Origin of the sequence: Marmoricola endophyticus, assembly GCF_014644415.1 — a bacterium.
GTDB lineage: Bacteria > Actinomycetota > Actinomycetes > Propionibacteriales > Nocardioidaceae > Marmoricola > Marmoricola endophyticus.
Genome location: NZ_BMKQ01000001.1, coordinates 1,199,267 through 1,255,780, shown reverse-complemented (window position 1 = coordinate 1,255,780; position 56,514 = coordinate 1,199,267). Strand labels below are relative to the sequence as shown.

Here is a 56,514-nt window from a genome sequence, read left to right as displayed (position 1 = left end):
ATCACCATCAGCGCCGCCGGGACGGCGACGGCCGCGAGTACCCAGAAGGTCTCGGGTCCGTTGCCGAAGGCGGTCGCCGCCAGCGGCACGGTCAGGCCCAGGACGCCGAGGGTCGAGCTCTCGATGCAGCACAGCAGCACGGTGAGGTACGACAGCAGGATCACCAGCAGGGCGCCGGTGCCGACGTGGTCCAGGCCGTCCTGGATCGCGTCGATGGTGCCGATCTCCTGCAGCAGCCCGAGGTAGGTCAGAAGGCCGCACAGCAGCAGGATGCTCGGCCAGGGCACCCGGGCCAGCAACGCTCTGCCGTCGGGCCGGAAGGCGATCTGCAGCAGCACTCCGAGTGCCATCGAGGTGACCCCGACGTCGGTCTTGAAGGCGACCACGAGCACGAGGAAGGCCACCAGCGCCACCACCGTGCTCCACAGGTAGGTCGGTGTCGGCGGCCGGTCGCCCTCGGCCTCGGGCTGCTCGGCGGGTGCGGGCGTGACGGTGTACGCGCGACCGGACGGTCGACGGGCGCGGTCGATCAGCTGGAGCACGAGGACGACGACCACGGCGGTCGCGAACGAGACCGCCCACAGTCCCCAGGTGGAGTAGTGCACGCCGAACTTGTCGGCCGCGGTGCGCACCGTCGCCCCGGTCGGGTTCAGCGGTGAGAGGCCCGAGGAGTTGGCCCCGATGATCACCGCCAGCTCGGAGAGGAGGAAGGAGCTCTTGTAGCGCACGGACACCGCGGCGATCGTCGGCACGAGGAAGGCGATGGGCGCGGTGGAGAACGCGCCGGCGGTCGACATCCCCGCGGCGATGGCGAACCCGGCCCACGGCAGCAGCCACCGTCGCTCGCCGATGGCGGCGTACACGACCTCCACCAACCGGCCGAGGGCCCCGCTCCGCTCGAGGTGGGCGAACAGCAGCGAGACTCCGGCGATGAGCACGAACAGGTCGCCGGGGAACGACTCGTACAGGGTGTCGGCGCTCGTCCCGGTGAGCGCGAGGATCGGCAGCGCGGCGGCGAGCGCCAGGATGCCGATGTTGATCCGCTGGGCGATCGCGAAGACGAGCACCACGCCGAGCAGGACGAGGGAGAGCACCTCCGGGAACGACATGTCCCCACTCCACCACGGACCGGCGGTGGCCATAATGCGGGCATGAGCCGCAGCCGGGACAGTGGGACGACCGAGCTCTGGATCGTCCGCCACGGCGAGACCGAGTGGAGTCGCGACGGACGGCACACCTCGGTCACCGACCTGGACCTGACCGCTGCCGGCGAGCGGGTCGCCGCCGCGCTGGCCCCTCGGCTCGCGGACACCTCGTTCGACCTGGTGCTGAGCAGCCCGCGGGGGCGCGCACGGCGTACGGCGGAGCTGGCCGGGTTCCCCGAGGTCGTCACCGACGAGGACCTCGCGGAGTGGGCGTACGGCGACTACGAGGGGATCACCACCTCGCAGATCCGCGAGTCGGACCCGGGCTGGACCGTCTGGGACGACGGCTGCCCGGGCGGGGAGACGCCTGCGCAGGTCGGGGCGCGGATGGACCGTGTGGTCGCGCAGGTCCGCGACCACGGCGGCCGAGTGCTGGTCTTCGGGCACGGCCACTCCGCACGGGTGCTCGCCGCACGGTGGCTCGACCTGCCGGCGCGGGAGGGTCGGCACTTCCGCCTCGACACCGCCACCGTCTCGGCGCTGGGCTGGGAGCGCGAGGCGCCGGTCGTCATGCGGTGGAACTCGTGAGCCTGACCGCGTCGTGCTGCCGGTGCGCCCGACCGGTCGGGTCCGACGGCACCTGCCCGACCCACGGCCCGGTCCCGGCGCTGTGGCGGCGCGCGGCGGGCTCGGAGGCGTCGTACGACGACTTCGCCGCGGTGCTGCGCCGCTCCGACGACCTGCCGGTGCTGGTCCCGTGGCCGATGAGCGCAGGCTGGACCGTCGCCGACTTCGGGGTCGTCGCCACCGAGGACGAGCACGCTCTCGCCACCGTCGCGGCGGTCAGCGGGACGAGCTCGCTGGACGGCGAGGTCGGCCTGAGCCTGGTCGTCGAGGAGCCCCGCGTCGGCCTGGGGGGCCGCTGCTCGGGCACCGGTGAGCTCGACCCGGGCGAGTGGGTGGGCGCCGGCCCGCCCGCGGTCCGCGTCCAGGTCGAGCGTCGGTCCGTCGCGCTGTGGCCGGCCGCGAGCAGCGACGCCGACGACGTGCTGGCCCGCTCGGTCTTCGTCGGGGAGTACGCCGGCCGCTGGCTCTGGCTGGTGGTGACCCCGGCGTCGGCGGCGCTGCTGCTGCGTGACGACTGGCTCCTCGCCGACGCCTCGGGGTTCGGTCCCGAGGCCGTCGAGATGTCCTTCGGGGGAGCGCCCGCCGACTGGTGAGAGGCTGCCGGCATGCGCATCGACCTGCACACGCACTCGACCCGGTCCGACGGGACGGTGCCGGTGGCCGAGCTGGTCGCCGCGGCGGCAGCGACCGGGCTCGACGTCGTCGCCGTGACCGACCACGACACCGCCTCCGGGTGGGACGAGGCGCTCGACGCGGCCGGCCGGCACGGCATCGGGCTGGTGCGGGGGATGGAGATCAGCACCCAGGTCCGCGGCAGCAGCGTGCACCTGCTCGCGTACCTCCCCGACGCGGAGGAGCCCGCGCTCGCCGCTGAGCTGCAGAGGATCCGCGGGGGTCGCGACGGACGGCTGCCCCAGATGCTGGAGCAGCTGGCCGGGGCGGGCTACCCGGTCACCGCCGACGACGTCGCGGCGGTGACCGCACCGGGTGCGGTGCCCGGGCGACCGCACGTCGCGGACGCCCTCGTGGCCCGCGGGATGGTCGCCGACCGCGACCAGGCGTTCGCCGAGCTGCTCGACACGGGCCGCCCCGGGTACGTCGGGCGCTACGCCCCGGCGACCCTCGACGCAGTACGGCTCGTCGCAGGGGCCGGTGGCGTCTCCGTCCTCGCCCACCCCGGTGGCCGCGGTGGCGGCCAGGTGCTCTCGGACGAGGTCGTCGCCTCGCTCGCCGACGCGGGGCTGGGCGGCCTCGAGGCCGACCACCAGGACCACGACCGGGCCGCACGGGACCGGCTGCGTGCACTCGCCGCCGACCTCGACCTCGTCGTCACCGGCTCCAGCGACTTCCACGGCGCCGGCAAGAAGGACCACGAGCTCGGCTGCAACCTCACCGACCAGGCGGAGCTGGAGCGGCTGCTGGACCGGGCCGCGCGCAGCGCCACGGCCGCAGGGCGAGAGGTACCGGCGTACCTACCCCCGGCCCAGTGACTGCAGCCGCTGCAGCAGCGGCATCGGCACGATCCGCGCGGCTGCACTGATCGCGCGGTAGCGCACGCTGGGGACCGAGAGCGCCTTGCCGGCGTCGAGGTCGGCCAGCGCCTCCCGGACGACCGTGGAGGCGTCGAGCCACATCCCCCCAGGCGCCGAGCCCTGGTCGACGTCCATCCGCTGGTGGAACTCGGTGCGCACGAAACCCGGGCACACCGCGGTCACGGTGACGCCGGAGGGCGCGTACTCGGCGTTGGCCCAGCGGCTCAGCTGGGTCACGTACGTCTTGGCCGCGCCGTACGTCCCGCGCGGGAGGAAGCCGGCCACCGAGGACACGTTGAGGATCCGGCCGCCGCCGGTCTCCCGCATCGCACCCAGACCGGCGTGGGTCAGCCGCATGACCGCGGTGACCAGCACGTCGAGCATCTCGGTCTCCGCCTCGACGTCGTTGTCGAGGAAGCGCTCCTTCAGCCCGAAGCCGGCGTTGTTGACCAGCACGGTCAGCGGCCGACCGGTGTCGCGGACCCGGTCCTCGACCGCGCGCAGCTGTGCGCGGTCGGCCAGGTCGGCCGTGATCACCTCGACCGCGACGCGGTGCGCGGCCCGGACCTCGCGGGCCACGTCGTCGAGCCGCTCCGCGTTCCGAGCGACCAGGACCAGGTCGTGGCCGCGCTCGGCGAGCTGCTCGGTGAAGGCTCGTCCCAGGCCGGCGGTGGCGCCGGTGACGAGAGCGGTGCCGGGTTGATCACTCATGTCCCACAGCGTCTCAGGCGGTCCACCGATCCGGTGACCCCATGCGGCATGATGGGGAGATCATGTCCTCGTCCCAGGTGCTCGCCGTCGCCAACCAGAAGGGTGGCGTGGCCAAGACCACCAGCGTGGCCTCCCTCGGCGCCGCGCTGGCCGAGCAGGGGAGCAGGGTGCTGCTGGTCGACCTCGACCCGCAGGCGTGCCTCACCTTCAGCCTGGGCATCGACCCCGAGGACCTCGAGCTCTCGGTCCACCACGTGCTGACCAAGGGTCTGGACCCCGCCGAGGTGGTCATCGAGACCGAGGACGGTGTCGACCTGCTGCCGGCGACGATCGAGCTGGCGCGCGCCGAGGCCGACCTGCTGACCCGGACCGGCCGTGAGTACGTCGTCCGCTCCGCCGTGGAGGACCTCGAGCCGCGGGGCTACGACTGGATCCTGCTGGACTGCCCGCCCTCGCTGGGCGTGCTCACCGTGGCTGCGCTCACCGCGGCCGGCGGCGTGGTGATCCCGCTGCAGTGCGAGACGCTCTCGCACCGCGGCGTCGGGCAGCTGCTGGACACCGTCCACGACGTGCGCCGCTTCACCAACCGCTCGCTGGAGGTGTGGGGCGTCCTGCCCACGCTGTACGACGGGCGCACCCGCCACGCGCGCACCGTGCTCGAGACGATCTCCGAGACCTACGACCTCGACGTCCTCGACCCGCCGATCCCGAAGTCGATCCGCTTCGCCGAGGCGCCTGCCGCCGGGCACTCGATCCTGCGTACCTCGCGCGGCAACAAGGGCGCGCAGGCCTACCGGGAGGTCGCGGCCTCGTTGGCCGGGCGCACGAGGGGGGCCTGATGGCCGGCGCGCACCGCGGTCCCCGCACGGGCCGAGCCGGCTCCAGGATCCGCTACGACAAGGCGGCGGCGCTCGGAGTGTCCGTGGCCGTCACCGGTTTCGCGATGGTCACCGGGCTCGGGCAGCTCTCCGCGCCCGCCGCGGACGGTCCGAGCGACGTCTCCCGCGCCCGGGCGGCGACCGCGGTCGACACCCCCCGACCGTCCCAGGCAGCCGTCGCCGCGTCCGACGCGAGCGCGCTGCCCGCGCGGTCGGGGACGGGGCGTCGGGTGGTCTTCGACCAGTCCGCCCAGCGGGTCTGGCTGGTGGGCCCGGGCGACCGGGTGCTGCGGACGTACCTCGTCTCGGGCAGCGTCACCGACAACCTCCGGCCCGGCCACTACGAGGTCTACTCGCGCTCCCGCAACGCGGTGGGCGTCGACGACTCCGGCACGATGAACTACTTCGTCCGCTTCACCCGCGGCCAGAACGCCGCGATCGGGTTCCACGACATCCCCGTCAACCGCGGCCACAAGGTCCAGACCGTCGCCCAGCTGGGGACGCCGACCAGCCACGGCTGCATCCGGCAGCGGCCGGCCGACGCGAAGGTGATGTGGGGCTTCGCCGACCTCGGTACGAAGGTCGACGTCGTCGCCTGACCCTGACTCGTCAGTCGGGTTGCTTGGTGGCCTGGGCGGCCTCGGAGCTGCCCCCACGCGTACGACGACGCCGGCGGTTGCGCTTGCGCGGCTGGCCGTCCCCGCTGCCCTCGGCAGGCTTGTCGCCCTGCCGGTCGCGGCCGCCGTCCCGACCGCCGCGCTGGCCGCCACGTCCGCCCTTGCCGCCGTCCCGGCCGCCGGTGCGCGGCTTGCGCTCGACGACGACCTGGCCCTCGGGGATCAGGCGACCCTTGGTGCCCGGCTCGAAGCCCATGTCCTCGGCGAAGTTCTCCGAGGAGGAGTAGGTCTCCGGCGGGTCGGTGAAGGGCAGGTCCAGCGCCTTGTTGATCATCTTCCAGCGGTGCAGGTCCTGCCAGTCGACGAAGGTGACCGCGATGCCCGCAGCCCCGGCGCGGCCGGTGCGGCCGATCCGGTGGACGTAGGTCTTCTCGTCCTCGGGGCAGGAGTAGTTGACGACGTGCGAGACGCCGGTGACGTCGATGCCGCGAGCGGCGACGTCGGTCGCGACGAGCACGCGCAGCTTGTTCTCGCGGAACCGCTTGAGCGCCTTCTCGCGGGCGGTCTGCGCCATGTCGCCGTGCAGCGGGCTGGCGTCGAAGCCACGCTCGGTGAGGTCGTCGGCGACGCGCTGCGCCTGCCGCTTCGTGCGCGTGAAGACGATCGTCAGTCCGGCGCCCGGCGACTGCAGCATCCGGCCCAGCATCTCGGGCTTGTCCAGGTCGTGGGCCTGGTAGACGTGCTGGGTGGTCAGCGGGACGGTCGTCTCGTCCGAGGCGGACTCGGCGCGGATGTTCATCGCCTGGCGCATGTGGATCCGGGCCAGCGACACGATCGCCGAGGGCATGGTGGCCGAGAACAGCATCGTCTGGCGGCTCGACGGGGTGCCGGCCAGCAGCCGCTCCACGTCCGGCAGGAAGCCGAGGTCGAGCATCTCGTCGGCCTCGTCGAGGACCAGCGCCGAGACGTGGCCGATGTCGAGGGCCTTGCGGTTCATCAGGTCGATCAGTCGCCCGGGGGTGCCGACGACGACGTCGACGCCGGCGGCCAGGCCGTCCAGCTGCGGCTCGTACGGGACGCCGCCGTAGACGGTGAGCACGCGGATGCCGCGGTCGGCGCCGGCCAGTGCGAGGTCGCCGGAGACCTGGAGCGCGAGCTCGCGCGTCGGGGCGACGACGAGGGCCTGCGGCTTGCCCGGGGCCGGGAGGTCGGCGTACGCCGCGTCGTCCGGAGCCACCGCGCGCTGCAGGATCGGGATGCCGAACGCCAGCGTCTTGCCGGTGCCGGTCCGTGCCTGACCGATGAGGTCGGTGCCGGAGAGAGCGACCGAGAGGGTCATCTCCTGGATGGGGAACGGGGTCACGATGCCGACGCGCTCGAGGGCGCCGGCGATCTCGGGGATGACCCCGAGCTCAGCGAAGGTAGTCAGGGTGCTGCCTGTCTGTGCGAAAGGATGGAGCATCGGATCCGCCCGGCATCGGTGGCGTCCTCACACCGTCGCCGGTGTCTCGATGCGGCCCTCGTGGGCGGCCGAAGTTCACCTCGGGTCGCCGGGCAGTGGTCCCAGGGTATCGCTACCCTGCAGCGGTGACCGATTCCCCCGCCTCGGCCCACGCGTCCACTCCGTTCGAGGACCCCGAGTACGTCGCCGCCGTTGTCGACATCCTCGGCGTGATCGCCTACGGCGAGATCACCGCCTTCGAGCGGCTCGTGGACGACGCCAAGCTGGCCCCGACCCTGACCGACAAGCTCGACCTCGGCGCGATGGCCGCCAAGGAGTTCGGCCACGTCCAGCCGCTGCTGGACCGGATCGCCGCCCTGGGTCACGACCCGGTCGCGGTCGTGGAGGAGTTCGCGGCGCCGTTCGACGCCTTCCACGCCCACACCGCCCCGCGGGACTGGCTCGAGGGCCTGGTCAAGGCGTACGTCGGCGACGGCCTCGCCGCCGACTTCTACCGCGAGATCGCGCAGTTCCTGGACGCCGGCACCCGCGACCTGATCACCGAGTCGCTGGAGGAGTCCGGGCAGTCGGACTTCGTGGTCAGCCGGGTGCGCGAGGCCATCGCCGCGGACCCCCGGGTCGGGGGCCGGCTGGCGCTGTGGGGCCGCCGGCTGATGGGGGAGGCTCTCACCCAAGCCCAGCGGGTCGCCGCCGAGCGGGACTCGATGACCACGCTGCTCGCGGGGACCTTCGAGTCGCCCGGCGTGTCCAGCATGGACCTCGCGGCGCTGGGCCGGATGTTCACCCGGCTGACCGAGAACCACTCCGCCCGGATGGGCGAGCTCGGCCTGGAGCCCTGACCGGCCCGGCGCGTGTGGACGTCCACACGCGCCGGGTCAGTGGCCGTCAGGACCGGAAGCCGACGGTCCCGGTGACGCTGGTGGCGACCTCGACGTACGCCAGCCGCTCGGCGGGGACGACCACGCGGCGGCCCTTGGCGTCGGACAGGCTCAGCACGCCGGCCGCGCCGGACAGGGCGTCGGAGACGGCCTTCTCGACGCCGTCGGCGTCCAGGTCGGTGTCGATGACGAGCTCGCGGGGGGCGTTCTGCACGCCGATCTTGACCTCCATCGCGGAGGACCTCCTCGTGTCTTGGGGTGGGGTGTCAGGTGGGGATCAGGAAGGCTCGTCGGTGCGCGGGTAGCCGCGGATACCGCGCCAGGCGAGGCCGGAGACCAGCGCGGCCGCGTCGGCCCGGCTGGTGCTCGACGAGCCGTCGTCCTGGGTGGAGAGCCAGTAGCGCGCGCTGACCTGGGCCATCCCGACCAGGGACACGGCCAGCAGCCGCGCCTGCTCGGTGGGCAGCGAGGTGTCCTCCGAGATCACCTCGGTGATCAGCGACGAGCACTCCTCGGTGACCCGGTCCACGCGCTGGCGGACGGCCGGCTCGTTGGTGAGGTCGGACTCGAAGACCAGCCGGAACGCGCCCTCCTCGGAGGCGACGTAGTCGTAGAACGCGCTCATCGTGGCCGCGACCCGGGCCTTGTTGTCCTCGGTGGCGCCCAGCGCGCGCCGGGTGGCCTCGATGATGGTGTCGCAGGACTGGTCGAGCAGCGCCAGGTAGAGGTCGAGCTTGCCGGGGAAGTGCTGGTAGAGCACCGGCTTCGACACACCCGCACGATCGGCGATCTCGTCCATCGCGGCGGCGTGGAAACCCTGGCCGGCGAAGACCTCGAGGGCCGAGTCCAGCAGCTGGGCCCGACGCGCCTTGCGCGGCAGTCGTACGCCGCGGGCAGGCCCGGTCGCGGGCTCGGCCTGGGACGGCAGCCGGTCGGTCGAAGTCACCCGGGGAACACTACTAGCCGGCCACGATGCGGCTGCGTCCCGTCCGCGACCCGTCGCGGTGGCACGATCGGTGGGAACACCTGACGGCGGCGGCCTGTTGCGGCCGTCGTACGCCACCGATCGACCCGGAGGAATGTCGTGTCCCTGCCTGCACTCGTGGAGCCCGCCGACGAGCTGACCATCGACGAGGTGCGCCGCTACAGCCGGCACCTGATCATCCCCGACGTCGGGATGACCGGCCAGAAGCGCATGAAGAACGCCAAGGTGCTGGTCATCGGCGCCGGCGGTCTCGGCAGCCCGGCCCTGCTCTACCTCGCCGCCGCGGGGGTCGGCACCATCGGCATCGCGGAGTTCGACGAGGTCGACGAGTCGAACCTGCAGCGCCAGATCATCCACGGCCAGTCCGACATCGGGAAGCACAAGGCGCTCTCGGCCAAGGAGCAGATCGCGGAGACCAACCCGTACGTCGAGGTCGTCCTGCACGAGGAGCGGCTGGACAACGACAACGTCTTCGACGTCTTCCGCGGCTACGACCTGATCGTGGACGGGACCGACAACTTCGCGACCCGCTACATGGTCAACGACGCGGCGTACTTCCTCGGCATCCCGTACGTCTGGGGCTCGATCTACCGCTTCGACGGCCAGGCCTCGGTGTTCGCGCCGACGCAGGTCGAGGGTGCGCCCTGCTACCGCTGCCTCTACCCCGAGCCGCCGCCGCCCGGCATGGTGCCCTCGTGCGCCGAGGGCGGCGTGCTCGGCGTCCTGTGCGCGTCGATCGGCTCGATCCAGGTCAACGAGGCGATCAAGCTGATCACCGGCATCGGCGACCCGGCCGTCGGCGAGCTCGTCGTGTACGACGCGCTCGCGCTGGAGTGGAACAAGCTGAAGATCCGCAAGGACCCGAACTGCGCCCTGTGCGGTGAGAACCCGACCGTGACCGAGCTGATCGACTACGACGCGTTCTGCGGGGCGGTCTCGGAGTCGGCCGCCGACGCCGCCGCCGGGTCGACGATCGGCGTCACCGAGCTCGAGCACATGCTCAAGGAGCGCGAGGAGGGCAGCCGCGACTTCGTCCTGGTGGACGTGCGCGAGCCCAACGAGGCCGAGATCAACCACATCCCGGGCGCGGTGCTGATCCCCAAGGGCGAGTTCCTCAACGGCAACGTCTTCGACGAGCTGGCCAAGGTGCGCAAGAACGACGAGCAGATCGTCCTGCACTGCAAGACCGGGGTGCGCTCGGCCGAGGCGCTGGCGGTCCTCAAGGGCGCCGGGTACGCCGACTCGGTGCACGTCGGCGGTGGCGTCTCGGCGTGGGTCGACCAGATCGACCCCTCGCAGCCGACGTACTGAGCGCGGGGTCGTCCTAGGGTCGGTCCCGTGAGCGCGCCTGCCTTCTACGACGAGCTCCGAGCGCTCCGTCTCGAGCGGCTGCTCGACGCGTCGGTCGCGATCATCACCGAGGAGGGCTGGGACCGGCTCAGCATGACCAAGGTCGCCCAGCGCTCGGGGGTGCCTCGCCAGAGCCTCTACAAGGAGGTCGGCGTCAAGTCCGCGCTCGGCGAGGCGGTGGTGGCGCGCGAGGTGGAGCGCTTCCTGGACCGGGTGCGCGACGGGATCGCGGCGCACCCGGACTCGGTGGTGGACGGTCTGGGGGCGGCCGCCCGAGCGGCGCTGGAGTACGGCAAGACCAACGCCGTGCTCAAGGCGATCCTGCGTCCGGGGCACGACCCCGAGCTGCTGGAGCTGCTCACCGTCCGGCCCGAGGCTGCGCTCGCGCAGGCGTCGCGCGCGGTGCTGGAGGCGCTGGGCGACGAGACGGGGGTCCACGAGGCGATGGTGGACACCATGGTCCGGCTGACGATGAGCCACCTGCTCCAGCCCGACGTCGGCGTGGACGAGGCCGTGGACCGGATCACCCGCGTGGTCCGGTCCTTCGTGGCCGCACCCTGAGGACGCTCACAGGTCGAGGACGAGCCGGTCCGACAGCGAGCGGGACACGCAGGTCATCATCGTGCAGCCACGCGCGCGCTCCGACGCCGACAGGATCGAGTCCCGGTGGTCCGGCGTGCCCTCGAGGACGTCGGCCTCGCAGGTGCCGCAGGTGCCCTCCTTGCACGAGGAGATCACGTCGACGCCGGCCTGCTCGACCGCGTCGAAGACCGACACCCCCTCGGGCACCGTGACGGTGACCCCCGACCGCGCGCACTGCACCTCGAAGGAGTCCAGTGCGTCGTCGGACGCCTCGATCCTCTTCGGCATGAACCGCTCGAGGTGCAGGCTGTCCTCGGGCCAGGTGGCGCAGCCGTCCTCGACGGCGTCGAGCAGCGCTGCGGGCCCGCAGCAGTAGACCAGGGTGTCGGGCCGCGGCGTGCCGAGCACCGCGTCGAGGTCGAGCAGCCCCTTGTCGTCCTGCGGCCAGATCGTCACGCGCTCGTCGCCCTCGAGCTCGTCGAGGAACGCCATCGAGGCGCGGGTACGGCCGCCGTACAGCAGGCTCCACTCGACGCCGTCCGCCTCGGCCTGCTCGATCATGGCGCGGATCGGCGTGATGCCGATCCCGCCGGCGATGAACTGGTAGCGCGCAGAGGGGGCAAGCGCGAAGTGGTTGCGCGGGCCGCGCACGCGCACGGTCGCGCCCTGCTCGAGCCGGTCGTGGACGTAGGCCGACCCGCCGCGGCCGTCCGGCTCGCGCAGGACCCCGACCTTCCACGCCGTGTCGTCGCTCGTGCTGCCGCACAGGGAGTACTGCCGGGTCAGGGAGTCGTCGAGGACGAGGTCGACGTGCGACCCGGCGGTCCACGGCGGGAGCGGCGAGCCCGCGGCGTCGGACAGCGTCAGCTCGACGACACCCTCGGCGACCTCGCGCTTCGCCGTGACCTGCAGGTCCAGCTCCCGCTCAGTGGCGGCGCGGCCGCTCTCCCGGGAGGGCGCGGGTCGTGGTGACGGATCCGAGCGGCGGCCCGCGACGGCCGCCCGGTCGTGTCCCTCCCGGCGCGGACGGGGCTCCGCACCGAGCGGGGTGAGGGTGACCATCAGGCTCGTGTAGCCGCGGACGAAGTTGGACTGGAGGTACGCAGGCTCCTCGACGACCTCGATGTCGGCGAACCGCTCGAGCAGCTCCTCCCACAGGATCCGCAGCTGGAGCTCGGCCAGCCGGCTGCCCATGCAGCGGTGCGTGCCGATGCCGAAGGAGAGGTGGTTGCGGGCGTTGGGGCGCTCGATCACGAACTCGTCCGGGTCCTCGAACTTGCGCTCGTCGCGGTTGGCCGAGGCGTACCACATGACGACCTTGTCGCCCTTGCGGATGAACTGCCCGTTGAGCACGGTGTCCTGCGTGGCGACGCGGCGCATGTAGGCCAGCGGCGTCTGCCAGCGGATGATCTCGTGGACCAGCTTCGGGACCAGCGAGTGGTCGGCGCGCAGCCGGTCGAACTGCTCGGGGAACTGGTTGAGCGCGACGACGCCGCCGGACATCGAGTTGCGCGTGGTGTCGTTGCCGCCCACCACCAGCAGCGTGAGGTTGCCGAGGAACTCCATCGGCCGGTGGATGAGGTCCTTGGTGTCCTCGGACATCTGCATCAGCGTGATCAGGTCGTAACCCGGCTTCTCGCCGGCCGCCCGCCGGGCGGCCTTGTCGTGCCAGAGCTCGCTGAAGCTCTGCGCCATCTCGGCCACGCCCTCGTAGGTCTCGTCGAATCCCGGGGTGCCTCCGGTGGCCGACGCGCTGGCGGCGGCGAGCTCGGTCCAGCGCACGAGCTTGCGGCGCTCGTCGTACGGGAAGTCCAGCAAGGTGGCGAGCATCCGCGCCGTCAGCTCGATGCTGACCCTGTCCACCCAGTCGAACGGCTCACCGAGGGGAAGGTCGTCGAGCACCTCCGCCACGCGCGAGCGGATCAGCGCCTCCATCTCCTCGAGGTTCTGCGGGGCGACGACGTCCTGGACCGCGGCGCGGTGCTGGTCGTGGCGCGGAGGGTCCATGGCGATGAACATCTCGATGTCCAGACCGTCGGGCGGGTCGCCGATGACGATCTGCGGCTCCGCGGAGAACCGCTCGAAGTCCTTGTCGACAGCGACGATGTCGTCGTACCGCGTGAGTGACCAGTACGGGCCGAAGGGGCTGTGCGCCCGGTAGTGCACCGGCGCCTCGTCGCGCAGCCGCCTGGCGTACGGACCGAACTGGCCCTGGCGGTACATGAACGGGTTGGCCACGTCGATCTCGGTGAGCGACACCTCGTCGACGTCGGGGATCGGTTCCTCGACGAACCTCGGCCGGTGGTGGCCGAGCACCCGGTGCTTGGTCTTCTGGATCAGGTGCATCCCCTGCACCTGCCGCCTCATCGGGATCGTCGCCTGCGCCTTGGTGACCACTGAGTCGAGTACGCCCATGCCCGCCGCCTTGTGAGGGGTGTCTGCTGACGACAGAACTACAGCACAAGTCGCAGGCGATGACAATAGTCATCTTTTTGTCGCACACGGCGCGGGTGGCGAGCCGCGCGAGCTCAGCCGTGCCAGATCTCGCTGGACAACCCGGCGGCGCCGACCAGCTCGGTGGCCACCGGGCTGTCGCTGGTCCGCACGAGGACCAGCAGGCCGCGGTCGGCCAGGGCGTCGTGGAGCTCGTGGAGGCCGACCAGCCGGCACGCGGGCGGCAGGCCCTCGTCGCCGACCTCCGGGTAGGAGTCGGCCACCGCGACCCGGGGCACCTCCTCGTCGGTGAGCCCCCACAGCACCACGAAGTGCCCGACCCTGCCGGTCCAGAGGTTGGCCACCACCCCGACCGGGCCGAGGTCGCCGAGCCGGGCCAGCAGCCCGAGCAGGCCCTCGGGCGTCCCTCCCTGCGCGGGTACGGCGCTGACGTCGCGGTTGGTGACGGTCACCACCGCCGCCACGAGGTCGGCGGCGTCGGTGCCGCTGCGGTCCGCGGACCCGGCGACCGGGAGGTCGTCGGCGAAGGGCGCGGGCACCGACGGGGCGCCGTCGGGCCGTGCGTCGGGCAGGTCCTCGGGCCAGGTGCGCGAGCCCGCCGCGTGCGCGAGGTCGGCCAGCGACGGCAGCGCGCGGGTGTCGACGAGCGCGGCGAGGGCCGTCCGGACCGCGAACGGGCCGCACATCAGGTCCGGCTGCGGCGGCTCGTGCGCGGCGAGGACCCGGTCGGCGCCGGGGAACGGGCGTACCTCCGGCGCGCTCAGTAGACCCACCGCAGCGACGCCACGATCTCCTCGTCGGTGTGCTCGACGGCCCACGCGGCGTCGGCGTCGCGGCAGGCCACGAACGCCCCGAGCAGGTCGTCGCCGAGCACCTCGCGCACCACGTCGCTCGCCAGCAGGTTCGCCCGCTGCTCCTCGTGGGTGGTCGCCAGCGCCCGGATGCCGGCGGCGCTGCGCCGTGCGTCGTCCCAGCCGCCGACGTCCTCCTGGACGGGCTCGTCCAGCGATGCGCCGTCGCGGACCCCGGCGAGTCCGGCGCCGATCACCGTCGCGAGGGCGAGGTAGGGGTTGGCGGAGGCGTCGCTCGGCTTCAGCTCGACGTTGGTGTGGTCGGCGCCGAGCAGGCCGCCGCCGGGCACCAGCCGCAGGGCGGCCTCGCGGTTCTCCACGCCCCAGACGTCGTACACCCCGGCCCAGAAGTGCGGCCGCCGCCGCAGCAGGGAGCCGGTCGAGGGGGCGGTGACGGCGACGATGCCGTGCAGCTCGCGGTGCAGCCCGGCGAGGTACGCCGCACCCACCGCCGAGAGCCCGTGCGGACCACCGTCACCCTCGCTGGCGGTGAGGGCGTTGTGCCCGTCGCGCCACAGCGACGTGTGCAGGTGCCAGCCGTTCCCCGCGCCGTCGGTGGTGGTGATCGGTGCCAGCGAGGCGCGCAGCCCGTGCGCCCGAGCGGCCGCGTGGATGCTCTGGCGGGCCAGGACCTGCGCGTCGCACGCGGCCAGCGGGTCGAGGGCGTCGAGGGCGATCTCGACCTGCGAGGCGCCGTACTCCGCGTGCAGCTGACCGATCCCGACGCCGTTGGCGCGCAGGTCGGTGAGCAGCGTGCGGGTGAAGCCGGAGAGGTCCTGCACGGCGTTGGCGGAGTACGCCGGCCCGCGGTGCGCCCCGGCCACCTCCCCGTCCTCGCGGTCGTGGGAGAGGACGACCTCCACCTCGAAGCCGGCCTTGACCTCGAATCCGGCCTCGGCCGCCGCGGAGACCTGGCGCTCGAGCACGGCGCGCTGGTCGTACGGCCACGGGCTGCCGTCGACGGCGACCTGCCGGCCGTTCACCCAGGCCAGCCCCGGCTGGCCGGCCAGCGGCACGACCGAGTCGACGCTGTCGATGACGGGGACCAGGCGGACGTCGCCCGAGGGGGTGGAGAGTCCTTCGTGGGCGAAGGTGATCCCGTCGTGGGAGTCGAAGACCGCGAACACCGCCGTGATCCCGACACCGCGGTGCGCGGCACCGGCGAGCTGGTCGGTGGGCACCACCCGCGACCGCACGATGCCGTTGTCGTCCACCCAGCCGATCTGGACGCCGACGACGTCCTGGGCGTCGAGGCGGGCACGGATCCCGTCGACGAGCTGCGGTGGCAGGGGCGTGGGGGAGGGCGGCTCCATGGTCAGACCGTAGCGGCACACGTGACCCGGGTCGCAGCCGCTCGTTGTGCCGTACGACAGGCGCCGCTCGGGCGCCCGCCGTCACCCACAGGAGTAGCCGATGTCCCTGCGCCGTCTTGCCGCCGTCACCGCCGCCGCCGTCCTCGCCGGAGCGGGGGTCGCCACCGGTGCGGGAGGTGCACAGGCCGCACCGTCGTGGGCGCCGGCGAAGACCGCGGCCATCCACCCCGGCACGATGATGTACACCGACGGCGCCCAGTGCACCGCGAACTTCGTCTACACCGACGGCGCCGGCAACGTGTACGTCGGGTACGCCGCGCACTGCGCCGGTACGGGTGAGTCCACCGACACCGACGGCTGCACCACGGCCTCGCTGCCGCTCGGCACCCCGGTCACGTTCAACGAGCGGGGCAGCCTGGTCGACGAGGGCACGGTCGTCGGGCGCGGCACGCTGGTCTACAGCTCCTGGGACACCATGCAGAAGCGGGGCGAGACGGACCCGAACACCTGCGCGTACAACGACATCGCGCTGGTGAAGGTCTCGGCGGCCGACAAGGGCAAGGTCAACCCCTCGGTCCCCGTGTGGGGCGGGCCGACCGGCATCGACACCGACGGCACGAAGGCCGGCGACCGGGTGTGGACGTACGGCAACTCCTCGCTGCGCGCCGGGGTCTCCGTGCTGTCGCCGCACACCGGCATCAGCCTCGGCGACCAGGCCGGCGACGGCGGCTGGTCGCACCCGCTGTACACCGTCACCCCGGGCATCCCGGGCGACTCCGGCAGCGGCTTCCTCAGCGCGGGCGGCAAGGCCGTCGGCGTGCTGTCCACCCTCGGCCTCGCCCCGCTGCCGGCGTCGAACAACATCGGCGACCTGGCCAAGGAGCTCGCCTACGCGAAGGCGTACTCCGGGATCTCCGGCCTGGCCCTGGCGAACGGCACCGAGCCGTTCGAGCCGGTCGTCTAGGGTCCCGATACCCTCCAAGGGTGTCGACGCCGCTCGCCCCCATCCTCGCCGTGATCGGCGGCGGCCAGCTGGCCCGGATGCTGGCCGAGCCGGCCGCCGCGATGGGTGTCCCGCTCAGGCTGCTGGCGGAGGCGGAGGGGGTCTCGGCCGCGCAGGTGGTGCCCGACCACGTGGTCGGCGACTACACCGACCTCGCCACGCTGCGCGAGGTCGTCGAGGGCTGTGCCGCGGTCACCTTCGACCACGAGCACGTCCCGACCGCGCACCTGGAGGCGCTGCAGGAGACGCTGCCGGTGCACCCCGGGCCGGGTGCGCTGGTCAACGCGCAGGACAAGGCGGTGATGCGCGAGCGGCTCGGCGCGATGGGCGTGCCCTGCCCGCGCAACGCGGTGGTCGCCGACCCCGCCGAGGTGGCGGCGTTCGGGTTCCCGTGCGTGCTCAAGACCACCCGGGGCGGGTACGACGGCAAGGGCGTCTGGTTCGTCTCCGGCCCCGACGACTGCGCCGAGGCGTTCGCGGCGGCGGCGAGCGCGGGCGTACGCATCCTCGCCGAGGAGGCCGTCGAATTCCGTCGCGAGCTGTCGGCCCAGGTGGCCCGCTCGCCCTCGGGGCAGGTGGCGGCGTACCCGGTCGTGCAGTCCACCCAGCTCGACGGGATCTGCCACGAGGTCGTCGCCCCGGCACCCGACCTCGACCCCGAGCTCGCGCTGGCCGCGCAGCGGATCGCGATGCGTCTGGCCGAGGAGCTCGGCGTGACCGGGATGCTCGCCGTCGAGCTGTTCGAGACGACCGACGGCCGGGTGCTGGTCAACGAGCTGGCGATGCGACCGCACAACTCGGGTCACTGGACCCAGGACGGCGCGGTCACCAGCCAGTTCGAGAACCACCTGCGCGCCGTCCTCGACCTGCCGCTCGGCGCCCCCGAGGCCCGTGCGCCGTGGACGGTGATGGTCAACATCCTCGGCGGCGACGCCGAGACGGGCAGGCTGTACGACGGCTACCCGCACGCGCTGGCCCGCGACCCGCGGCTGCGCGTCCACCTGTACGGCAAGTCGATGCGCCCGGGCCGCAAGGTCGGCCACGTGAACGCGTACGGCGACGACCTGGAGGACTGTCTCGAGCGCGCGCGGCACGCCGCCGCGTGGTTCCGGGGCGACCTCGGAGAGGACAGCGAGTGAGCGAGCAGCCGGAGGGCGCCGGGACCGGACCGCGCGTCGGCATCGTGATGGGCTCCGACTCCGACTGGCCGACCATGAAGGCCGCGGCCGAGGCGCTGGAGGAGTTCGGCGTCGACCACGAGGCCGACGTCGTCTCGGCGCACCGGATGCCGCACGAGATGCTGGCGTACGGCAGCGAGGCCGCCGACCGTGGCCTGTCGGTCATCGTCGCCGGCGCCGGGGGAGCGGCGCACCTGCCCGGGATGCTGGCCGCCGTCACCCCGCTGCCGGTGATCGGCGTCCCCGTCCCCCTGCGCCACCTCGACGGGCTGGACTCCCTGCTGTCCATCGTCCAGATGCCCGCCGGCGTGCCGGTGGCGACCGTCGCCGTCGGTGGCGCCCGCAACGCCGGGCTCCTCGCCGTACGCATCCTCGCCGCCACCGACCCTGCGCTGCAGGAGCGGATGCGCGCCTTCCAGGCCGACCTCAAGGACTCCGCCCAGGAGAAGGGCAAGGCCGTGCGGGGGGAGACCTCGCAGCGCCTCGGGTTCTGACCCTGCCCCGACGCGCACCCGTCTGCTCCTCCTCCGGGGCTCGTCGCGATCGCGGTCGACCCTTGACCGAGTAAGTGACTAAGTGGTTTAGTCACTTGATGTGACCCCTCCCACACCCTCGCTCTCCGAGCGCATCGCCGACGGCATCGTCGCCCTGATCGAGAGCTCGGGGCTCGGCCCCGGCGACCCGCTGGAGTCCTCGCGGGCCCTGGCCAAGCGCTTCGACGTCACCACCCCGACCGTGCGCGAGGCGCTGCGCAGGCTCGAGGCCACCGACGTGATCCGGCTCCGGCACGGCTCCGGCACTTACATCGGCGAGGGGATCGGCCGCCGGCTGCTGGTCAACCCCCACGTGGCCGGCTCGTCCACCGACTCCGTCCTCGAGCTGGTCGAGGCCCGGCTGCTGCTGGAGCCCCCGGTGGCGGCGGCGGCGGCTCTGTCCCGCTCCGAGGGCGCCGTCGCCCTGCTGGAGACGGCCGCCGACAACGCGCTGAAGCCGCAGCACGGCGAGGAGCGGCCCGGCCTGCACTTCCACGTCGCCCTGGCCGCCGCAGCCGGCAACCGACTCGTGCGCGAGAGCATCGAGGCCCTGCTGCAGGTGCGCTCCCGCGACCAGGTCGCGATCCGCCACCACTACGACGACCGCGGTCGCGACCACGCCGAGCACGTCGAGATCCTCACCGCCGTACGGGACCGTGATCCGCAGGCGGCGAGCACGCTCACGCGCGACCACCTGACCGCGATCCGCGATGCCTTCGCCGGTCTCGTCGCGGAGGAGAGCGCATGAGCGACCACCTCCTCGGCCACATGACCACCCTCGAGGCGGCCGACGCCGCTGCTGCCGGGACGGTCGTGCTGCTCCCCGTCGGTGCGTTCGAGCAGCACGGCTCCGGCCTTCCCCTCGCCACCGACCAGATCCGTGCGGAGGCGGTCGTGGAGCGGCTGGCCGACGCGCTCGGCGGCGCGGCGGTGATCGGCCCCGGCGTACCCGTGGGCGTCTCGCCGCACCACAGTGCCTTCGCGGGCACGATCAGCCTGCGCCCGGCGCTGTTCGTCGCCGTGGTCCGCGAGTACGTCGAGTCGCTCGCGGCGCACGGCTGGCGCCGGTTCCTGGTCGTCACCGGTCACGGCGGCAACAACGCCGCGCTCGGCACCCTGACCCAGGAGCTGATGCGCGACCGCCCCGACCTCGAGGTCGCGTGGGCCCCGGTGACGGCCGTCGCCCGGTCGGCCGTCGCCGAGCTCGAGGTCACGGAGGTCAGCGGCCACAGCGGGGAGGCGGAGACCAGCCAGATGCTGCACGTCGCCCCCGGCCTGGTCCGCTCCGACCTGCTCCGTCCGGGCACCACCCGTCTCGACGAGCTGGACGGCTTCGCCCGTCTCGCGCGCTCGGTCAGCCAGCCGAGCGTCGCGCTGCCGTACGACCGCCTCGCCGCCAGCGGTGTGCTCGGCGACCCCCGCCGGGCCACGGCCGCCGACGGCCGCCAGATCGTCGACGAGGTCGTCGAGCGGCTGACCTCGTTCGTCAAGGAGTGGCTCGACACCTAGGTCGAGCCCTGCCCCAGACCACCCCAGCCGGGACGCGCCGCGTCGCCGGTGGGCCCCGCACACCCTCGTCCCGCTCTCGACAAAGGACTCGCCCGATGCTCCCAGGAACACGCCGACTGCTCGTCCCGGTGCTCGCCGCGACGCTGGTGGGGGGTGTCCTCGTGGGGTCCAGCACCCTGCTGGGCCGCGCCCCGCAGGCCGCTGCCGACCAGGCCGCCAGCCCCACCCGCGCACGCTGCGCCCTGCCGAGCCCCCAGGAGGCCGGGAGCAGCCAGAAGTACGAGATCACCAGCGGTGGTCGCACGCGCAGCTACGTGCTGCGTCTCCCGGACGGGTACGAGCGCCGCGCGAGCTGGCCGCTGATCGTCGCCTTCCACGGCCGCGGCAGCACCGGGGTGGAGGTCGAAGGGTTCTCCGGCCTCTCCGACCTGCCCGCCGTTGTCGCCTACCCCGACGGCGAGGTCGGGACGGGGGACGGCTACCGCCGCGCGTGGCAGGGCGCGCCGTACCAGCCGACGGGTGTCGACGACGTCGCCTTCACCGCGGACCTGCTCGACCACCTCGACGACACGCTGTGCGTGGACCCGACGCGCACCTACGCCACCGGCAAGTCCAACGGCGCCGGCCTGACGACGCTGCTGGCCTGCCGGCTGCCGGGTCGCTTCGCGGCGATCGCGCCGGTCGCCCCGGCGCTCTACCCGCAGTCGCAGGAGGGGTGCGAGGGGGCTCGGCCCACCTCGGTGCTCGAGATCCACGGGGTCGCCGACACCACCATCCCGTACGCGGGAGACCCCGACCGGCAGCTGCCGGCCGTGCGCGACTGGGTCCGTGGCTGGGCCGAGCGGGACGGCTGCACCTCCTCGCGCACGAGCCGGATCCGGCGCGACGTGACCTCCACCCGCTACGCCGGCTGCGTCGCCGGCACCGAGGTCGCGCACCTCGCCGTCGACGGCGGCGGCCACGTCTGGCCCGGCGCCGACACGTACTCCGGGGGCGGGCACACCACCCAGAGCATCGAGGCCTCGCGCGCCGCGTGGGCCTTCTTCACCCGGCACCACCTCACCCGCGCGGAAGGACGAGACCGATGAGCAGGACCGACCACGACCCCGCACCTGTGCAGGACGCGACGACACAGGAGCGGCTGCCGTTCGTCGTCCGGGCGATGGCGGTCGTCGAGCGCGCCGGCAACGCCCTCCCGCACCCGTTCTGGCTGTTCTGGATCCTCGCCCTGGTCCTGGCGGTCGTCAGCGCCGTGATGGCGGGCGCCGGCGTCTCGGTCGTACCGCCCGGCGGCGGCGACCGGATCGACGTGCAGAACCTGCTCAGCGGCGACGGGCTGGCGATGGCGGTCTCGACCGCCATCACCAACTTCGCCGAGTTCCCGCCGATGGCGACCATCGTCGTGGTCATTATGGGGGTCGCGGTCGCCGAGCGCACCGGCTTCCTCGCCGCGGCCATGAAGGTGGGCGTCTCCCGCGTGCCCGCCGCGTGGGTGGTGTTCGCGGTCGCGTTCGTCGGCACGATGTCGCACGTCGCGTCGGCGGCGGCGTACATCATCCTGGTGCCGCTGGGCGGCCTGGCCTTCCGGGCCGTCGGGCGCTCGCCGATCCTCGGCATCGTCGTGGCGTACACCGCGATCGCCTCGGGCTACGACGCCAGCCCGATCCCCACGCCGAACGACGCCATCTTCGCCGGGATCACCCAGGCGGCGGCTCGGATCGTCGACGAGGACGCGCTCGTGTCCCCGGTGAGCAACTGGTTCTTCAACATCGCCTCGTCGGTGCTGCTCGCCGCGGTGATCACGCTGGTCACCCGGTTCGTGCTCGCCAAGCGGCCGGACCTCGACGCGGACCCCGACGCCGACGACAGCGACCTGGGCTCGCTGACCCTCTCGAACCGTGAGCGTCGCGCGCTGCGCTGGGCCGTGCTGACGCTGGTCGTCGCCCTCGTCGTGCTGGTCGCCGTGGTCGTCCCCGGGTCCTCACCGCTGCGCGCCGCCGACGGGTCGCTCGACGAGTCGCCGCTGCTGACCGGCGTCGCCATGATCGTGGCCGTGCTGTTCGGGCTGACCGGCATCGTGTACGGCTCGATGACCGGCACCATCGAGAAGGCCGGCGACGTCCCCGCCCTCATGGCCCAGGGGATCAAGCAGATGGCGCCGGTGCTGGTGCTGTTCTTCGCGATCGCGCAGTTCCTGGCGTACTTCGACTACACCCACGTCGGTGACGTGATCTCGGTCCGCGCGGCCGAGCTGCTGCAGAACAACGACGTGCCCGTGGTCGTCGTCTTCCTGCTCGTGCTGGTGCTGCTCGGCGTGGTGAACATCCTCGTCACCAGCGGGTCGGCGATGTGGGCCATCGCCGCGCCCGTGATCGTGCCGCTGCTGATGCTGCTCTCCGTGCCTCCCGAGACGACCCAGGCGCTGTTCCGGATCGCCGACTCGGGCTCGACCGCGGTGACGCCGATGAGCCCGTACTTCGTGATGGCGCTCGGGTTCCTCCAGCGCTACCGCAAGTCGGCCGGCATCGGGACGCTCGCGTCGTACACGCTCCCGCTGGCGATCGCCATGACGGTGGCCTGGACCGTGCTGTTCTTCGTGTGGTGGGGGCTGGGGATCCCGCTCGGCCCGGGGGTCTCGGTGCGCTGAGCCGGGACGCCGGCGTGGGCCGCCCCGCTCAGACCCCCTGCTCGCCGCCGCCCTCGACGTAGGCAGCGCCGCTGCCGGCGTGGATGCTGGCCAGTGCCGAGGCGACCCGTCGGGCCGTGAAGTCGGCGGCGCGCTCGCGCACCTGCGCGGGACCGCACAGCGCGACGTCGCGGATCTCGCGCTCCTGCTTGACCACGGTGTCCAGGCGGCCCGGTTCGATGACGCCGCCGTCGAAGACCAGGCAGACCGCGTCGTCCCAGCCACCCCACGGCGGCATCCAGTCGGTGAGCACGAGCTCCCCGGGCGGGACGTCCAGACCGAGCTCCTCCTTCACCTCGCGAGAGGCAGCCTGCTGCGGAGACTCGCCGACCTCGACGATCCCGCCGGGGAGGTCCCAGTCCCGCTTGTACGTCAGCTGGCACAGCAGCACGCGGTCGTCCGGGTCGCGCAGCAGCACCTGGGCGATCGCGCGCTTGCGGGGGAGGAAGGAGTTGAGCAGTGCCCGGAAGCCGCCGGGCTGGTCGAGGGGGACGTCGCCGGCCAGGCGCGCGAAGACGTACCGGTCGGCTCCCGCCGCCACGCCACGCAGCAGCCCCTCGCGACGCAGGCCGCTGGTCGTGGCGATGCGGTGCCCGACCGCGTCGTCGGGGTCGACGTACGCCTCCACGCGGTGGTGGTCGAGGAGACCCTCGTCGACCACGGCCCGGACGGCCTCCACGCTCGGCCACCAGTCGTCGCCGTCGGGCGCCGGCCAGGAGACCCGCGCGACGCCCTCGCCGACCGTCGTCAGGGCGGGGGACTCGTCCGGGACAGGCACGGGAGCCACCCTAGTCACCGCCGGCCGGGACCTCGCCGGGTCTCGACGCGCTCCCCTTCGACAGGCTCAGGACATCGCGCCGGTGCTCCCTGCTCGCCGGGTCTCGACGCGCTCGCTGGCGCTCGCTGCTCGACCACCTGTGCCAGCGAGGCGGCGTCCTGAGTCTGTCGAAGGGGAGGACGTCGAGACCTCCGGCGCCTAGGCGCGGTGGCGGGCCGACGTACCGCCCGACGACGTCGCCGGCTCGGGAGCGAGCCACACCATGCCCAGCGGCGGGACGGTGAGGACGGCCGAGTCCGGCTGCCCCTGCCAGGCGTCGCCGGTGCCGGTGACAGTCCCGTTGACGACACCGGAGCCGGCGTAGGCGTGCTGGTCGGTGTTGATCAGCTCGGCCCAGTCCCCGGCGGAGGGAAGCCCGACGCGGTAGTCGTGGACCGGGGCGTCGCCGAAGTTGACCACGCAGACCAGCGGGCCCGCCGCGGAGTGGTCGGGGTCGGGCCGTCGCACGAACGCCAGCAGGTTGTCGCCGGCGTCACCGTCGAGCCAGGTGAAGCCGTCGTGGTCCTGGTCGGCCGACCACAGCGCGGGGTGCTCGGTGTAGACGACGTTCAGGTCGCGTACGAGCCGCTGCACCGAGGCGTGCTCGGAGTGCTCGAGCAGCCACCAGTCCAGCTCGCGCGACTCCGCCCACTCCGACTCCTGGGCGAACTCCGAGCCCATGAACAGCAGCTGCTTGCCGGGGTGGGACCACATGAAGGCGAGGTACGCCCGCAGGTTCGCCAGCTGCTTCCAGCGGTCGCCGGGCATCTTGCGCAGCAGCGAGCCCTTGCCGTGGACGACCTCGTCGTGGCTGATCGGCAGGACGTAGTTCTCCGAGTACGCGTACGCCATCGAGAACGTGATCTCGCCGGCGTGCCAGGGGCGGTGCACCGACTCGCGCTCGATGTACTGCAGCGAGTCGTGCATCCAGCCCATGTTCCACTTGAAGCCGAAGCCCAGGCCGCCCTCCGACGTCGGCCGGGTGACCCCCGGCCACGACGTCGACTCCTCGGCGACGGTCACGATGCCGGGGTGGTGGCGGTAGACGACGGCGTTCGTCTCCTGCAGCAGGGCCATCGCCTCGAGGTGCTCGCGCCCGCCGTACTGGTTGGGCAGCCACTCGCCGTCCTCGCGCGAGTAGTCGAGGTAGAGCATCGAGGCCACCGCGTCGACGCGGATGCCGTCGGCGTGGAACTCCTCCACCCAGTACAGCGCGTTGGCGACGAGGAAGTTGCGCACCTCGTTGCGGCCGAAGTCGAAGACGTGGGTGCCCCAGTCCGGCTGGTCGCCGCGCCGCGGGTCGGGGTGCTCGTAGAGCGGTCCGCCGTCGAACCGCGCGAGTGCGAACTCGTCCTTCGGGAAGTGCCCCGGGACCCAGTCGAGGATCACGCCGATGTCTCGCTGGTGCAGCGTGTCGACCAGGGCGCGGAAGCCGTCGGGGTCGCCGAAGCGTGAGGTCGGCGCGTAGTACGACGTCACCTGGTAGCCCCACGACCCGCCGAACGGGTGCTCCATCACCGGCATCAGCTCGACGTGGGTGAAGCCCATCGCCGTGCAGTAGTCGGCGAGCATCCCGCCCAGCTCGGCGTAGGAGTACGTCGAGCCGTCGGGCCGCCTGCGCCACGAGCCGAGGTGCACCTCGTAGACGGACATCGGCGAGCGGACGGCCGAGCGGGCGTCGCGCTTCTCCAGCCAGGCCGCGTCGTCCCAGTCGTAGGTCGACTCGAAGACCCGTGAGGCGGTCTCCGGTGGCACCTGGGTGGCGCTGGCCATCGGGTCGGCCTTGTCCCGCCAGCGCTCGTCGGCGCCGAGGATCTCGTACTTGTACGTGGCCCCGCCGCGCACCCCGGGCACGAACAGCTCCCAGACGCCGGACGTGCCGAGCTGCCGCATCGGGTGCAGCCGCCCGTCCCAGCCGGTGAAGTCGCCCTTCACCCGGACGCCCAGCGCCTTCGGCGCCCACACCGCGAAGGAGGTGCCGACGATCTCCTCGGGGTCGCCGTCGTAGTGCCGCACGTGCGCACCGAGCACTCGCCACAGCTCCTCGTGGCGGCCCTCGTTGATCAGGTGCAGGTCGGTCTCGCCGAGGGTCGGCCAGAAGCGGTAGGGGTCGTCGGCGAGCTGCGGGGAGCCGTCGTCGTACGTCGTCTCGAGGCGGTAGTCGGGCACGTCCGTCACGTCCAGGACCGCCTCCCACACCCCGTCGGTCACGTGGGTCATCGGCGTCCGCACCCCGTCGGCGACGACGGTGACCGACGCGGCCAGCGGCCGGAGCGCGCGGACCACGACGTGCCCGTCGTCGGGGTGCGCGCCGAGCACGTCGTGCGGGGAGCCGTGGCGGCCCTCCGCGACCATCGTCAGCAGGGCCAGGTGGTCGCTCACTACGTGTCCTCTCCGGAGCCGGTCAGGCGGGCCAGCGCCGCCAGGGGGATGTCGACCCAGCCGGGTCGGTTGCGCGCCTCGTAGCCGATCTCGTAGACCGCCTTGTCGGCCTCGTACGCCGCCAGCAGCACGCGGTCGCTGTCGGTCAGCGCCGTCGAGCCGGCGTACCCCGCCAGGAACGCCGCCCGGTTGCGCTCGGCCCACGCGGACGCCCGCGAGGACAGCACGGCGGCGTCCTCCCCGGCGCCGTCGGCGAAGTCGCGCTCGACCGAGCGCGCGGCGTAGTCGAAGGAGCGCAGCATCCCGGCCACGTCGCGCCAGGGGGAGTCGGGCAGCACGCGCTCGGCCAGCGGCTTGGCCGGCTCGCCCTCGAAGTCGACGAGCTTCCAGTTGTGCACCACGCGCAGCGTCTGGCCGAGGTGCAGGTCGCCGTGGACGCGCTGGGCGGTGAGGGACACGTCGAGGTGACGGACCGCGTCGAAGACGTCGCGCAGCGCGGGGGCGTGCAGGGCCAGCGTCGGCACCAGCGCGGCCAGGTCCCTCACCTGGGCCTCCAGCCGGGCGTCCATCCCGTCGGCGATCGCGGCGACGTCGGCGGCCCCCCACCGCGTGGTGGGGAAGTGGTCCCGCAGCACCTCGTGGACCTCGGCGACCGCCGTCCCGAGCCGCTCGGACTCGCCGGCGAAGTCACCGCCGGAGCGCAGCACCACCTCGTCGTCGTCGAGCCGCTCGCCCGGGCGGGGCTCGGCCAGCTCGTCGGCCTCCGCGAGGAGCGTGCGCACGCCGGCCAGGGCGAGGTCCCAGCCGTCGGAGGCGGTGCGCAGGAACTGCTGGATCATCGCCAAGTCGATCGGCTCCGCCGAGGTGCCCTCGTCGGTCTCGGCCCAGCCGTAGAGCGCCGCCACGTGCGGGCTGCCGGCCCGGGTCAGCTCCCGGTGCACCTCGATGTCGGGGTTGCTGCCCGGCGTCACCTTGCGGAAGACCTTGAGCAGGCTGTCGTCGCCGAAGGCCACCGAGGAGTTGGACTGCTCACCGCTGAACAGCGTGGAGTGGGTCTCGGTGTCCAGCTCGTGCTCGGCGATCCGGTGGAAGACCAGGCCGCCGACGCGCGAGGTGTCCTCGGGGGCCGTCGCGGCGAAGGCGCGCAGGTAGACCGCCATCGCCTCCCGGTCGTGGACCGCGTCGTAGGAGTGCACCGACCCCAGCGCGTCGTCGGTGTGTGGACCGACCAGCGCGTGCGTGATCCGCTCCTGCGGCTCGGGGTAGTGCGCGAGCGGGAGCTGGTAGAGCTCCTCGGACCCGTCGGGGTAGCGCACCGTGACGATGTCGATGGTGACCGCGGGCGGCCCCGGGAGGGTGGCCACGCGACGTACGTCGGTGACGCGGTGGTCGCGACCCTTGCCGCCGAACCAGCGCGCCCGGTCCAGGTAGGCCGTCATCAGGGGGTGTCTGCTCACGGGTGCACCGCCTTCAGGGACTGGGTGCCGAGCAGCGGGTCGGGTTCGGGCTCCGGCTCGGGCAGCCGGATCCAGTAGAAGCCGTGTCCGGCCAGGGTGAGCAGGTACGGCAGCTCCCCGATCCTCGGGAACCGCACGCCCCCGAGCAGCTCGACCGGTGTCGTCCCCTCCCAGCGCCGCAGGTCCAGCTCGACCGGCTGCGGGAAGCGGGAGAGGTTGTTGACGCACAGCACCGCGTCACGGTTGCCGTCGGCGTCGGTGTGCTCGCGGACGTACGACAGCACGCTCGGGTTGGAGCCGCCGAGGTCGTGGAACTCGCCGAGCCCGAAGGCCGGGTGCTTCTTGCGGGCCGAGATCATCCGGCGGTTCCAGTGCAGCAGCGAGGACGGGTTGTCCAGCTCCGTCTCGACGTTGACCCGGCTGTAGCCGTACACCGGGTCCTGGACCGGCGGCAGGTGCAGCTTGCCGGGCGTGGCACGGGAGAAGCCGGCGTTGCGGTCCGGCGTCCACTGCATCGGGGTACGGACCCCGTCGCGGTCACCGAGCCAGATGTTGTCGCCCATCCCGATCTCGTCGCCGTAGTAGAGGACCGGTGACCCGGGCAGTGAGAGCAGCAGGGCGGTGAAGAGCTGCATCTGGTCGGGGTCGTTGTCCAGCAGTGGCGCCAGACGCCGGCGGATGCCGATGTTGGCCTTCATCCGCGGGTCGGCGGCGTACTCCGACCACATGTAGTCGCGGTCGTCGTCGGTGACCATCTCCAGGGTCAGCTCGTCGTGGTTGCGCAGGAAGATGCCCCACTGGCAGCCGCTCGGGATCGCCGGCGTCTGCTCGAGGATCTCCGAGATCGGGTAGCGCGACTCCCGGCGCACCGACATGAAGATCCGCGGCATCACGGGGAAGTGGAAGCACATGTGGCACTCGTCCCCGCCGACGGACGCGTCACCGAAGTAGTCGACGACGTCGGCGGGCCACTGGTTGGCCTCCGCCAGCAGCACCCGCCCGGGGTAGTTCTCGTCGACGAAGCGGCGCACCTTCTTGAGGAACTCGTGGGTCTCGGGGAGGTTCTCCCCGTCGCCGCCCTCGCGCTCGTAGAGGTACGGCACCGCGTCCAGCCGGAAGCCGTCCAGGCCCATGTCCAGCCAGAAGGCGAGGGCCTCCAGCATCGCGTCGTGGACCAACGGGTTGTCGAAGTTGAGGTCCGGCTGGTGGGAGAAGAACCGGTGCCAGAAGTACTGCTGGCGCACGGGGTCCCAGGTCCAGTTCGACGGCTCGGTGTCGACGAAGATGATCCGGGCGTCGGCGTACGACTCGTCGGTGTCGGACCACACGTAGAAGTCGCCGTACGGGCCGTCGGGGTCCTCCCGGCTCGCCTGGAACCACGGGTGGGCGTCCGAGGTGTGGTTCATGACCACGTCGATGATCACTCGGATGCCGCGGTCGTGGGCGGCCTGCACGAAGGCGCTGAAGTCCTCGATGGTCCCGACCTCGGGCAGCACCCCGGTGTAGTCGGCGACGTCGTAGCCGCCGTCGCGCAGCGGCGAGGGGAAGAACGGCGGGATCCACAGGCAGTCGACGCCGAGCCACTGCAGGTAGTCCAGCTTCTCGATCAGCCCGCGGAAGTCGCCGATGCCGTCGCCGTTCGAGTCCCGGAAGGACCGGACGAGGACCTCGTAGAAGACGGCCGTCTTGAACCAGTCGGGCTGGGTGTCGCCCACGGTGGTGCCGGCCGGGCTGGTGATGGGTCCGGGAGTGGTCACCGGTTCCTCCTGACGTGCAGCACGTGGGCCGGCTCGTCGTGCGGGTCGAGGCGCACGTAGTCGTGCCCGCCCCAGTCCCACGTCTCGCCACTGAGCTCGTCGTGCACCGAGAACGTCTCGCCGATCTCCAGGCCCAGGGCCTCGACGTCGAGGTGCACGGTGGTCTCGCGCGCGCCGTGCGGGTCGAGGTTGACCACCACGACGACGGTGTCGGAGTCGATGTCGCCGGCGCGCTCCTGCTTGGAGAAGCACAGCACCGACTCGTCCTCGGGGTAGTGCAGGGTCAGCGAGCGCAGCCGCTGCAGCGCCGGGTGGGCGCGCCGGATCGCGTTGAGCCGGGTGAGGTACGGCGCCAGGCTGCGGCCCTCCGCCTGCGCGGCGTCGTAGTCGCGCACCCGGATCTGGAACTTCTCGGTGTCGAGGTACTCCTCGCTGCCCGGCCGCAGCGCGACGTGCTCGTACAACTCGTAGCCGGAGTAGACACCCCACGCCGGAGACGACATCGCGGCCAGCACCGCACGGATCTTGAACGCCGGCGGGCCGCCGTACTGCAGGAAGGCGTGGAGGATGTCGGGGGTGTTGACGAAGAAGTTGGGCCGCATCACGTGCGCGGTCTCGGCTGAGACCTCGACCAGGTAGTCCTCGAGCTCCTCGCGGGTCGTGCGCCAGGTGAAGTAGGTGTAGCTCTGCTGGTAGCCGACCGTCCCGAGCCCGCGCATCATCGGCGGCTTCGTGAACGCCTCGGCCAGGAAGACCACGTCGGGGTCGGTGCGCCGCACGTCGGCCAGCAGCCGCTCCCAGAACGCCAGCGGCTTGGTGTGCGGGTTGTCCACGCGGAAGATCCGCACCCCGTGGTCCATCCAGTGGTGGACTACGCGCAGCACCTCGGCGTAGATCCCCTCGGGGTCGTTGTCGAAGTTGACCGGGTAGATGTCCTGGTACTTCTTCGGCGGGTTCTCGGCGTACGCGATCGTGCCGTCGGCCCGCGTCGTGAAGAACTCCGGGTGCTCGGTGACCCACGGGTGGTCCGGCGCGGCCTGCAGCGCGAGGTCGAGCGCGACCTCGAGGTCCAGCTGCCGGGCCCGGGCGACGAAGGCGTCGAAGTCCTCGAGGGTGCCCAGGTCGGGGTGGACCGCGTCGTGGCCACCGTCCTTGCTGCCGATCGCCCACGGCGACCCGACGTCCTCGGGGCCGGGGTCGAGGGTGTTGTTGCGGCCCTTGCGGTTGACCTCGCCGATCGGGTGGATCGGGGGGAGGTAGGCGACGTCGAAGCCCATCGCCGCGGCCCGCTCCAGCCCGGACACGGCGGTACGGAACGTCCCGCTGGTCAGCGTGCCGTCGGCGTTCTCGACCGCACCCTCCGAGCGCGGGAAGAACTCGTACCACGAGCCGTACAGAGCGCGCTGGCGCTCGACGCGGACGCCGAACGGACCCTCCACGGTGAGCAGCTCGCGCAGCGGGTGCGCGGCGAGCACGGCGGCCAGCGCCGGGTCGAGCGCGTGCTCCAGGCGGGCCTGGACCGGCAGCGCGTGGTCCTCCATCGCGGTCCGCGCGCTGGCCAGGACCTGCTGCTCGGCCTTGTTCAGCCCGCCGGCGGCCAGCACCCGGTCGACCAGCAGCGTCCCCTCGGTGAAGACCAGCTCCACGTCGACCCCGGCGGGGACCTTCACCTCGGCGTGGTGCAGCCAGGTGCCGAGCGGGTCGCTCCAGGCCCAGACCTCGTAGGCGTACTCGCCCTCGGCGTCGGCCTGCAGCCAGGTCTCGTACCGGTCCACCTGCTTCGGGTCCCGGGTGGGTCGCATCCGGTGGGGACGCCGCCGGACGCCGTCAGGGCGGACGAGGACCGCCTCGCATCCCAGCTCGTCGTGCCCCTCTCGGAAGACCGTCGCGGACACCCGGAACGGCTCGCCCACGCTCGCCTTGACCGGGTGCGGCGGCTGTCCGGGGGGCAGCGACCCGTCACGGACCACGGGCTGCACGTCGACGACCGGGATGCGTCCCACCATGTCCTCAACCCAAGCGGTCCTGCCTGGAACGTGCAAACACCCGCGGGGGCGCCCGCGTCGATACGGTGTCCGGCGTGAGCACGCTCCTGCTGGTCAACGGACCCAACCTCAACCTGCTCGGCACGCGCGAGCCGGCGACGTACGGCCACGACACGCTCGCCGACGTCGAGGCGCTGGTGACCAGGACGGCCGCCGCTGCCGGGCACGACGTCCGGGCCGTGCAGAGCAACCACGAGGGCGTGCTGATCGACGCCGTCCACGCCGCACGCGAGGACTGCGCCGGCATCGTGATCAACCCGGGCGCCCTCACCCACACCTCCGTCGCCCTGCGCGACGCTCTGCTGGCCGTCGGGCTCCCCGTCGCCGAGGTCCACCTCTCGAACGTCCACGCCCGCGAGCCGTTCCGGCACCACTCGTACGTCTCCGACATCGCCGAGGTCGTGATCGTCGGCGCAGGCATCCACGGCTACGCCTTCGCGGTCCAGCAGCTCGCGCGCGTCCTCTCGCGGTAGCCGACCGCGTCAGGCCGCGGTCAGCTCACGGTCCCGCTGGGGGGTGCCGAGGTCGGGAGTGGGGACGTCCTTGGTCTCCCGGGCGGTCAGCGCCGAGGCGCTGGCGACGACGGCGACCACGGCGGTGAAGACCGAGGTGACGACCCAGCCGCCCTCCTGCGCGCCGCCGAGCGCGGTGACGATGGTCGGGGCGAAGCCCGCCAGCATGAAGCCGATCTGGGTGCCGATCGCCATCCCGGAGAAGCGGACGCGCGAGCTGAACATCTCGCCGTAGAACGACGGCCAGGTCGCGTTGGCGGCGGCGTAGCCGAAGGAGAAGGTCAGCACCGCCAGCGCGAAGGTCAGCAGCACGTCGTCCTGGCTCATCGAGAGCAGGTAGAACGGCATGAAGACCGCGGCGGACAGCGCGCCGTACACGAAGACCGGCTTGCGGCCGATCCGGTCGGCCAGGGTGGCGAAGACCGGCTGGGTGACCAGGGCGACCACGTTGGCCACGACGACCAGCCACAGCGTGATCGAGTCGCGCAGGCCGACCTCCACGCCGTACGCGATGGCGAGGTTGCCGAACACCGTCGAGATGGCGGCGATGAAGGCGCAGACGACGACGCGCAGCACGTCGGCCCAGTGGTGGCGCAGCAGGTCGACGACGGGCAGCTTGGCCAGCTCGCCGGCCGCCTTCTTGGCCGCGAACTCCGGCGGCTCGGCCAGCGTGCGGCGGATGAAGAACGCGACCACGACGACGAGGGCCGAGAGCCAGAACGGGATCCGCCAGCCCCACGAGAACTTGACGTCGTCGGGCATCGCGACGATCGGGACGAGCACGAGCGCGCCGAGGATCTGGCCGCCCTGGGTGCCGGTCAGCGTCCAGGAGGTGAAGAACGAGCGGCGGTCCTCGGGCGCGTGCTCGAGCGTCAGCGAGCTGGCGCCGGCCTGCTCGCCCGCGGCGGAGAGTCCCTGCATCAGCCGGCAGAGCACGAGCAGCGCGGGTGCTCCCCAGCCGATCGCGCCGTACGACGGCAGGCAGCCGATGAGAAAGGTGGACAACCCCATCAGCACGAGGGTGAACATGAGGACCTTCTGCCGGCCCACCCGGTCGCCGAAGTGGCCGAGGAGGACCGCGCCGAGCGGGCGGGCGACGTAGGCGAGGCCGAAGGTGGCGAAGGAGAGGACCTGGCCGGAGGCGCCCTCGTCAGGGAAGAAGACCGTCGGGAAGATCAGGGCGGCGGCGGAGCCGAAGACGAAGAAGTCGTAGTACTCCACCGCGCTGCCCATGAAGCTGGCGACGGCGGCCCGTCCCGGGGTCTTGCGGCGGGCGAGCTCGTCGGCGACGGCGTCGGTGCTGGTCATCGGTTCTCTCCTCGGGGGCTGCGCTCGCTGTCGGCCAGGGAGCGGAAGTGGTCGAGCATCCGGACCGGGTCGGGCTCGGTGCCGGTGATCAGGCGGAAGGCGTCGACCGCCTGGTGGACGGCCATGTGGCCGCCGTCGAGCACCCGGCAGCCGTTGGCTCGTGCCGCCAGCAGCAGGGCGGTGTCGAGCGGGCGGTAGACGATGTCGGCCACCCAGAGCCGCGCGTGCAGCAGGTCCGCGTCGAGCGGCAGCCCCGGGTGCGCGGCCATGCCGGTCGGCGTGCAGTGCACGAGCCCGTCGGTGTCGGGGAGCAGCGCGGAGAGCTTGGCGGGCTCGGCCGCCTCGACGCGCGCACCGGGGTAGCGGTCGCTCAGGTCGTGGGCGAGTACGCCGGCCCGGCCCGGGTCGACGTCGACCACGACCAGGTGTCCGACGCCCAGTCCGAGCAGCGCGTCGGCGACAGCACTGCCCGCGCCCCCGGCGCCGAGCTGGACCACCTCGTCGGTGGCCGCGTCCGGGAGCCCTGTGGCGAACCCGGTGGCGAAGCCGGTGACGTCGGTGTTGTGCCCCACCGCTCGCCCGTCGCGCAGGACGACGGTGTTGACCGCGCCGAGAGCGGCCGCGCGAGGGTCCACCTCGTCGAGGTGGGGGAGGACCGCCTGCTTGCAGGGGTGGGTGACGTTGAGTGCGTCGTACCCGAGCCGGCGGGCCCAGGCGAGGACCTCGCCGACGTCGGCGGGCCCGAGCCCGAGGGTGGGCAGGTCGATGGTCCGGTAGACGTAGTCGAGCCCCTGGGCCCGGGCCTCCGCCATGTGCATCGGCGGTGTCAGCGACGGGCCGACGCCGTCGCCGACCAGCCCGACGAGGAAGGGGTGCGCCACGTGATCTCCTAATGAACTAAACGGTACGTTCAAGAATAGGAGAGCATGTGACCGCGGTCTCACGCAAGGGTTTCGCGAGACGAGGCGCCCCCGAGGCTCGGTCGAGGGTCAGGCGGTGAGCCAGGCGACGACGAGGTCGCCGATGGTGCGGCGCAGGTGCTCGCGCCGCGACGGATCGCGCAGGTCGCGGTCGAAGAGGTAGCCGAAGGTGTGCTGGTTGGCGACGGGGAAGACGCAGTAGGCCGAGATGACCATGTGGACGTCGACCGCGTCGACGTCGGCCCGGAACGTCCCCTCGGAACGCCCCCGCGAGAGCACGTCCTCCAGCAGTGACGCGGCCGGGTTGCCCATCTCGCGCAGCGAGTCCAGGCGGGCGATGAACCGGCCGCCGTGGATGTTCTCGATGGAGACCAGGCGGATGAACTCGGGGTGCGCCTGGTGGTGGTCGAAGGTCAGCTCGGCGAGCCGGCGCACGCCGTCCACGGGCGACAGGTCGCCGACGTGGAGCTCCTGCTCGGCGGCACGGATGCCGAGGTAGGCCCGCTCGAGGACGGCGAGGTAGAGGCCCTCCTTGCTGGCGAAGTAGTAGTAGATCATCCGCTTCGTCGTGCGGGTCCGCTCCGCGATCACGTCCACCCGGGCGCCGGAGAAGCCGTCCTCGGCGAAGACCTGGGTGGCCACGTCCAGCAGCTCGGCCCGCGTCCGCTCGGCATCGCGCTGCGCGACCATCCTCGACCTCCCGCTCTCCGTGGACCGCGACCGGCCGGGGGTGGCGCGGCGTGGCGATCATACGCAATGAACCAGTTGGTACATTGCGACGCATGCGCCGCTCCGTCGCCACCGTCTGCCTCTCCGGGGGACTCGTCGAGAAGATGCACGCCTGTGCCGAGGCGGGCTTCGACGGGATCGAGGTCTTCGAGCCCGACCTCGTCGCGTGCGACCACAGCCCCGAGGAGATCCGGGCGCTGGCCGACCGGCTGGGTCTCTCGCTCGACCTCTACCAGCCGTTCCGCGACTTCGAGGGCGTGGACGAGGCGACGCTGGCCGACAACCTGCGCCGCGCCGAGGCCAAGCTGGCGCTGATGCAGCGCCTGGGCATCGACACGCTGCTGCTGTGCTCCAACGTGGCGAGCGCGACGGTGCCGGCGGAGGACTACGAGGAGGTCGCAGCCGGGCAGCTGCGGCAGCTGGGCGACCTGGCGTCGTCGTACGGCGTGCGGGTGGCGTACGAGGCGCTCGCCTGGGGTGCGTACGTCGACGACTACCGCACCGCCTGGCGGATCGTGCAGCGCGCCGACCACCCGGCGATCGGGATCTGCCTGGACTCCTTCCACATCCTCTCCCGCGGCCACGACCCTGCGGGGATCGAGGACATCCCCGGTGAGCGGATCTTCTTCCTGCAGCTCGCCGACGCCCCGGCGCTGTCGATGGACGTGCTGTCCTGGTCGCGGCACCACCGACTGTTCCCGGGCGAGGGGTCGTTCGACCTGGCGGGCTTCCTGGGCCACGTCCTCGCGGCCGGGTACGACGGCCCGCTCTCGCTGGAGGTCTTCAACGACACCTTCCGACGCACCGACGTGCGCCGCACCGCCACGCACGCCCTGCGGTCGCTGGTCTGGCTCGAGGACACCGTCTCGCCCCGGCTGACCCCGGGCGTCCCCCCGCGCGGGATCGACTTCGTCGAGGTGAAGGCGGAGGACACCACCGACGTTGAGGTCGCGCTCGGGCAGCTGGGCTTCACCTTCCGCGGGCGTCACCGGACCAAGGCGGTACGGCTGTGGACCTCCGGCTCGGCGCGGGTCGTGCTCAACGAGCAGCAGGCGCGCGAGGAGGTGCCGCACCTGGCGGCGATCGGGGTCCAGGTCGACGTGCCCGAGGCCGCGCTGGCCCGGGCCGCCGAGCTGCTCGCGCCGGCGGTGCACCGTCGTACCTACGCCGCCGAGGTGCCGCTCGGTGCGGTTGCCGCTCCCGACGGTACCGAGGTGTTCGCCTGCCCGGTGGTGGAGGACGACGCGGCCTGGGTCGCGGAGTTCGAGGGCGGTGGGCCGGACGAGCGGACCGCCGGCGCCGTGACCCGTGTCGACCACGTCAACCTCGCCCAGCCCTGGAGCGACTTCGACGAGGCGGTGCTGTTCTACTCCGCCGTCCTCGGGCTCCGCGCGGACTCCGGCACCCAGGTGGCCGGGCCGCACGGGCTCGTCCGCAGCCAGGTGATGCGCACGCCCGACGGGTGCGTACGGCTGCCGCTCAACCTGGCGCCCGACCCGTCGGCCATGACCGCCCAGCACGTGGCCTTCGCCTGCGACGACGTCGTGGCCGTTGCCCGCCGCGCGCTCGCGGCGGGGATGCGCTTCCTGCCGGTCCCGGCCAACTACTACGACGACCTGGCGGCGCGCTACGGCCTCGACGAGTCCCGGCTCGAGGAGCTGCGGTCGCTGAACCTGCTCTACGAGCGCGACGGCGAGGCGGAGTTCGTGCACTTCTACACGCGGACCCTCGGGGAGGTGTTCCTCGAGGTCGTCCAGCGCATCGGCGGGTACGACGGCTACGGCGCCGGCAACGCTCCGGTGCGGCTCGCGGCGCAGGGGCGCGCCTGACCGTTGTGGTCACGCCGGGCCGCTCCGGCTGACAGGATGCGCGCCGTGACACAGACCCGTACCTTCGCGGGGCCGAGCTGGCAGGCCGTGGGGGAGAACGCTCCGGTGTGGCCGGGCCGCAACTGGCCGCTGGGCGCCACCTGGTCGCCGGAGTCGACGAACTTCGCGGTCCACGCACCCGACGCGACGCAGGTGTGGGTCTGCCTGTTCGACGACGCGAGCGGCGTCGAGGTCGAGACGCGCCACCCGCTGACCGAGCAGTCGCAGGGCATCTGGCACGGCGCGCTGCCGGACCTGCCGGTGGGGCAGCGCTACGGCTTCCGTGCCGACGGCCCGTGGGAGCCGGACGCCGGACTCGTCTTCAACCCGGCCAAGCTGCTGCAGGACCCGTACGCCCGCGCGACCAGCGGTCGGTTCGTCGAGCACCCGGCCACCTACGGCTACGCCCAGCCGGCCGCCGACGTGCCCGTGCGCGACCCGCAGGACTCGGGGCCGTACGTCGGGCGGAGCGTGGTCGTCCACGACGACTTCGACTGGGGCGGCGAGGCCCCGATCCGGCGCCGCTGGCGCGACACGGTCGTCTACGAGCTGCACGTCAAGGGCTTCACCGCTCTGCACGACCGGATCCCCGAGGAGCTGAGGGGCACGTACGCCGGGCTCGGCCACCCGGTCGTCACCGACTACCTCACCGACCTCGGCGTCACGGCGGTCGAGCTGCTGCCGGTGCACGTCTCGGTCTCCGAGCCGCACCTGGCCGAGCAGGGCCTGGTCAACTACTGGGGCTACAGCTCGCTCGGCTTCTTCGCGCCGGACGCGTCGTACTCCTCCTCGGGCGACCGCGGCCAGCAGGTCACCGAGTTCAAGGCGATGGTCAAGGCGATGCACGCTGCCGGCATCGAGGTGCTGCTCGACGTGGTCTACAACCACACCGCCGAGCAGGGACCGCTGGGCCGCACGCTGTCCTTCCGGGGCCTCGACGACCTCGGCTACTACCAGCGCGCCGAGGGGGACCCCGCGGCGTACTGGGACGTCACGGGCTGCGGCAACACCGTCGCGGCCTACCGCCCGCACGTGCTGCGGCTGATCCTCGACTCGCTGCGCTACTGGGTCACCGAGATGCACGTCGACGGGTTCCGCTTCGACCTGATGAGCGCGATCGCGCGCACCGGCCACGACATCGACCTGCACGGGCAGGTGCTCGGGGCGATGAACCAGGATCCCGTGCTGCGGCACGTCAAGCTGGTGGCCGAGCCGTGGGACTGCTCGGCGGAGGGCTACCAGGTCGGCAACTACCCGGCGCCGTGGACGGAGTGGAACGACCGCTACCGCGACACCGTCCGGGACTTCTGGCGCGCCGGTGGCGACGGCATCCGTACGCTCGCCACGCGGCTGGCCGGCTCCGCGGACCTGTACGCCGACGACGGCCGCTCGCCCGCCCACTCGGTCAACTACGTGACCGCGCACGACGGGTTCACCGTGCGCGACCTGGTCTCGTACGCGCACAAGCACAACGAGGCCAACGGCGAGGACAACCGCGACGGGACCGACGACAACCGGTCGTGGAACTGCGGCGTCGAGGGCGAGACCGACGACCCGGCGGTGACCGCGCTGCGTCGGCGCCAGGCGGCCAACCTGATGGCGACGCTGTGCCTGTCCGCGGGGGTGCCGATGCTGACCGCCGGCGACGAGCGCGGGCGGACCCAGCGTGGCAACAACAACGCCTACGGCCAGGACAACGAGATCTCCTGGGTCGACTGGCGTGCCGAGGACGCCTGGCTCGACGTGTACGACGTCACGCGCGCGGCCCTGCGGATCCGCCGCGAGCACCGCACGCTGCGCCAGCGCCACTTCTTCGAGGGCCGGCCGACGATCGACGGCGGCGCCAAGGACCTGGCCTGGATCCACCCCGAGGGCCGCGAGCTCACCGATTCCGACTGGGCCGATCCGACCCTGCACGTGCTGGGGATGTTCGTCTCCGGGGAGCCGCTGCGCTCGCCCGGCCCGCGCGGGGAGCAGCAGTGGGACTCCTCGTTCCTGCTCTGGGCCAACGGCTCGGGCGTCGAGTGCGAGGTGCGGGTGCCGGCGAACCCCTGGGTGCAGAAGGGGTCGGTCGTCCTCTCGACCGATGCCCGGCACGTCGCCGGCGTCGAGGTCGAGGCCGGTCAGGGGGTCGCCCTCGCGGCCCGCTCGCTGCTGCTCCTGCGCCAGGATCCCCGGCACTCAGCCACCTGAGCGGGAGCGATGCCCTAGGGTTCGAGGCCACCAGCCTCGCGAAGGAGCGGACACCATGGCGGAACCGAAGGACCAGCCCGAGCCGACCCGGGCGCAGCGGCCCGTGCGGTCGCGCAATCTCGACGCCGTCGAGGCGCGCAACAAGGCCGCGCAGGTCATCCGCATCTTCTGCACGGTCATCGCGGTGATCCTCGCCCTGGGGGCGATCCTCATCGCCTTCCAGAACAACGTGAACCCGAACAACGGGCTGGTCTCGTTCGTCAAGAGCGTGGCGGAGATCTTCGACGGCCCCTTCAGCCTGCAGAACGGGCTGTTCGTGTTCAGCGGGGACAACGCGGCCATCAAGTCGGCCCTCGTGAACTGGGGCATTGCGGCGGTGGTCTGGCTGGCCATCGGGCGGATCCTCGACCGGATCATCCGCGTCGGCACCTGAGTCGTCCTCCGAGGTCACACGCGGTGTAACTGCCTGTGACAAGACCCACCCGTGCGCGCGGTGCCGGGTCGGTCCGCGGCGAGTAGCCTCACCGGAAGAACCCTCAGCAGCATCCCGTCTTCGAGGAGGGGCCCCGTGCGGGCCGATACCAACATGAACATTGTCGTGTGTGTGAAGTACGTCCCCGACGCCACGGGGGACCGCAAGTTCGAGTCCGACAACACCGTCGACCGGGTGGGTGTCGACGGTCTGCTCTCCGAGCTCGACGAGTACGCCGTCGAGCAGTCGCTTCAGCTCAAGGAGAAGCAGGACGACGACACCACCGTCACCGCCCTGTGCATCGGTCCCGAGGGTGCGGCCGACGCGGTCCGCAAGGCGCTGCAGATGGGGGCGGACAAGGGCGTCCACGTCGTCGACGACGCGATCGCCGGTTCCGACTACCTCGCCACGTCGAAGGTGCTCGCCGCCGCCGTCGAGAAGATCGGCGACGCCGACCTCGTCGTGTGCGGCATGGCGTCGACCGACGCCGGTGGCAGCGTCGTCCCGGCGATGCTGGCCGAGCGTCTCGACCTCCCGCAGGTCACCTTCGGCTCGGTCATCGAGAGCCAGGGCAAGGAGTTCCGGATCAAGCGCGACGGCGACACCGCGACCGAGGTGATCGGTGCGACCGCCCCGCTGGTGCTGTCGGTGACCGACCAGTCCGGCGAGGCGCGCTACCCCTCGTTCAAGGGGATCATGGCCGCGAAGAAGAAGCCGGTCGAGACCTGGTCGCTGTCCGACCTCGGCGTCGACGCCGGCGAGGTCGGGCTGGACGCCGCCTGGACCCAGGTGGAGCAGGCCGACGCACGCCCGCCCAAGGAGGCCGGCGAGATCGTCACCGACGAGGAGGGCTCCGGCGCCGACGCGCTCGTGGGCTTCCTCGCCTCGAAGAAGTTCATCTGATCCGCGACCTCGAAGGAGACCACGAACATGAGTGAAGTCCTGGTGCTCGTCGACCACGTCGACGGAGCCGTCCGCAAGCCGACGTACGAGATGCTCGCCCTGGCCAAGAAGCTCGGCGAGCCCTCCGCCGTCTTCATCGGTGGCAGCGACAAGGCCGATGACGCGGTGGCGTCGCTGAAGAAGTACGGCGCGGAGAAGGTCTACGTCGTCGACGACGCCGAGATCAAGGGCTACCTGGTGGCCCCGAAGGCCGAGACGCTGCAGCAGCTGGTCGAGCAGGCCTCGCCGGCCGCGGTGCTGGTCACCTCCTCCGCGGAGGGCAAGGAGATCGCCGGCCGGCTGGCGATCAAGACCGAGTCCGGGATCATCACCGACGCGGTCGATGTCGAGGAGGGTCCGGTGACCACCCAGTCGGTGTTCGCCGGCAACTTCACGGTGAAGTCCAAGGTCACGAAGGGCACGCCGATCATCGCGGTGAAGCCCAACGCCGCGACGCCCGAGGAGGGCGACGGCGCGGGGACCCGCGAGGACTTCTCGCCGACCATCTCCGACTCGGCGAAGAAGGCCAAGATCGTCGCCTCCCAGCCGCGCAAGGCCTCGGGCCGTCCCGAGCTGACCGAGGCCGCGATCGTGGTCTCCGGCGGCCGCGGGACCGGCGGGGACTTCGACCCGATCGAGGGCTTCGCCGACTCCCTGGGTGCGGCCGTCGGTGCCTCTCGCGCCGCGGTGGACTCGGGCTGGATGCCGCACGCCTTCCAGGTGGGCCAGACCGGCAAGGTCGTCTCGCCCCAGCTGTACGTCGCCAACGGCATCTCCGGGGCGATCCAGCACCGTGCGGGCATGCAGACCTCCAAGACCATCGTGGCGGTCAACAAGGACGAGGAGGCGCCGATCTTCGAGCTGGTCGACTTCGGCGTCGTCGGCGACCTGTTCGACGTGCTGCCCAAGGCCACCGAGGAGATCACCAAGCGCAAGGGCTGAGCCCGCGTTCGATCACTCACGTCGAGACCCCCGTGACCGCGTCACCGCCCTCCGGGCGCGAGCGGCACGGGGGTCTCGTGCTGCTCATGGCGGTGGCCTTCGCGATCGGGATCCTCGCGCTGGTCGCCGGTCTGCTGGTCGCCGTCTCCACCCGGCTCGACACCGGCGACCGGGTCCCCGCCACCCTGGCCTCGGTCGGGACCTGGGCCTGGGTCCCGCTGCTGGTGGCGGCCCTGCTGCTCCCGCTCGCGGCGGGCCTGGCGTGGGGCCGCGCTCGTCCGCTGCTGGGCGTCCTCACCGCGGTGGCGGTGGTCGGCCTCGTCGTCCAGGTCGTCTGGTTGGCGCCTCGGTTCACCCCCGACGAGGTCGGTGGGTCCGGGCCGACGGTGCTCACCGCGAACCTGAAGTACGGCGCCGGCGACGCGGGGACGGTCGTCCGCCTGGTCCGGGAGCGTCAGGTCGACCTGGTCGCGCTGGAGGAGGTCACGCCCGCGTCCCTGGCCCGTCTCCGGGCCGCCGGTCTCGAGCGGCTGCTTCCGCACGCCGCCGGCCGGCCGAGCGAGGACGCCGACGGCACGATGGTGTTCTCGCGCTACGCGCTGACCGGCGCCACCGCGGTCCCGGTCTCGCTCGGTGGTGTGTCGGTGTCGGTGGCGGCGCCGGAGCCGTTCCGTTTCCTCGCCGTCCACGTCAGCGACCCGCTGTTCCACCCCGGTCCCTGGTACGCCGACCTCGGGCTGCTGCAGCGCACCGTCCGGGCGTCGACCGGACCCGTCGTGGTCGCCGGGGACTTCAACACCACCCTCGACCACGCGCCGTTGCGACGAGTGCTGGAGCGCACCGGGCTCCGCGACGGCGCGGAGCAGGCGGGCTCGGGCCTGAGGCCGACCTGGCCCAGCGACCGCCTGGTGCCGATCCTCACCATCGACCACGTGCTCACCGGTCGCGGCGTCGCCGTCGCCGGCACCGACCGGGTACGGGTCCCGGGCAGCGACCACTTCGGGCTCCTGGCCCGGCTCGCGGCGTGACGGGTCGTCGAGGGCGCACCCTAGGATCTGCGCGTGCGAAGAGTCGCCGGGGCGCTGGCCTGGCTGGTGCTGGTGGTGTCGGCGGTGCTGTCGCTGACCCGCTTCTCGACCCTGGCCTCCACGTGGAGCGCCGCCCTGGCCGTGGTCTCGCCGCTCGCGCTGGTCGGGTTCGCCATCGTCCTCCTGCCGGCGTGCGTCGCGCTGCTGCGGGGCTGGCGCGGGGCGCGAGCGGTGGCCCTGCTGGCGCTGGCCGGGGTCGTCGCGCAGGTGGTCTGGTTGGCTCCACGGTTCGCCGGCGATGCGGCGCCCGAGGCTGACGCGCCCCGGCTGCGCGTGCTCACGGCCAACACCCAGTTCGGCCGGGCCGACCCCTCGGCGCTGCTGCGCGCGGTGGCCGACCACGGGATCGAGGTGCTGGTGCTCGAGGAGCTCACGCCGGAGGCGGCGGCCGCGCTCGACGAGCGGGGGATCCGCCGGAGGCTGCCGTACGTCGTCGGGCGTCCGGCGTACGCCGCGAAGGGGACCCTGGTCTACTCGGCGTACCCGCTCGAGCAGAACGGCTCCTACCCGGTCGGCAACGACGGTGTCGACGTCGACGTACGCACCCGCGACGTCGGCACGGTGCGGCTGCTGGCCACGCACACCGCCCAGCCGTTCAGCAGTCCTCGCCGGTGGGCGGCCGACCTGCGCCTGGTCCGCGAGCGGGTGGCCGACGCGGTGGCGCAGGGGCCGACGATCGTGGCCGGTGACCTCAACTCCACGCTCGACCAGGCCCCGCTCCGGCGCGTCGTCGGTGCCGGTGTGAGGGACGCCGCGGAGCAGGCCGGGGAGGGGTGGCAGCCGACCTGGCCGGTGGGCTACCGGTTCTCCTGGACACGACCGGCCGTGGCGCTGGACCACGTCCTCGCCAGCGCGAGGTTCGTCGCGGTCTCGACGAGCACCGTGGCACTCCCGGGCAGCGACCACCTGGGGCTGATCGCGGTGCTGGCCGCGCGGCCGCCTGCGTAGGCTGGTCCGCGATGACCGCGTACCTCGACCACGCCGCCACCACACCGATCCTCCCCGAGGTCGTGGCGGCCATGACCGACCAGCTGGGCCGGGTCGGCAACGCCTCCGCCCTGCACGCGTCGGGTCGTGACGCGCGCCGCGTGGTCGAGGAGTCCCGCGAGCGGATCGCCGGCGCGATCGGCTGCCGACCGGGCGAGGTGGTGTTCACCTCCGGTGGCACCGAGGCCGACAACCTCGCCGTCAAGGGCATCGGGTGGGGCCGGCGCGAGCAGGACCCGGCGCGTACCCGGCTGCTGTCGACCCGGGTCGAGCACCATGCCCTGCTCGACCCCCTGGAGTGGGCGTCGTCGCACGGCGCGGACGTCGAGCTGCTCGGCGTCGACGCCGCCTGCCGGCTGGACGTGGAGGCGCTGAAGCTCTCCCTGGAGCGCGACCCGGACACGGTCGGCCTGGTCTCGGTCATGTGGGCGAACAACGAGGTCGGCACCGTGCAGCCCATGGACGAGGTCGTCGAGCTCGCGCACGCGCACGGCGTACCCGTGCACACCGACGCCGTCCAGGCGGTCGGGCAGCTGCCGATCGACGTCGCCGCCAGCGGGGTCGACGCGCTGACGCTGACCGGGCACAAGCTCGGCGGCCCGTACGGCATCGGCGCGCTGGTCTGCCGCCGCGACCTGCCGGTCGTCCCGCTGCTGCACGGCGGCGGGCAGGAGCGCGACGTCCGCTCCGGCACGCTCGACCCTCCTGCCGTCCTCGGCTTCGCCACCGCCGTCGAGATCGCGGTGGCGCGTCGGGAGGAGACCTCGGCGCGGGTCGCGGCCCTGCGCGACGACCTCGTGCGCCGGGTGCAGGAGGCCGTGCCCTCCGCGGTGCTCAACGGCGACCCGGTGCACCGGCTGCCGGGCATCGCGCACTTCAGCTTCCCGGGCTGCGAGGGCGACTCGCTGCTGATGCTGCTCGACGCCAAGGGCATCGAGTGCTCGACCGGCTCGGCCTGCTCGGCGGGGGTGCCGCAGGCCTCCCACGTGCTGCTGGCGATGGGCCGCGACGACGAGCACGCGCGCAGCTCGCTGCGGCTGAGCCTGGGGCACACCTCCACCGCCGCCGACGTCGACGCGCTGGTCGCCTCGATCGGCCCGGCCGTCGAGCGCGCGACACGGGCGGGCGCCGTCGCGGGTCTCGGCCAGGGGGCGGCGTCGTCGTGAAGGTCCTCGCCGCCATGTCCGGAGGCGTCGACTCGGCCGTCGCCGCCGCGCGCGCCCACGAGGCCGGGCAGGAGGTCACCGGGGTGCACCTGGCGCTCTCGCGCAACCCGGCGTCGTACCGCTCCGGCGCGCGCGGCTGCTGCACCATCGAGGACAGCAACGACGCGCGTCGTGCCGCCGACGTCATCGGCATCCCGTTCTACGTCTGGGACCTCTCCGAGCGGTTCCACGCCGACGTGGTCGAGGACTTCGTCGAGGAGTACGCCGCCGGCCGCACGCCCAACCCCTGCCTGCGCTGCAACGAGAAGATCAAGTTCGCCGCCGTGCTCGACCGGGCGCTGGCGCTGGGGTTCGACGCGGTGGCGACCGGGCACTACGCGCAGCTGGTCGACGGCCCGGCCGGCTCCGAGCTGCACCGGTCGGTCGACGAGGGCAAGGACCAGTCGTACGTCCTCGGCGTGCTGTCGGCGGAGCAGGTCGCACGGGCGGTCTTCCCGCTGGGCGGCAGCCGAAAGAGCGAGGTCCGCGTCGAGGCCAGGGAGCGCGGTCTGGCCGTCGCCGACAAGCCGGACAGCCACGACATCTGCTTCATCTCCGACGGCGACACCGGCGGGTGGCTGGCCGAGAGGCTCGCCGAGCGGGAGCTGGCGCACGCCGGGGCGATCGTCGACGAGACCGGTGAGCGGCTCGGGGACCACGAGGGGAGCTACCGGTTCACCGTCGGGCAGCGGCGGGGCCTGCGGATCGGGACGCCGGCACCGGACGGCAAGCCGCGCTACGTGCTGGACATCGAGCCCGTCTCGGGCACGGTGACCGTCGGCCCACGGGACTCGCTGGCCGTCTCCTCGTTGAGCGCCGGTCGTCCGGTGTGGTGCGGAGCGGCACCGACGGGGAGCTCGCTGGAGGGGACGGTGCAGCTGCGCGCGCACGGTGCCGAGCACCGGGCCTCGGTGACCTGGGGGACCGACGCTCTCGCGGTCTCCTTCCACGAGCCCGCCGAGGGGGTCGCCCCCGGCCAGGCCGTGGTGGTGTACGACGGCTCGCGCGTCGTCGGCTCCGCCACGATCACCGCGACCGCCCGCTGATGGTGTGGGCCAGCGGGGTCGGGTCGATGCCCGGCGGCGAGGTCGGCGGGTCCGGGGCCGCGGACGCCGGCAACGCGGCGTCGTACACCGAGGCGGTGCGCACGGTCCTCGGCGAGCTCGACCTGCCGTACGTCCCCGAGCTGCCGGCCCGTGGTGCGATGGCGGGGCTGACCGGGCGCGCTGCGGGGCTGCTGTCCGTCGTCGGCCTCGGTGCCGACCTGCAGCCGGCGGGCTGGCGGTTGACCGGCTCCTCCGACGCCGGGCTCGACCAGCGCCGCGCACGCTCGCTGCTGGCCCAGGACCTGGACACCGTCGAGGACCTCGGCCAGGGGCTCGAGGGGCCGTTCAAGGCGCAGCTGTGCGGGCCGTGGACGCTGGCCGCCACGCTCGAGCGGCCGCGCGGGGACCGGATGCTCGCCGACCACGGCGCGCGCCGCGACCTCGCGCAGGCGTGGGCCGAGGCGGCGGCCTCGCACGTCGGCGACCTGCGGCGCCGCTTCCCCGGCGTCGAGCTCCTGCTGCAGCTCGACGAGCCGGCCCTGCCGGCCGTCCTGGCCGGGTCGGTGCCGACGGCCTCCGGCTTCGGCCGGCACCGGACGGTGCACCCGCCCGAGGCGTCCGAGGCACTGGGTCTCGTCACGGCGGCGGTCGCTGCCGCCGGCGCGACACCGCTCGTGCACTGCTGCGCCGCCGAGGTGCCGTCGTCGCTGATCCGGGGCGCCGGCGCGCTGGGGCTGTCCATCGACGTGACGAGGCTCGCGCCGGAGTCGTACGACGGGGTCGCCGCGGCCGTCGAGGCAGGGGAGTGGGTGCTGCTGGGCGTCGTCGACGCCACCGACCCCGCCCGGGGCGACGACCGGGTGCCGACCGAGCGCGCGGAGCGGTTCCTCGACATGCTCGGCCTGGCCCCGGCCGAGCGCACCGTCGTCACCCCGACCTGCGGACTGGCCGGCGCTTCCACGTCGTGGGCGCGTCAGGCGCTCGGTCAGGCGCGTGCCACCGCGCGGCGGCTCTCGCCCGAGCCAGAGTGAGCGGCGAGCTGTCTCGCCACCGGCGGGGTGCGGCGTGCCACGTCAGGCCCTCCTCAGGGGTGCTGTGCGACCGGCTGGTGAGAAGTCCGTCGGCCGGCCGTGGGAAGGTGCAACGATCTGACGCTCGACGCAGGCGCCGCCCCCAGGAGGCACGATGATCCGCTTCGACGCGGCGACCAAGCGCTACCCGGACGGCACGGTGGCCGTCGACCAGCTCACCCTCGAGGCACCATCCGGCGCGATCACGGTCCTCGTGGGGCCGTCCGGGTGTGGCAAGACCACCTCGCTGCGCATGGTCAACCGGATGATCGAGCCGACCTCCGGCACCGTCTGGCTCGACGACACCGACACCGCCAGCCTGCCGGCGCACGAGCTGCGCCGCCGGATCGGCTACGTCATCCAGAACGCCGGACTCTTCCCGCACCGCACCGTCCTCGACAACGTCGCGACCGTGCCGCTGCTGCTGGGCGAGGACAGGAGGAGGGCGCGAGCGAGCGCTCTGGAGCTCGTCGAGCGGGTCGGGCTCGATCCCGCCCTCGCGAAGCGCTACCCGGCCCAGCTCTCCGGGGGTCAGCAGCAGCGGGTCGGGGTGGCCCGTGCGCTGGCCGCCGACCCCCCGGTGATGCTGATGGACGAGCCGTTCTCGGCCGTCGACCCCGTGGTGCGCGAGCAGCTCCAGGACGAGTTCCTGCGGCTGCAGGGCGAGCTCGGCAAGACCATCGTCTTCGTCACGCACGACATCGACGAGGCGATCAAGCTGGGCGACCAGGTCGCGGTGCTGCGCGTCGGTGGGACGCTGGCCCAGCTCGCCACGCCCGCCGAGCTGCTGGCCCGACCGATCGACGCCTTCGTGGCCGGGTTCGTGGGCCGCGACCGCGGCTACCGCGCGCTCGCGTTCGCCCACGGCCGGAACCTTCCGGTCCGTGAGGAGCCGACCGTCGCGGTGGGCTCGTCGCACCCGGGCAGCGCCGCCGGCCTCGCCGGCTGGATCCTCGCCGTCGACGCCGAGCGGCGCCCGCAGGGGTGGCTGCCGACCGCGGACGAGCTCGACGAGACGGTGACCGACTCCCGGCTGCACCGTGGCGGGACCCTCGCCACCCAGGGCGGTGCGCTGCGCTCGGCGCTCGACGCCTGCCTGTCCTCGCCGTCGGGCCGAGGCGTGGTCGTCGACGACGACGGCCGGCTGCTGGGCTCGGTCACCGCGCGCGAGGTGCTCGAGCTGATCGAGGAGCGAGAGAGGTGAGCGTCGACGTCCTGCCGCTCGACGCGAGCTCGTCACCGCTGGCGTTCTGGAGCTACTTCCTCGACCACCGCAGCACCGACCTGGGCTGGTTGTGGGACCACACCTGGCTCTCGGTGGTCCCGGTGGTGGTCGGCCTGGTGCTCGCGCTGCCGCTGGGATGGCTGGCGCGCCGCCACGCCTGGGTCTACCCGCCGATGATGTCGGTGACCGGTCTGCTCTACACGATCCCCTCGATCGCGCTGTTCGTGCTCATCCCGCCGCTGTTCGGGCTCAGCGTCCTCTCCCCGCTGCAGGTGCCGATCGCGCTGTCGGTCTACTCCACGTCGCTGCTGGTGCGGGTGGTCGCGGACGGCCTGGCCGCGGTCCCCTCGGAGACGGTGCAGGCCGCCACCGCCCTGGGCTACCGGCCCCTCGCGCGCTTCACGCGGGTGGAGCTCCCGATCGCGGTGCCGGTCATCACCGCGGGCCTGCGAGTGGCGATCGTCGCCAACGTCAGCATCGTCGCCGTGGCCGGCACCATCGGCCTGGACAACCTCGGTCGGCTCTTCGACCAGGGCTTCACGCTGTCGGTCAACGAGCCGTACTACCCGCCGATCGTCCTGGGCATCGTGCTGTGCGTCCTGCTCGCGCTCGTCCTCGACGCGGTGGTGCTGGTGGTCGACCGCCTGCTGACCCCGTGGCGACGGGCGGTGGCGGCCCGATGATCGGCAGTGTCCTCGGCTGGCTGCTCGACCCCGAGCACTGGCGAAGCACCCCGTTCGACACCGGCATCTGGGCCCAGCTCGGCGCCCACGTCGGCTTCACCCTCATCGCGCTGGCCATCGCCGTCCTGCTCGCCCTGCCTGCCGGGCTGGTCATCGGCCACACCGGTCGCGGCTCCTGGCTCGTCTCCGCGGCCAACGCCGTCCGCGCCCTGCCGACGGTCGGCGTGCTGGTGCTCCTGGTGGTCGTGATCAGCCCGCACTTCTACGGCCGCACCAACGCCGGGTTCCTCATCCCCACCGAGATCGTGCTGGTCGTGCTCGCCGTCCCGCCGATCCTGTCCAACGCCTACGCCGGCGTGCAGAACGTGCCTCCACAGGTGCGCGACGCCGCGTTCGGCATGGGCATGACCGGTCCGCAGGTCCTCGGTCGCGTCGAGCTGCCCAACGCACTGCCGCTGATCTTCTCGGGCTTCCGCTCCGCGATGCTGCAGGTGATCGCCACCGCGACCATCGCCTCGTACGTCACGCTCGGCGGGCTGGGCCGCTTCATCTACGACGGCCTGGCGCAGAAGGACTACCCCCAGATGATCGGCGGGGCCGTCCTCGTCGCCGCCCTCGCCCTGATCAGTGACCTGCTGGTCGCGCTCGTCCAGCGATACGCGGTCTCGCGCGGCGTCAGCCGCCGGTTCCGTACAGACACCGGCCCGGACTCCCGCACGGCGGTCCTGGTCGAGGAGGATGTCCGCTAGCGCGGTGGCACGACGCCGCCGCTCCACCCAGGAGAAGACACCATGAAGACCACCACACTCATCGCCGCCGCGGCCGCGACCGTCCTGACCCTGGGCGGCGTGAGCGCTTGCGGTTCGTCCTCCTCCGACTCCGGGTCGGGCTCGGGTGGCACTGTCGCGAGCGGCCTCATCTTCGGCGGCCCGGCCGAGTTCAAGACCCGCACCGACGGCATCCCGGGCCTGCAGAAGACGTACGGCGTGAAGTTCGCCAAGTACACCGTCACCGACACCGGCGGCCCGGTGACCGTCGGCGCGCTCAAGCGCGGCCAGATCGACGCGGCCGACCTGTTCACGACCGACCCCTCGATCGAGGCCAACGACTTCGTCGTCCTCGAGGATCCGAAGTCCAACTTCAAGGCGCAGAACATCGTGCCGATCATCAACAAGACCAAGGCCACCGACGGCACGAAGCAGGTCCTCAACGCGATCCAGGCGAAGCTGACCACCGACGGCCTCGGCGCACTGCTGGACAAGATCCAGAACGACAAGGAGGACCCGGACGCCGTCGCCAAGGAGTGGCTCGACGACCAGGACCTCGACGGCGCCGGCACCCTCGCCAAGGGCGTGAGCCTGACGGTCGGCTCGGCCAACTTCCCCGAGAACGTCGTCCTGGCCGACATCTACGCCGACGCCCTGAGCAACCAGGGGGCCACCGTCACCAAGAAGCTCAACATCGGCAGCCGCGAGAAGTACTACCCGGCGCTGAAGTCCGGCTCGTTGGACCTGTTCCCGGAGTACACGGGGACGATCCTGGCCTACCTCGACGCCACGTCGACCGTCAGCACCCCAGACGATGTCTACGCGGCGCTGGCCAAGGCGCTGCCTGCCAATCTCGTCGCGCTCGACAAGGCCGACGCGGAGGACTCCGACGCGGTCGTGGTCACCAAGCAGACGGCCGAGAAGTACGACCTGAAGAGCATCGCGGACCTGGCCCGGACCGCGAAGTAGTCCGGCGCCCCGGTGCTCGCCGACCGGCACCGGGGGTGGCGTCCGGGCCGCTCAGCCGGAGCGGTTCAGGCGCCGTCCTCGGTAGCGACCACGCCGCGCCTCGGGTCGCCCGTCGGCACGGCCCCGGAAGCGGCGCGCCGGACCAGCTCCTCGAGGTCCAGCCCGGTCGAGCTCTTCAGCATCGTCAGGGTCTGCGCGACGTTGTCGTTGACCTGCTTGGGCAGGGCGCCGGCACCGTCGGTCGACAGCACCGTGAGGTTGTCGATCGCGGAGATCGGCGCGGCGACCTCGCTGGCGACCTGCGGGAGCACCTCGACCAGCATCTGCAGCACGGCGGCGTCGTTGTAGTTGGCGAACGCCTCGGCGCGCTTGTCCATCGCCTCGGCCTCCGCCTGCCCGACCGCGAGTGTCGCGGCCGCGGTGGCCTCACCCTCGGCGCGCGTCGCGTCGGCCTCCGCCGTACGACGCGCCTTCTCCGCCTCACCGCGCTTGGCACCCTCGATCGCCTCGGCCTCGGCGAGCGCGGCGCGGCGGGACTTCTCGGCCTCACCGGTCAGCCGGGCCTCCTCCGCGCTGGCCTGCGCGTTGGCGATGGTCGAGGCCTTGCGGGCCTCGGCGGCGGCGATCTCCGAGCTCCGCTTGGCCTCGGCCTCCTGCTCGACGCGGTAACGGTCGGCGTCGGCGGGCTTGCGGACCTGCGTCTCCAGCTGTCGCTCGGTCAGCGCCGCCTGGCGTACGGCGACCTTCTCCTGCTCGGTGAGGATCGCCTGGTCGCGATCGGCCTGCGCCAGCGGACCGGACGCGGCGGCGTTCGCGGCGGCCGCGTCGGTCTCGGCCTTGATCTCAGCCTGCTTGAGCGCCAGGGTCCGCTGCGAGACCGCGATCTCCTGCTCGGCGGCGATGCCGGCCTGCTCGGCGGCCTGACGGGCGTTCGCCTCCGCGATCCGTGCGTCCTGGCTGACCCGTGCCGCCTCCGGGCGACCGAGGTCGGCGAGGTACGAACCGTCGTCGGTGACGTCCTGGATCTGGAACGCGTCGAGGATCAGGCCCTGCCCGGTCAGCGAGGACTCCGACTCGTCGGCCACGCGCTGGGCGAACGCGGCGCGGTCGCGGATGATCTGCTCGACGGTCAGTCCGCCGACGATCGACCGCAGCGCACCAGCGAGCACCTCCTGGGTGAACGGCTCGATGTCGGCCTGCTGGGAGAGGAACCGTTGGGCCGCGAGCCGGATCTGGTCGGCGTTGCCGCCGACCTTGACGATCGCGACGCCGTCGAGGTTGAGCTTGATCCCCTGGCCCGAGACCGCACCGCGGATCTGCACCGAGATCCGCCGGCTCGAGAGGTCCATCGTGGCCAGCTTCTGCACGAACGGGATGACGAACGTGCCGCCGCCGAGCACCACCTTCTGCCCGGACAGGTCGGTGGTCAGGGCGCCCGTCTCCGGGTTGAGCACCGCCTTGCCCTTGCGGCCGGTGACGATGAAGGCCTGGTTGGGTCCGGCGACCTTGTAGCGGCTGGTCACCAGCAGCACGAGCAGGATGACGAGGACGACGAGTCCTCCGATGGGGGCGAGCAGGCTCACGAGAGGTCCTCAGGTCGCGGTGGCGGGGCGAGCGAACAGTAGCGGATTGGGTGGGTTTGCGCTGCAGCGATCCACTCAGCCGAGGACGTCGTACGTCGGGGAGACGGTCACCGCGCTGGGCGAGAGGACACCGGTGACGTGGACCGCGGTCCCGCCGGGGATCTCGGTCTCGGCGCGAGCGTTCAGCCGTACCACGTGACCGCCCATCTGGACGCGGACCGTGCCGTAGCCCTCGCTCGGGATGGTGGTCAGCACCGTCGCCTCGCGCCCGACCGCGTCTGCGGTCTCGGGGGTGGCGTCACTGCCGCCGGAGCGCACCAGCCGGGTCAGCCAGGCCGCGAACCACCCCATCAGTCCGCCGGCGACCACACCGACCCCCAGCGCCCCGAGCGTCGGCAGCCCGGCCGCCTGCGCCAGTGCCGTGCCGAACCCGAACGCGGACACGAACCCGCCGACCACCGCGGTCGAGAACGCGTCGCCGGCGAGGAAGTCCAGGGCCGAGTCGAGCAGGTCGCCCAGCAGGAGCGACGCCCCGAGGAGGACGAGCCCGACGATGCCGATGACCAGGTACGTCGTCATCGCGCTCCTCTCCTCGCCCGGGTCGCTCCGGGGGCGTCACGGTAGCCGACCGGCGCCGACACCTCGGTGTCACACGCACTGGCTACGGTCCGACCATGAGCACCACCGAGACCCGCGCGACGGGACCCGTGACCGTGTCCATCACCCGGCACCTCCCTCCGGAGAGCTCGGCACAGATGGTGGCGTGGGTGACGGCCGGGCAGTCGCTGGCGGAGCGCTTCGAGGGGTTCCTCGGGACCGGGTGGGTACGCCCCTCGGTGTCCTCGGAGGAGTGGCACATGCTCTACCGCTTCGCCGACACCGCCTCGCTGGAGCGCTGGGAGGCGTCGGCGGAGCGGCGCTGGTGGCTGGACTCGGCGCAGGGGCTGGTCGGTGAGCGCACGGTGGAGCGTCGTACGGGCATCGAGGGGTGGTTCGACGAGCCGTCCTCGGCGGACGTCGAGCACGCCGCTCCGCCGGCGCCCCCGCGGTGGAAGCAGGCCTGCGTGATCTGGATGGCGTTCTTCCCGCTCAGCCTGCTGCTCGGGACGCTGCTGTCGGTCTCGGGGATCTCGCTGAACCTCGTGCTGCGCACCCTGGTGACCACGCTGGTCGCCACGCCGCTGATGGTCTTCCTCATCCTGCCCTGGATGACGGCACGGTTCGCCCGGTGGCTGCACCACTGAGGCCCCCGTGCCGTCACCGGGTCAGACCGCGACCCCCGCGGGGGCCTCGTCGGTGGCGAGCTCCTCGTGCTTGACGCCGAGGAAGATCCACACGATCACCGAGGCGGCCCAGATCATGAAGGCGCCGGTGAGGAAGGCGTGGGTCGCCCCCTCGGTGAAGGCGGCCTGACCGACGAGCTCGCCGAGAGCGCGCTGCGCGGCCCCGGACGGCTCGCTGCCACCGCCGGCCGGCGCAGCGGACCGGATCGCCTCGGTGAGCGAGGCGACCTTGTCCTGGGTGAAGTGCACCGAGACGGTGGCCAGCGTGGCCAGGCCGAGGGCGCCGCCGACCTGCTGCATCGTGTTCAGCACGCCCGAGCCGATCCCGGAGTCGCGGTGCGAGACACCGTGCACGGCGGCCAGCGTCATCGGGACGAAGACCGCCCCCATGCCCAGCGACATCAGCAGCACGAACGGGAAGATGTTCGACCAGTAGCCGATCCCGCTGCCGAGGTCGCCGCCCGTCGTGGCCAGGCGCAGCAGGCCCGCGGGCGAGTCGACGACCGAGATGCGGGAGAAGCCGTACAGGGCGATGCCGGCCAGGATGGTGCCGGTGCCGGCGATGAAGCGCGGGTCGACGCGATCCATCAGTCGCGAGGCGAGGGTGGCGGAGACGACCATCCCCACGCAGAAGGGCAGGAACGCGACGCCGGTCTGCAGCGGCGAGTAGCCCATCACGTTCTGCACCAGCAGGGACAGGAAGAAGAACATCGCGAACATCGCGGCGGGCACGATCATCATCGACACGAAGGCGACCGCGCGGGTGCGGTTGAGCAGGATCCGGAACGGCAGCAGCGGGTGCTCGGCACGCCGCTCGATGAGGACGAAGGCGACCAGCAGCACGACGCCGGCCGCCAGCGCGACGATCGTCGAGGGCGCACCCCAGCCGTACTGGCTCTCGCCGGCGCGGGACAGGCCGAACACGATGGCCATCAGGCCGGCGGTCGCGCTGACGGCGCCGGGGACGTCGAGCTCACCGGAGTGCGACTCGCTCTCCGCGAGGAAGCGCGGCGCGAGCAGCGCGGCGACGATCCCGATCGGGACGTTGATGAGGAAGGTCAGGCGCCAGCCGTCGATCCCGGCCGGCTCGATCCCGGTGAGCCAGCCGCCGAGGATCAGGCCGATCGCGGCACCGACGCCGGAGATCGCGGCGTACACCGAGAACGCCTGGTTGCGGCGCGGGCCGGCCGGGAAGGTGGTGGTGATCAGCGCGAGCGCGGTCGGCGAGGCGAGGGCGGCGCCGAGACCCTGCAGACCACGGGCACCGAGCAGCATCGCCTCGTTCTGAGCCAGTCCGCCGAGCGCCGAGGCGACCGCGAAGAGCACGAGGCCGATGGTGAAGATGCGGCGGCGGCCGTACAGGTCGCCCAGGCGGCCGCCGAGGAGCAGCAGTCCGCCGAAGGCGAGCGCGTAGCCGGTGACGACCCACTGGAGGTTGGCCTGCGCGATGTCGAGGTCGCGGCCGATGTAGGGCAGCGCGATGTTGGCGATGGTGGAGTCGAGCACCACCATCAGCTGGGCGGTGCAGATCAGCACCAGCGCCCAGCCGAGACGGCTGGAGGAGGGGGTGGCGCTCGTACCGGTGCCCGTGGCGGGCGGGTGCAGCGTGGACTCGGACATGGGTGTTCCTTCGGTGGTGAGGGCGGACTGGGTGCGGGAGTGGTCAGGAGTCGACGCGGAGCGCGTCGGGCGAGAGCACGGCAGGGAGGATCATCTGGTCGACGAGCCGGGCGACGGTCTGCTCGTCGTTGTCCAGACCGAGGACGAACGAGCGGTGCAGGAGCATCGCCGTGAGAGCGGGCACCGCCAGGTCGAGGTCGAGGTCCTCGCGGACCTCGCCGCGCTCGCGTGCACGCTCGAAGATGCGGGTGGCGACCTCGGACTTGGGGCCGAGCACCTCGGCACGGAACCGCGTGGCGAACTCCTCGTCGGTGCTCAGGGCGGTGAGCATCGCGGCCAGGGCGTGGGTGCCGTCGTGCCCGGGGTGCTCGTCGGGGCGGCAGTACGCCGCGAGCAGGTCGCCGCGCAGGGTGCCGGTGTCGGGGAGGTCGATCTGCGGGGCGCCCTTGGCGCGGATCAGCGCGTCGATGACCAGCCCGGTCTTGGAGTCCCAGCGACGGTAGAGCGTGGCCTTGCTGGCCCGGGCCTGCTTGGCGACCGCGTCCAGGGTCAGCCGCTGGTAGCCGACCTCGATCAGCAGGTCGAGGGTGGCGTCGAGGATCTGGTCCTCGCGGTCCCCCTCGACGCGGGGGCGGGCGGGTGTCATGGCTGACCTCGGGGTGTGGTGACGGTCACTCAATAGAACGGAACGGTTTCGTTCTATCGAGAACAGTACGACCGCTCGGACGACGGGGCAAGCGGTTCTCCCGACGCGGTCCAGACCGGGCTGGTCGAACACCTTGTCCACAGGTCTCGGGCGGGCACGAGGCGAGACGACCGAGACTCCTGCGGTGGACGGAGGGCGCGCTGAGGTCGCGGCGGTGCTGCGCCGCGACGGTGTCCTGCTCGCGCGCGAGCACCCGGCTCTCGCGCGCACCGTCCGGCGGATGGCGGTCGACGCGACCTTGACCGCGGTGCTGCCCGGCGTGGTCGTCGCGACCTCGGATCTCTCCGGGCCCGAGGTGGTCGCCCTCGCCGTGGCGCGGGGGCTACCGGATGCGGTGATCACGGGGGCTGCCGCGGCGCGCCTGACGTTCTGGCCGGAGCTCAGGGTCGACCGCGTCACGGCGGCCAACGCGCGGACGCGAGCACGTGGTGCGCTCGTCGAGGTGGTGACCGAGCGGATACCGGCTGAGCTCGTCGTGACCGTCCAGGGGATCTCGGTGGCCTGTCCCTCGTTGACCGCTCTCGACCTCGGCGGCCCCGGCATCGACCGGGCGCTGATGAGTCGCGCGGCCTCGTTGGCGTCGATGGGCCACGCGCTGGACCGCACTCCTCGGCGCCCGGGCAATCGCGAGCGGCGGCGGATGCTCCACGACAGCAGGGACGAACCGTGGTCCGAGGCGGAGAGACTGGCCCACGCCGTCCTGCGGGGTGCGGGTGTCACCGGGTTCCGCACCAACCACCCGGTGAGCTGCGGGGGTGCGACCTTCTACCTCGACATCGCCTTCCCCTCCCAGATGGTCGCGATCGAGGTGGACGGGTTCAGGTGCACAGCCGGCGCGGCCAGTTCGAGCAGGACCGTCGGCGGCAGACGATGCTGACCGCCCGGGGGTGGCGCGTGCTCAGGGTGACCTGGGCGCAGCTGGTCGACGAGCCGCGGTGGTTCGTGCGCGAGCTCCGGCAGGCGCTGTCGCTGCCCGCGTGACCGTTATCGGCCTCGCGCGTCCCGGACCACCGCTGTCCGGGCCTGTTCTCACCGCGAGAGGCCGAATCCGGTCACCGGAGCCCGTCGGCGTCGCCGAGCTGGAGCAGCGACTGGTCGCGCGCGAAGCGGTTCCAGCGCCCGGCGCGGTAGAGCATGTAGTGCCCGGCCGCCCCGAGCGGGCGGAACTCCGCGCGCCGGGCGACGGCCCGGGCCCGCTCGACGAAGGCCTTCGTCCGCACGGCTGAGGTGATCCGGTCGCGCAGACCGTGGCCGGCGACCAGGGTGCGGTCGCGCAGCGGGGCCACCGGGTCCGCGGGGTCGAACCAGGGAGCCAGGGCGACGACGCCGACGACGGAGGGGTCGTCGGCGACGTACGCCGCCGTGCGCCCGCCCATCGAGTGGCCGAGCAGGACCACCGGCACTCCCGGGTGCGCCTCGCGGACCTGCGCCAGCGCCCAGCGGGCGTCGGCGACCGGGGCGCCGGTGCCGTTCCAGCCGCGCACGGCGTAGCGCAGCAGCCACACCGCGTACCCGTGCCGCAGCAGCCGCGGCGCGATCCGGTCGCGCATCACGGTCGTGCGCCACAGCGACGCGCTGCCGGCGTCGACCGGCTCCGTGCTTTGCTGCGTGCCGCCGTGCAGCATCAGCACGACGCCGCGGCAC

52 protein-coding genes and 1 pseudogene (2 of these 53 only partly in view) are annotated in these 56,514 nt (G+C 72.6%); 32 read left to right on the top strand and 21 right to left on the bottom strand.

Annotated elements, in window-relative coordinates:
- On the bottom strand, positions 1-1,109 hold the 5' portion of the coding sequence (locus IEX42_RS06145) for an SLC13 family permease (RefSeq protein WP_188778989.1). It extends 151 nt beyond the left edge of the window; only the first 1,109 of its 1,260 coding nucleotides appear in the window; it begins with the start codon at positions 1,107-1,109; its stop codon lies off the left edge, out of view.
- Positions 1,110-1,151: 42 nt separating this feature from the next.
- Here IEX42_RS06145 and IEX42_RS06140 point away from each other — a divergent pair, with 42 nt between their 5' ends.
- The 3 genes from IEX42_RS06140 to IEX42_RS06130 are packed head-to-tail and all read left to right on the top strand — an operon-like array spanning position 1,152 to position 3,262.
- A complete protein-coding gene (locus IEX42_RS06140) occupies positions 1,152-1,733 on the top strand; it encodes a histidine phosphatase family protein (RefSeq protein ID WP_188778988.1) in 582 nt (193 codons plus the stop codon).
- Entirely contained in the window at positions 1,730-2,365 is a 636-nt protein-coding gene (locus IEX42_RS06135) for a DUF6758 family protein (protein ID WP_229660650.1), read from the top strand. Before IEX42_RS06140 ends, IEX42_RS06135 begins: the two co-directional genes overlap by 4 nt.
- A 12-nt stretch (positions 2,366-2,377) precedes the next feature.
- Positions 2,378-3,262: a PHP domain-containing protein gene (locus IEX42_RS06130; protein WP_188778987.1), complete on the top strand. Its 885-nt coding sequence runs from the start codon at positions 2,378-2,380 to the stop codon at positions 3,260-3,262.
- Here IEX42_RS06130 and IEX42_RS06125 read toward each other — a convergent pair.
- Positions 3,245-4,015 carry an SDR family NAD(P)-dependent oxidoreductase gene (locus tag IEX42_RS06125; protein WP_188778986.1) on the bottom strand — a complete coding sequence of 257 codons (771 nt, stop codon included), beginning with the start codon at positions 4,013-4,015 and terminating at the stop codon, positions 3,245-3,247. The two genes, IEX42_RS06130 and IEX42_RS06125, sit on opposite strands and share 18 nt — an antisense overlap.
- 62 nt (positions 4,016-4,077) lie before the next feature.
- On the opposite strand from IEX42_RS06125, the gene IEX42_RS06120 reads away from it, so the two are divergent.
- Both IEX42_RS06120 and IEX42_RS06115 read left to right on the top strand, forming a co-directional pair.
- Positions 4,078-4,854, top strand: a complete 777-nt coding sequence (locus IEX42_RS06120; RefSeq protein ID WP_188778985.1) for a ParA family protein — start codon at positions 4,078-4,080, stop codon at positions 4,852-4,854.
- On the top strand, positions 4,854-5,492 hold the full coding sequence (locus IEX42_RS06115) for a L,D-transpeptidase (RefSeq protein WP_188778984.1): 639 nt from the start codon (positions 4,854-4,856) through the stop codon (positions 5,490-5,492). The genes IEX42_RS06120 and IEX42_RS06115 overlap by 1 nt, the downstream gene beginning before the upstream one ends.
- Positions 5,493-5,502: 10 nt before the next feature.
- Here the strand turns inward: IEX42_RS06115 and IEX42_RS06110 are convergent, their stop codons facing one another.
- Positions 5,503-6,972 (bottom strand): DEAD/DEAH box helicase, encoded by a 1,470-nt coding sequence (locus IEX42_RS06110; protein WP_188778983.1) that lies wholly within the window; start codon positions 6,970-6,972, stop codon positions 5,503-5,505.
- Positions 6,973-7,097: 125 nt separating this feature from the next.
- On the opposite strand from IEX42_RS06110, the gene IEX42_RS06105 reads away from it, so the two are divergent.
- Positions 7,098-7,811 (top strand): ferritin-like fold-containing protein, encoded by a 714-nt coding sequence (locus tag IEX42_RS06105; protein ID WP_229660649.1) that lies wholly within the window; start codon positions 7,098-7,100, stop codon positions 7,809-7,811.
- A gap of 46 nt (positions 7,812-7,857) precedes the next feature.
- On the opposite strand, the gene IEX42_RS06100 is transcribed toward IEX42_RS06105, so the two are convergent.
- Together IEX42_RS06100 and IEX42_RS06095 are read right to left on the bottom strand one after the other, a co-directional pair.
- The gene (locus tag IEX42_RS06100) at positions 7,858-8,082 is read right to left on the bottom strand and encodes a DUF3107 domain-containing protein (RefSeq protein WP_188778981.1); all 225 of its coding nucleotides are present in this window, start codon (positions 8,080-8,082) and stop codon (positions 7,858-7,860) included.
- Between the two features lie 45 nt (positions 8,083-8,127).
- On the bottom strand, positions 8,128-8,796 hold the full coding sequence (locus IEX42_RS06095; RefSeq protein ID WP_229660648.1) for a TetR/AcrR family transcriptional regulator: 669 nt from the start codon (positions 8,794-8,796) through the stop codon (positions 8,128-8,130).
- A gap of 138 nt (positions 8,797-8,934) precedes the next feature.
- On the opposite strand from IEX42_RS06095, the gene moeZ reads away from it, so the two are divergent.
- Together moeZ and IEX42_RS06085 are read left to right on the top strand one after the other, a co-directional pair.
- Positions 8,935-10,146, top strand: coding sequence for an adenylyltransferase/sulfurtransferase MoeZ (gene moeZ / locus IEX42_RS06090; RefSeq protein ID WP_188778980.1), 1,212 nt, complete (start codon positions 8,935-8,937; stop codon positions 10,144-10,146).
- A gap of 27 nt (positions 10,147-10,173) precedes the next feature.
- Entirely contained in the window at positions 10,174-10,746 is a 573-nt protein-coding gene (locus tag IEX42_RS06085; protein ID WP_188778979.1) for a TetR/AcrR family transcriptional regulator, read from the top strand.
- Between the two features lie 6 nt (positions 10,747-10,752).
- Here the strand turns inward: IEX42_RS06085 and IEX42_RS06080 are convergent, their stop codons facing one another.
- The 3 genes from IEX42_RS06080 to IEX42_RS06070 all read right to left on the bottom strand — a co-directional run bounded on the left by IEX42_RS06080 (position 10,753) and on the right by IEX42_RS06070 (position 15,385).
- Positions 10,753-13,182 (bottom strand): cytochrome P450/oxidoreductase, encoded by a 2,430-nt coding sequence (locus IEX42_RS06080; protein ID WP_188778978.1) that lies wholly within the window; start codon positions 13,180-13,182, stop codon positions 10,753-10,755.
- Between the two features lie 113 nt (positions 13,183-13,295).
- On the bottom strand, positions 13,296-13,994 hold the full coding sequence (locus IEX42_RS06075) for a DUF6885 family protein (RefSeq protein WP_188778977.1): 699 nt from the start codon (positions 13,992-13,994) through the stop codon (positions 13,296-13,298).
- Complete coding sequence (locus tag IEX42_RS06070; RefSeq protein WP_188778976.1) at positions 13,982-15,385, bottom strand: type I glutamate--ammonia ligase; 1,404 nt, start codon at positions 15,383-15,385, stop codon at positions 13,982-13,984. Before IEX42_RS06070 ends, IEX42_RS06075 begins: the two co-directional genes overlap by 13 nt.
- A gap of 100 nt (positions 15,386-15,485) precedes the next feature.
- Between IEX42_RS06070 and IEX42_RS18115 the strand changes: the two genes are divergently transcribed.
- The 7 genes from IEX42_RS18115 (at position 15,486) to IEX42_RS06040 (ending at position 22,255) form a co-directional block, all read left to right on the top strand.
- A complete protein-coding gene (locus IEX42_RS18115; protein ID WP_229660647.1) occupies positions 15,486-16,349 on the top strand; it encodes a hypothetical protein in 864 nt (287 codons plus the stop codon).
- Between the two features lie 77 nt (positions 16,350-16,426).
- A complete protein-coding gene (locus IEX42_RS06065) occupies positions 16,427-17,527 on the top strand; it encodes a 5-(carboxyamino)imidazole ribonucleotide synthase (protein ID WP_229660958.1) in 1,101 nt (366 codons plus the stop codon).
- 47 nt (positions 17,528-17,574) lie between these two features.
- On the top strand, positions 17,575-18,060 hold the full coding sequence (purE, locus tag IEX42_RS06060; RefSeq protein ID WP_188780947.1) for a 5-(carboxyamino)imidazole ribonucleotide mutase: 486 nt from the start codon (positions 17,575-17,577) through the stop codon (positions 18,058-18,060).
- Positions 18,061-18,160: 100 nt separating this feature from the next.
- The gene (locus IEX42_RS06055; RefSeq protein ID WP_188778975.1) at positions 18,161-18,847 is read left to right on the top strand and encodes a FadR/GntR family transcriptional regulator; all 687 of its coding nucleotides are present in this window, start codon (positions 18,161-18,163) and stop codon (positions 18,845-18,847) included.
- Entirely contained in the window at positions 18,844-19,608 is a 765-nt protein-coding gene (locus IEX42_RS06050) for a creatininase family protein (protein ID WP_188778974.1), read from the top strand. Before IEX42_RS06055 ends, IEX42_RS06050 begins: the two co-directional genes overlap by 4 nt.
- A 95-nt stretch (positions 19,609-19,703) precedes the next feature.
- On the top strand, positions 19,704-20,696 hold the full coding sequence (locus tag IEX42_RS06045) for a CE1 family esterase (RefSeq protein WP_188778973.1): 993 nt from the start codon (positions 19,704-19,706) through the stop codon (positions 20,694-20,696).
- Positions 20,693-22,255 carry an AbgT family transporter gene (locus IEX42_RS06040; RefSeq protein WP_188778972.1) on the top strand — a complete coding sequence of 521 codons (1,563 nt, stop codon included), beginning with the start codon at positions 20,693-20,695 and terminating at the stop codon, positions 22,253-22,255. The genes IEX42_RS06045 and IEX42_RS06040 overlap by 4 nt, the downstream gene beginning before the upstream one ends.
- 28 nt (positions 22,256-22,283) lie before the next feature.
- Here IEX42_RS06040 and IEX42_RS06035 read toward each other — a convergent pair whose 3' ends face one another.
- From IEX42_RS06035 to IEX42_RS06015, 5 genes are all read right to left on the bottom strand, one after another.
- Positions 22,284-23,072 carry an NUDIX hydrolase gene (locus IEX42_RS06035; RefSeq protein WP_229660646.1) on the bottom strand — a complete coding sequence of 263 codons (789 nt, stop codon included), beginning with the start codon at positions 23,070-23,072 and terminating at the stop codon, positions 22,284-22,286.
- A 198-nt stretch (positions 23,073-23,270) separates the two neighbouring features.
- Positions 23,271-25,466 carry a 1,4-alpha-glucan branching protein GlgB gene (gene glgB / locus IEX42_RS06030; RefSeq protein ID WP_188780945.1) on the bottom strand — a complete coding sequence of 732 codons (2,196 nt, stop codon included), beginning with the start codon at positions 25,464-25,466 and terminating at the stop codon, positions 23,271-23,273.
- Positions 25,467-25,492: 26 nt separating this feature from the next.
- On the bottom strand, positions 25,493-26,950 hold the full coding sequence (locus tag IEX42_RS06025; protein WP_229660644.1) for a maltokinase N-terminal cap-like domain-containing protein: 1,458 nt from the start codon (positions 26,948-26,950) through the stop codon (positions 25,493-25,495).
- Positions 26,947-28,707 carry a maltose alpha-D-glucosyltransferase gene (gene treS, locus IEX42_RS06020; RefSeq protein WP_188778971.1) on the bottom strand — a complete coding sequence of 587 codons (1,761 nt, stop codon included), beginning with the start codon at positions 28,705-28,707 and terminating at the stop codon, positions 26,947-26,949. The genes IEX42_RS06025 and treS overlap by 4 nt, the downstream gene beginning before the upstream one ends.
- Positions 28,704-30,713 carry an alpha-1,4-glucan--maltose-1-phosphate maltosyltransferase gene (locus IEX42_RS06015; RefSeq protein WP_188778970.1) on the bottom strand — a complete coding sequence of 670 codons (2,010 nt, stop codon included), beginning with the start codon at positions 30,711-30,713 and terminating at the stop codon, positions 28,704-28,706. The genes treS and IEX42_RS06015 overlap by 4 nt, the downstream gene beginning before the upstream one ends.
- A 74-nt stretch (positions 30,714-30,787) precedes the next feature.
- Here IEX42_RS06015 and aroQ point away from each other — a divergent pair, with 74 nt between their 5' ends.
- Positions 30,788-31,225 (top strand): type II 3-dehydroquinate dehydratase, encoded by a 438-nt coding sequence (gene aroQ, locus IEX42_RS06010; protein WP_229660643.1) that lies wholly within the window; start codon positions 30,788-30,790, stop codon positions 31,223-31,225.
- 9 nt (positions 31,226-31,234) lie between these two features.
- Here aroQ and IEX42_RS06005 read toward each other — a convergent pair whose 3' ends face one another.
- The 3 genes from IEX42_RS06005 to IEX42_RS05995 form a co-directional block, all read right to left on the bottom strand.
- Complete coding sequence (locus IEX42_RS06005) at positions 31,235-32,572, bottom strand: MFS transporter (RefSeq protein ID WP_188778968.1); 1,338 nt, start codon at positions 32,570-32,572, stop codon at positions 31,235-31,237.
- A complete protein-coding gene (locus IEX42_RS06000; protein ID WP_188778967.1) occupies positions 32,569-33,453 on the bottom strand; it encodes a shikimate dehydrogenase in 885 nt (294 codons plus the stop codon). Before IEX42_RS06000 ends, IEX42_RS06005 begins: the two co-directional genes overlap by 4 nt.
- Positions 33,454-33,561: 108 nt before the next feature.
- Complete coding sequence (locus IEX42_RS05995; RefSeq protein ID WP_188778966.1) at positions 33,562-34,182, bottom strand: TetR family transcriptional regulator; 621 nt, start codon at positions 34,180-34,182, stop codon at positions 33,562-33,564.
- Positions 34,183-34,274: 92 nt separating this feature from the next.
- Here IEX42_RS05995 and IEX42_RS05990 point away from each other — a divergent pair, with 92 nt between their 5' ends.
- From IEX42_RS05990 to IEX42_RS05925, 14 genes and pseudogenes are all read left to right on the top strand, one after another.
- Positions 34,275-36,050 carry a bifunctional sugar phosphate isomerase/epimerase/4-hydroxyphenylpyruvate dioxygenase family protein gene (locus tag IEX42_RS05990; RefSeq protein WP_188778965.1) on the top strand — a complete coding sequence of 592 codons (1,776 nt, stop codon included), beginning with the start codon at positions 34,275-34,277 and terminating at the stop codon, positions 36,048-36,050.
- A gap of 45 nt (positions 36,051-36,095) precedes the next feature.
- Positions 36,096-38,282 (top strand): glycogen debranching protein GlgX, encoded by a 2,187-nt coding sequence (gene glgX, locus IEX42_RS05985; RefSeq protein WP_229660642.1) that lies wholly within the window; start codon positions 36,096-36,098, stop codon positions 38,280-38,282.
- 55 nt (positions 38,283-38,337) lie between these two features.
- Entirely contained in the window at positions 38,338-38,715 is a 378-nt protein-coding gene (locus IEX42_RS05980) for a hypothetical protein (RefSeq protein ID WP_188778963.1), read from the top strand.
- A 153-nt stretch (positions 38,716-38,868) separates the two neighbouring features.
- The gene (locus IEX42_RS05975) at positions 38,869-39,657 is read left to right on the top strand and encodes an electron transfer flavoprotein subunit beta/FixA family protein (RefSeq protein ID WP_188778962.1); all 789 of its coding nucleotides are present in this window, start codon (positions 38,869-38,871) and stop codon (positions 39,655-39,657) included.
- Between the two features lie 27 nt (positions 39,658-39,684).
- The gene (locus IEX42_RS05970) at positions 39,685-40,638 is read left to right on the top strand and encodes an electron transfer flavoprotein subunit alpha/FixB family protein (RefSeq protein WP_188778961.1); all 954 of its coding nucleotides are present in this window, start codon (positions 39,685-39,687) and stop codon (positions 40,636-40,638) included.
- Between the two features lie 32 nt (positions 40,639-40,670).
- Positions 40,671-41,666 carry an endonuclease/exonuclease/phosphatase family protein gene (locus tag IEX42_RS05965; RefSeq protein ID WP_188778960.1) on the top strand — a complete coding sequence of 332 codons (996 nt, stop codon included), beginning with the start codon at positions 40,671-40,673 and terminating at the stop codon, positions 41,664-41,666.
- A gap of 33 nt (positions 41,667-41,699) precedes the next feature.
- Positions 41,700-42,674 carry an endonuclease/exonuclease/phosphatase family protein gene (locus IEX42_RS05960; protein WP_188778959.1) on the top strand — a complete coding sequence of 325 codons (975 nt, stop codon included), beginning with the start codon at positions 41,700-41,702 and terminating at the stop codon, positions 42,672-42,674.
- Positions 42,675-42,685: 11 nt separating this feature from the next.
- On the top strand, positions 42,686-43,879 hold the full coding sequence (locus IEX42_RS05955; protein WP_188778958.1) for a cysteine desulfurase family protein: 1,194 nt from the start codon (positions 42,686-42,688) through the stop codon (positions 43,877-43,879).
- Positions 43,876-44,964 carry a tRNA 2-thiouridine(34) synthase MnmA gene (gene mnmA, locus IEX42_RS05950; RefSeq protein ID WP_229660641.1) on the top strand — a complete coding sequence of 363 codons (1,089 nt, stop codon included), beginning with the start codon at positions 43,876-43,878 and terminating at the stop codon, positions 44,962-44,964. The genes IEX42_RS05955 and mnmA overlap by 4 nt, the downstream gene beginning before the upstream one ends.
- Positions 44,964-45,995: a uroporphyrinogen decarboxylase/cobalamine-independent methonine synthase family protein gene (locus IEX42_RS05945; protein ID WP_188778957.1), complete on the top strand. Its 1,032-nt coding sequence runs from the start codon at positions 44,964-44,966 to the stop codon at positions 45,993-45,995. Before mnmA ends, IEX42_RS05945 begins: the two co-directional genes overlap by 1 nt.
- Before the next feature lie 154 nt (positions 45,996-46,149).
- A pseudogene (locus tag IEX42_RS05940) lies at positions 46,150-46,872 on the top strand (ABC transporter ATP-binding protein); the annotation flags it as partial.
- Between the two features lie 362 nt (positions 46,873-47,234).
- Positions 47,235-47,942, top strand: coding sequence for an ABC transporter permease (locus tag IEX42_RS05935; protein ID WP_229660640.1), 708 nt, complete (start codon positions 47,235-47,237; stop codon positions 47,940-47,942).
- Complete coding sequence (locus IEX42_RS05930; RefSeq protein ID WP_188778955.1) at positions 47,939-48,691, top strand: ABC transporter permease; 753 nt, start codon at positions 47,939-47,941, stop codon at positions 48,689-48,691. Before IEX42_RS05935 ends, IEX42_RS05930 begins: the two co-directional genes overlap by 4 nt.
- 42 nt (positions 48,692-48,733) lie before the next feature.
- Positions 48,734-49,678: a glycine betaine ABC transporter substrate-binding protein gene (locus tag IEX42_RS05925; protein ID WP_188778954.1), complete on the top strand. Its 945-nt coding sequence runs from the start codon at positions 48,734-48,736 to the stop codon at positions 49,676-49,678.
- 65 nt (positions 49,679-49,743) lie between these two features.
- On the opposite strand, the gene IEX42_RS05920 is transcribed toward IEX42_RS05925, so the two are convergent.
- Positions 49,744-51,261: a flotillin family protein gene (locus IEX42_RS05920; protein ID WP_229660639.1), complete on the bottom strand. Its 1,518-nt coding sequence runs from the start codon at positions 51,259-51,261 to the stop codon at positions 49,744-49,746.
- 75 nt (positions 51,262-51,336) lie between these two features.
- Entirely contained in the window at positions 51,337-51,840 is a 504-nt protein-coding gene (locus IEX42_RS05915; protein ID WP_188778953.1) for an NfeD C-terminal domain-containing protein, read from the bottom strand.
- Positions 51,841-51,935: 95 nt separating this feature from the next.
- Here IEX42_RS05915 and IEX42_RS05910 point away from each other — a divergent pair, with 95 nt between their 5' ends.
- Positions 51,936-52,505 (top strand): antibiotic biosynthesis monooxygenase, encoded by a 570-nt coding sequence (locus IEX42_RS05910; RefSeq protein ID WP_188778952.1) that lies wholly within the window; start codon positions 51,936-51,938, stop codon positions 52,503-52,505.
- Positions 52,506-52,526: 21 nt separating this feature from the next.
- Here IEX42_RS05910 and IEX42_RS05905 read toward each other — a convergent pair whose 3' ends face one another.
- Together IEX42_RS05905 and IEX42_RS05900 are read right to left on the bottom strand one after the other, a co-directional pair.
- Positions 52,527-54,164 carry a DHA2 family efflux MFS transporter permease subunit gene (locus IEX42_RS05905; protein ID WP_188778951.1) on the bottom strand — a complete coding sequence of 546 codons (1,638 nt, stop codon included), beginning with the start codon at positions 54,162-54,164 and terminating at the stop codon, positions 52,527-52,529.
- A gap of 43 nt (positions 54,165-54,207) precedes the next feature.
- Complete coding sequence (locus tag IEX42_RS05900; protein WP_188778950.1) at positions 54,208-54,810, bottom strand: TetR/AcrR family transcriptional regulator; 603 nt, start codon at positions 54,808-54,810, stop codon at positions 54,208-54,210.
- A gap of 184 nt (positions 54,811-54,994) precedes the next feature.
- On the opposite strand from IEX42_RS05900, the gene IEX42_RS05895 reads away from it, so the two are divergent.
- Entirely contained in the window at positions 54,995-55,747 is a 753-nt protein-coding gene (locus IEX42_RS05895; RefSeq protein WP_188778949.1) for a putative endonuclease domain-containing protein, read from the top strand.
- A gap of 175 nt (positions 55,748-55,922) precedes the next feature.
- On the opposite strand, the gene IEX42_RS05890 is transcribed toward IEX42_RS05895, so the two are convergent.
- Positions 55,923-56,514, bottom strand: partial view of an alpha/beta hydrolase gene (locus tag IEX42_RS05890; RefSeq protein WP_229660638.1) — the 3' portion only. 77 nt of this gene lie beyond the right edge of the window; the window shows 592 of its 669 coding nt (coding positions 78-669); the start codon falls outside the window, past its right edge — the gene reads right to left on this strand; the stop codon is at positions 55,923-55,925.

Coding starts and splice junctions, on each gene's coding strand:
- IEX42_RS06140 (WP_188778988.1), top strand. CDS start 1,152: ATGAGCCGCAGCCGGGACAGTGGGACGACCGAGCTCTGGATCGTCCGC.
- IEX42_RS06130 (WP_188778987.1), top strand. CDS start 2,378: ATGCGCATCGACCTGCACACGCACTCGACCCGGTCCGACGGGACGGTG.
- IEX42_RS06125 (WP_188778986.1), bottom strand. CDS start 4,015: ATGAGTGATCAACCCGGCACCGCTCTCGTCACCGGCGCCACCGCCGGC.
- IEX42_RS06120 (WP_188778985.1), top strand. CDS start 4,078: ATGTCCTCGTCCCAGGTGCTCGCCGTCGCCAACCAGAAGGGTGGCGTG.
- IEX42_RS06115 (WP_188778984.1), top strand. CDS start 4,854: ATGGCCGGCGCGCACCGCGGTCCCCGCACGGGCCGAGCCGGCTCCAGG.
- IEX42_RS06110 (WP_188778983.1), bottom strand. CDS start 6,972: ATGCTCCATCCTTTCGCACAGACAGGCAGCACCCTGACTACCTTCGCT.
- IEX42_RS06100 (WP_188778981.1), bottom strand. CDS start 8,082: ATGGAGGTCAAGATCGGCGTGCAGAACGCCCCCCGCGAGCTCGTCATC.
- IEX42_RS06080 (WP_188778978.1), bottom strand. CDS start 13,182: ATGGGCGTACTCGACTCAGTGGTCACCAAGGCGCAGGCGACGATCCCG.
- IEX42_RS06070 (WP_188778976.1), bottom strand. CDS start 15,385: ATGGAGCCGCCCTCCCCCACGCCCCTGCCACCGCAGCTCGTCGACGGG.
- IEX42_RS18115 (WP_229660647.1), top strand. CDS start 15,486: ATGTCCCTGCGCCGTCTTGCCGCCGTCACCGCCGCCGCCGTCCTCGCC.
- IEX42_RS06065 (WP_229660958.1), top strand. CDS start 16,427: ATGCTGGCCGAGCCGGCCGCCGCGATGGGTGTCCCGCTCAGGCTGCTG.
- purE (WP_188780947.1), top strand. CDS start 17,575: ATGGGCTCCGACTCCGACTGGCCGACCATGAAGGCCGCGGCCGAGGCG.
- IEX42_RS06050 (WP_188778974.1), top strand. CDS start 18,844: ATGAGCGACCACCTCCTCGGCCACATGACCACCCTCGAGGCGGCCGAC.
- IEX42_RS06045 (WP_188778973.1), top strand. CDS start 19,704: ATGCTCCCAGGAACACGCCGACTGCTCGTCCCGGTGCTCGCCGCGACG.
- IEX42_RS06040 (WP_188778972.1), top strand. CDS start 20,693: ATGAGCAGGACCGACCACGACCCCGCACCTGTGCAGGACGCGACGACA.
- glgB (WP_188780945.1), bottom strand. CDS start 25,466: ATGGTCGCGGAGGGCCGCCACGGCTCCCCGCACGACGTGCTCGGCGCG.
- IEX42_RS06015 (WP_188778970.1), bottom strand. CDS start 30,713: ATGGTGGGACGCATCCCGGTCGTCGACGTGCAGCCCGTGGTCCGTGAC.
- IEX42_RS06005 (WP_188778968.1), bottom strand. CDS start 32,572: ATGACCAGCACCGACGCCGTCGCCGACGAGCTCGCCCGCCGCAAGACC.
- IEX42_RS05995 (WP_188778966.1), bottom strand. CDS start 34,182: ATGGTCGCGCAGCGCGATGCCGAGCGGACGCGGGCCGAGCTGCTGGAC.
- IEX42_RS05990 (WP_188778965.1), top strand. CDS start 34,275: ATGCGCCGCTCCGTCGCCACCGTCTGCCTCTCCGGGGGACTCGTCGAG.
- IEX42_RS05980 (WP_188778963.1), top strand. CDS start 38,338: ATGGCGGAACCGAAGGACCAGCCCGAGCCGACCCGGGCGCAGCGGCCC.
- IEX42_RS05975 (WP_188778962.1), top strand. CDS start 38,869: ATGAACATTGTCGTGTGTGTGAAGTACGTCCCCGACGCCACGGGGGAC.
- IEX42_RS05970 (WP_188778961.1), top strand. CDS start 39,685: ATGAGTGAAGTCCTGGTGCTCGTCGACCACGTCGACGGAGCCGTCCGC.
- IEX42_RS05955 (WP_188778958.1), top strand. CDS start 42,686: ATGACCGCGTACCTCGACCACGCCGCCACCACACCGATCCTCCCCGAG.
- IEX42_RS05945 (WP_188778957.1), top strand. CDS start 44,964: ATGGTGTGGGCCAGCGGGGTCGGGTCGATGCCCGGCGGCGAGGTCGGC.
- IEX42_RS05930 (WP_188778955.1), top strand. CDS start 47,939: ATGATCGGCAGTGTCCTCGGCTGGCTGCTCGACCCCGAGCACTGGCGA.
- IEX42_RS05925 (WP_188778954.1), top strand. CDS start 48,734: ATGAAGACCACCACACTCATCGCCGCCGCGGCCGCGACCGTCCTGACC.
- IEX42_RS05915 (WP_188778953.1), bottom strand. CDS start 51,840: ATGACGACGTACCTGGTCATCGGCATCGTCGGGCTCGTCCTCCTCGGG.
- IEX42_RS05910 (WP_188778952.1), top strand. CDS start 51,936: ATGAGCACCACCGAGACCCGCGCGACGGGACCCGTGACCGTGTCCATC.
- IEX42_RS05905 (WP_188778951.1), bottom strand. CDS start 54,164: ATGTCCGAGTCCACGCTGCACCCGCCCGCCACGGGCACCGGTACGAGC.
- IEX42_RS05900 (WP_188778950.1), bottom strand. CDS start 54,810: ATGACACCCGCCCGCCCCCGCGTCGAGGGGGACCGCGAGGACCAGATC.